We start from the raw sequence: 54288 nt of genomic DNA, 5'->3' as shown, positions 1-54288 counted from the left end.
CACAGGTCTGGCAGCAACAGCGGAGAGGACACACCTGTTCCCATGCCGAACACAGAAGTTAAGCTCTCCAGCGCCGATGGTAGTTGGGGTTTAACCCCTGCAAGAGTAGGACGCCGCCAGGCATGACAGAAGAGGCTGAACCCAACATAAATTGGATCAGCCTCTTTTATTATTCCTGATGTAAAAGGTGTATGTAGCTTCCATACTGTATACGAAAATAATACAATCGCATTTAAACGGATTTCATTCATATGTTTAAAGTAAGACGCTATATACAGCAGGAGGGAGGTTCAATCGGTGGTTGACTTTTTAAATGAACTTATCGGCGATCATTTTAATATTATTATGTTACGCATTGTAATTGCCTTAATCTTATCTGGATTAATTGGGTTTGAACGTGAATTAAAAAATCATTCTGCAGGTTTTAGAACTCATATACTGGTGGGGGTGGGCGCGTGTTTGATGATGCTCCTGTCATTATATGGCTTTGATACACTTATTCAGGCATATGACAATATCCGCTTTGACCCGGCCCGGATTCCGTCTTACGTTATAAGCGGTATTGGTTTTTTGGGTGCCGGTACAATTATCGTTAATGGAATAACGATCCGTGGTCTGACTACTGCTGCGTCGATTTGGACAGTCGCCGGACTGGGGCTTGTAGTTGGATCCGGTATGTATGCTGCGGCTGTTTTTACAACTTTTATTATCTTACTTAGTCTCATATTTCTGAATAATTTTGAAAAATTATTCAGGCGAAAAAAACCTTATCAAATAGAAATAACAGCCCTTCCCGGGTTAACAATTAATAAGGTTGTATCTGTCTTTGAATCCTACTCCCTCATGATTAAACAAGTGGATATTGAAAGGATTGATGGCGAACTGCGAAATATTGTCATTAAAATTGAACCATACAAAGAATTAAGCCAATTAGAGCTTTTTGAAGATATATCAAAAATTGAATATGTTAAAAATATATCGGAACGAAAATAATAAATAATCACAAGATCATGCAGGTGTTAAGCCAAATGTTGTTTTGATAATTAACAAATTACAATTATTCTCTAACCGTTGGGATGTATTAATTGATTTGAAGTTGTCTAATCTTAATGATAAGATGACTTGCATCTTTGTTTGTGTGAAGTATAATGGAAATATAGTCAAAGTTAGTCAAAGTCAAAGCAATTGAGAAGAGTAGACACCAATGATGAAGAGGATGAGGAGATATGCGAAATATTTCTGATATCATAGAACAACATTTAAAACAAATCCTGGAATCTGCCGGCAGGGATATGATTGATATAAAGCGAAGTGAATTGGCAGAGGAATTTCAATGTGTTCCGTCCCAAATTAATTATGTGATTAAAACACGTTTTACTGTGGAAAAAGGATATATAGTAGAAAGTAAACGGGGGGGCGGCGGATATATCCGGATTATAAGGATTAAACATCAGGACAAAGCGGCGTTGATTGATGATATTATTGGAATGATTAATCCGAGCGTTTCACAACAGTCGGCATTGGATGTGCTTGAACGGCTGATTGAAGAAGATTTGGTAACCGAACGTGAAGCAAAAATCATGTTAAGTGCCATTGATAGAGAAACGCTTGCATTTCAATTGCCGTTGCGTGATGAAATTCGGGCACGAATTTTAACGTCGATATTCACAACATTGAAGTATTTAAACAAGTAATCAAGGGGGTTACCAATGTGGAATGCCAGGAATGTCATGAACGGCCGGCGACACTTCATTTCACTCAAGTGATCAACGGTGAAAAGGCAGAGGTTTATGTGTGCGAGGTTTGTGCAAAGGAAAAAGAATATATGAATTACCCGGAGGAAGGTTATTCATTACATCACTTACTGTCCGGGTTGCTTCATTCAACATTTGAAAATCCAAAAAGCACGACTGGGCAGCAGGTAAAGGAAGTACAATGTCCGAAATGTGAAATGACACTTTCAGAATTTAAGCGGGTCGGCAAATTTGGTTGTCCGGCTTGTTATGAGACGTTTGCCGATAATCTTGACCCTATCTTTCGCCGTGTCCACAGTGGCAATACTAAGCATTACGGGAAAATTCCGGCGCGCATCGGTGGAGATATGCGTGTTAAGAAGCAAGTGGATGCCTATAAGGAAGAACTGCAGCGCTTGATTAAAAATGAAGCATTTGAAGAAGCCGCTACTGTCCGGGATAAAATTAAAGAGTTAGAAAAACAAACACGGGGTGACGATTCATGACATTGCAGCAATTTATGAATGAAGCGATCAGCCCATGGATGCGTGAGGAAGGGCCTGACAGCGACATTGTGTTAAGCAGTAGGATACGTTTGGCCAGAAATTTTGCCCAGTATGCATTTCCGATTCTGGCTACTGAAAAGGATTTGCAATATATAAACGGATTCATCCGTGCGGAGTATGAAAACCAATCATTTCAGGACTATAGTGATTTTGCATTTGTCCCCATTAAAGATTTAACTCCTGTGGAAAGGCGTGTTTTAGTTGAGAAGCATTTGATCAGCCCGCATCTGGCGGAAACAAATCATGCATCAGCTGTACTTATATCTAAAAATGAACAGGTGTCCATTATGGTGAACGAGGAAGATCACCTCCGCATACAGCTTTACTATCCCGGATCTCAGCTGAACAAAGCACTGAAAAAAGTTTTTGAACTGGACGATTGGTTAGAGGGGAAAATCGATTACGCCTTTGATGAACAACGGGGATATTTGACTGGCTGTCCAACGAATGTGGGAACGGGTATGCGGGCTTCAGTTATGATGCACTTACCCGCTCTTTCCTGGACTCAGCAGATGAGTCGGCTGATTCCCGCTATCAATCAGCTTGGTCTGGTTGTTCGCGGCATCTACGGAGAGGGCAGCCAGGCAACAGGTAATATTTTCCAGATATCCAACCAAATAACACTCGGAAAATCAGAAGAGGACATTGTGGAAGATTTGCAGAGTGTTGTCCGTGAGCTTATTGAACACGAACGTAATGCAAGAAATGACATTATGGAACAGTCGCCAATCAGGCTGGAGGACCGGATTTATCGTTCCTATGGCGTGTTGACATGCAGCCGAATCATTGAATCAAAAGAAGCAGCAAAATGTTTATCGGATGTCCGTCTGGGAATTGATTCAGGAATTATTGAAAATGTTTCAAGGAATATTTTGAACGAATTAATGGTGCTCACACAACCCGGTTTCCTGCAACAATATGCTAAAAAGACACTGACACCTAACGAACGGGATGTATTGAGGGCGTCACTTATTCGTGAGCGCATGCAATTAGAGAACTAGGTAGGAGGAAAAGTATATGATGTTTGGACGCTTTACAGAGCGCGCACAAAAAGTATTGGCCTTATCTCAGGAAGAGGCGGTGAGGCTCGGGCATAATAATATTGGAACGGAGCATATTCTGCTTGGACTTGTCCGTGAGGGAAACGGCATTGCAGCCAAAGCGCTTGAAGCGCTGGGGCTGGAAGTAACCAAGATTCAGCAGGAAGTGGAAAAACTGATTGGCACTGGCAAACAGCCGATGCAAACCATTCATTATACACCGCGTGCTAAAAAAGTCGTGGAATTGTCGCAGGATGAAGCACGTAAGCTTGGGCATTCGTATGTCGGAACAGAACATATCCTGCTTGGCCTGATTCGTGAAGGAGAGGGTGTGGCAGCCCGAGTTCTTAATAACCTTGGTGTCAGTCTTAATAAAGCACGCCAGCAGGTTCTGCAGCTTCTCGGTAGCAATGAATCACAGGCAGGCCGACATAGTAGAAGTTCACAGGCATCGAGTGCTAACACACCAACACTTGATTCGCTGGCACGCGATTTGACCGACAGTGCCAAAGAAGGAAACGTTGACCCGGTTATCGGCCGCAGCCAGGAAATTGAGCGAGTCATTCAGGTGCTAAGCCGGCGTACAAAAAATAATCCGGTTCTGATTGGTGAACCCGGAGTCGGTAAAACAGCTGTTGCTGAAGGCCTCGCCCAGCAAATCGTCAACAACGAAATTCCGGAAATACTTCGTGATAAGCGTGTCATGACGCTTGATATGGGAACGGTTGTTGCCGGGACCAAATACCGCGGTGAATTTGAAGACCGTCTTAAGAAAGTGATGGAAGAAATTCGCCAGGCGAATAATATTATTCTGTTTATTGATGAATTGCACACATTAATTGGTGCAGGTGGTGCAGAAGGGGCGATCGATGCATCCAATATACTTAAACCGGCGTTATCCAGGGGGGAATTGCAATGTATCGGGGCCACCACGCTTGATGAATACCGCAAGTATATCGAAAAAGACGCTGCACTTGAACGCAGGTTTCAGCCGATTCAAGTCGATGAACCGACTCTGGATGAAACAGTTCAGATTTTAAAGGGATTGCGTGATCGATATGAAGCTCATCATCGTGTAACTATCCCGGATGAATCAATTGAAGCGGCCGTCAACTTATCTGACCGGTATATTACAGACCGTTTCCTTCCCGATAAGGCCATTGACCTGATTGATGAAGCCGGTTCACGAGTTCGCTTAAGCTCTTACACGGTTCCGCCAAACTTAAAGGAACTTGAGAAGAAACTTGAGGATGTCAGGAAAGAAAAGGATTCGGCCGTTCAAAGTCAAGAGTTCGAAAAAGCTGCTTCATTACGAGATTCCGAGCAGCGTCTACGTGAGGAATTGGAAGAAACGAAAAATGAATGGAAAGAAAAGCAGGGTCAGAAAGATTCTGAAGTAGTGGTAGAAGACATTGCCAAAGTTGTTTCCACTTGGACAGGGGTTCCGGTTGCCAGGCTGACAAAAGACGAAAGTGAACGGCTCTTAAATTTGGAAGATACGCTGCATAACCGAGTGATTGGTCAGGAAGAAGCGGTTGAAGCAGTGTCCAAAGCCATCCGACGGGCACGTGCCGGGTTGAAGGATCCTAAGCGTCCAATCGGGTCGTTCATTTTCCTTGGTCCTACCGGTGTCGGAAAGACAGAACTCGCCAGAGCACTGGCTGAGGCTATGTTTGCTGACGAAGAAGCTATGATTCGGATTGATATGTCGGAGTACATGGAAAAACATGCCACTTCCCGTCTAGTGGGTTCTCCTCCGGGCTATGTCGGTTATGATGAGGGTGGACAATTGACTGAGAAAGTCCGGACAAAGCCATATTCGGTGGTTTTGCTGGATGAAGTGGAAAAAGCACACCCTGAAGTATTTAATATCTTATTGCAGGTACTTGAAGATGGCCGTCTGACCGATGCCAAGGGGCGTCTTGTTGATTTCCGCAATACCGTTCTGATCATGACATCAAACGTCGGCGCCAATGAGCTGAAACGGAATAAATACGTTGGGTTCACACTTGATGATGACCAGCAGCAAGACTATCAAAACATGAAAACAAAGGTCACCGACGAATTGAAAAAAGCATTCCGTCCTGAATTCCTGAACCGGATTGACGAAACGATCGTATTCCATTCATTAGAACGTAAACATATGAAATATATCGTTAATCTGATGATCAAACAGCTTCAGGATCGTTTGAAACAGGAGGATGTTGAGTTTACTCTGACAGATAAAGCTATTGAGAAAATTGCCAATGAAGGCTTTGATCCAGAATATGGTGCGCGACCATTACGCAGATCTATTCAAAAAAATATCGAGGATTTGCTTTCCGAAGAATTGCTTAAGGAAAACCTTGAAAAAGGCGAAAAAGTGAAAATCGGCTTAAACAATAAAGGAGAGTTCATTATTTTGCCTTAGTATATCAATAATAGCGAGAAAATCTGACCAAAAAGCTGGAAGGAAATAACCTTTCAGCTTTTTGTGTTGCAACGGTATGCAATGAGAGATGTTATAATGATGGAAGAGCCTGATAATCATTGCCATTTCATGTTGAACACGTGCTTTCTAGTATGTGGAATAAATATGGAACGAAATTTATGGAAATGATAGAGGGCTGTAACTTTTGTGTGATGTTAATCGTATATAATGGAGACTATAGTGAAGGGAAAGATTCATTTTGGCTAAACGAAAAACGAAGTATGTTTGTCAGGATTGTGGCTATGAATCTGCTAAATGGATGGGAAAGTGCCCGGGCTGCAATCATTGGAATACACTCGTCGAGGAAATAGAAGCATTATCCGGGGGCGCCGGGCATACAATGAGCAGGGATGGAAAAGCTGCCGGCCAGCCCGAAAGCATTACATCGATTGAAACTAAAAAAGAGCCCCGGATAACAACTGGAATGAAAGAATTCAACCGTGTTCTCGGCGGAGGCATTGTACCTGGGTCGCTCGCTTTGATAGGTGGTGATCCAGGGATCGGTAAGTCCACTTTGCTGCTGCAGATATCGTCTCAACTTGCTGAGAAGCAATTGCCGGTTCTTTACATCTCCGGAGAGGAATCAACGCGGCAGACAAAACTGCGGGCAGACAGGCTTGATGTCAGTTCAGAATTGTTATATGTGATGGCAGAGACAAACTTGCTTGATATCATAAACCAGATTGAACAAATAAGGCCAGCGTTTGTCGTGATAGATTCAATCCAGACAATCTATCGCGAGGAAGTGACAAGCGCTCCCGGAAGTGTTTCCCAAGTGCGTGAAAGTACCAGTGAATTAATGCGTGTTGCCAAATCAAACGGCATTCCTATCTTTATTGTCGGACATGTGACGAAAGAAGGAGCAATTGCCGGGCCGCGGATGCTGGAACATATGGTAGATGCTGTTCTTTATTTTGAAGGGGAGCGCCATCATACCTACCGTATTTTGCGCAGCGTTAAAAATCGTTTCGGAAGCACACACGAAATGGGTATTTTTGAAATGAAAGAAGAGGGGTTAAGAGAAGTCATGAACCCATCTGAGATCTTTCTCGAGGAAAGGTCGCAGGGAGCAGCCGGCTCAACTGTGGTCGCTTCAATGGAAGGCACACGGCCAGTGCTTGTAGAGATCCAAGCATTGATTTCGCCGACCAGTTTCGGGAATCCGCGGCGTATGGCAACTGGTATTGATACAAATCGTGTGCCGCTTTTGATGGCTGTGTTGGAAAAGCGTGTCGGACTCATGCTTCAGAATCAGGATGCCTACATTAAAGTGGCCGGCGGGGTAAAGCTGGATGAGCCGGCTATAGACTTGGCTGTAGCTGTCAGCATCGCATCAAGTTTCCGAAATCAGCCGACAAAGCCTGAAGATATTGTGATTGGTGAGGTCGGATTGACCGGTGAAATTAGGCGTGTAGCCCGAATCGAGCAGCGTGTGCAGGAAGCGGCAAAGCTCGGCTTTAAGCGAGTGATCTGCCCTATGAAAAATCTGGAAGGATGGGTCCCTCCTGAGTCGATCCAGGTCGTGGGTGTTAACACAGTCCGGGAAGCACTGGATGAGGGTCTGACATCCTGATCAGTTTATTTTCCATATTTTTACAAAAACTACGATTTATTGACAGGTTATATGAAATGTGATAAGATATATTGTTTTCTAAATTGACTCACTTTTATAGGTGTGATAGGATTTAAATGATGCTACATTAAATTTCATCAAGCATGGTTATTCTATAAAAAATGGGTAATAATAAACGGTAGGAGGTGAGTAATGGTGCTGAAAATAATTGTCCATTTATTTTTTATTATCAGTGGAGGTACCATTGGGTTTTTGTATATGCCGGAGATTGTCAGATTGCTGGATTTTACTGACGCGGCTTGGGTTGCATCCCCTTATTTAGGCATGATCGCAGGTGCAATTATATTATTTGCTATATCTTATTTCGCTGCGGGGTACATTGTCGGATTCTTAAGATGGATTGAAGAGGCACTGATTAAGATCCCGGTAAGTGATTTACTGTTTGGGAGTTTTGGTCTGATTGGCGGATTAGTGGTTGCTTATTTAGTGAACATTCCGCTGACTGACATCAATATTTACCTTGTTTCTCAGGTTTTGCCACTTTTTATTACGATTTTACTTGGTTATTTCGGTTTTCAGGTTGGTTTCAGGCGACGGGATGAATTAATGAGTCTGCTTAATTTCAATCGGAAAGAACGGGATAAAAAACGCATCCCTGAAGGAGAATTTTATCAGAAAAACCGGCCGAAGTCTAAAATTCTGGATACTAGTGTGATCATTGACGGTCGGATTGCTGATATTTGTCAGACAAACTTTTTGGAAGGGACAATTGTCATCCCTCAATTTGTACTTGGCGAGCTACAGCACATCGCTGATTCGTCTGACGTTCTTAAACGTAATCGCGGGCGACGCGGGCTTGATGTGCTCAACCGTATTCAAAAAGAATTGCCGGTGGAAGTCGAGATCTACGAGGGTGACTTTGAAGATATTCCTGAAGTGGACAGCAAGCTGATTAAGCTGGCGAAAGTTATTGACGGTATTGTTGTAACCAATGACTTCAACCTGAATAAGGTGTGTGACCTTCAGAGTGTACCTGTATTGAATATTAATGATCTGGCAAATGCTGTCAAACCAGTTGTACTACCGGGTGAGGAATTAATGGTTCATGTCATTAAAGACGGCAAGGAGCACAATCAAGGCGTCGCTTATCTGGATGATGGTACAATGATTGTGGTGGAAGAAGGCCATGATTATATCGGGAAGAAGATTGAGGTTCTGATTACAAGCGTCCTGCAGACATCAGCGGGAAGAATGATCTTTGCCAAACCAAAATTACTTGAAAAAGCCTTGTAAAAACGATATAACTTAGGAAGGAAAATAAAAGTGATAACAATAATGTTATCACTTTTTATTCGTATAGCATATTTGTCTTTATTTATAAAAAAGAAAGGGGCAGCACTATGACACATCAGGTTCGTGTACGTTATGCGCCTAGTCCAACCGGTCATTTGCATATTGGAAATGCACGTACAGCTTTATTTAATTATTTATATGCGAAACATTTTGGCGGGAAATTTATTATCAGGATTGAAGATACCGATGCCAAACGTAACGTTGCCGGTGGCGAAGAAAGCCAGATGATGTACTTAAAATGGCTTGGCATTGAATGGGATGAAGGTGCTGATGTCGGTGGTGATTACGGCCCGTACCGTCAGATGGAGCGTTTGGAGATATATCAGCGGTATATTGACGAGCTGATTGAGAAAGGTTTAGCCTATAAATGCTACATGACTGAGGAAGAGTTGGAACAGGAACGAGAAGAGCAACGAGCCAAAGGGCAAGTTCCAAAGTACTCCGGCGCTCACCGTCACCTGACAGCAGACCAAATTGAAGCGTTTGAACAGGAAGGACGTAAGCCAAGTATCCGCATGCGCGTTCCGGATAATAAATCGTATACGTTCAAGGATATTGTACGGGGCAATATCACATTTGAATCCAGTGATTTTGGTGATTGGGTTATCGTCAAGAAAAATGGGGCACCGACATATAACTTTGCTGTGGCAATTGATGACCATTTAATGGATATCACAGATGTCTTGCGCGGCGAGGAGCATATCTCGAATACACCAAAACAGATGATGGTCTATGAAGCATTTGGTTGGGAGCCGCCGAGGTTTGGCCACATGACATTAATTTTAAATGAAGAACGCAAAAAGCTGAGTAAGCGTGATGAGCATATACTCCAATTTATTGAACAATATCACAATCTGGGCTACTTGCCTGAAGCTTTGTTTAACTTTATCACATTGCTTGGCTGGTCACCGGTGGGTGAAGAAGAAATCTTTACGCGGGACGAACTGATTGAGATTTTTGATCCGGAACGATTGTCGACCTCGGCTGCTATCTTTGACCGGCATAAACTGAAGTGGATGGACAACGAATATATTAAGGCTGCAGACCCCCAACGCATCATTGAGCTGGCGATGCCACATCTGGTCGCCGCAGGAAAATTACCGGAAGATATGGGTACAGCCACAAGAGAATGGGCTGAAAAAGTCATTGCACTGTATCAGGAGCAGCTGCGATATGGTTACGAGATCGTCAAGCTGACGGGGTTGTTTTTCAATGATACCGTCGACTACGATGAAGAAGCCATGAATGTGCTGCAGCAAGAACAGGTTCCTGAAGTACTCCAGGTCTTTACAGATAAATTAATTCAACTCGAGCATTTTGAGAAAGATGCCATTAAACAACAGATCAAGGCAACCCAAAAAGAAACCGGCCATCGCGGCAAAAAGCTGTTTATGCCAATCCGTGCGGCAACGACCGGTCAGACACACGGTCCCGAACTGCAGACAGCCATTGAATTGTTGGGAAGAGATACTGTGGTGAGCCGTCTGAATCATTTGTTGAAGCGGCTTGGAGCTTAATAGTTCACATTTGTGGCTGAATGTAATATAGTGATAACACAATTACATTCAGATCGTATATGGTCGATAGTGAAATTGACCGTACTTTTAAGCTTATCTAATAGAGAGCGTCGACAAGGAGAAGTAAAAAACGTACTTGCTTATCCAGAGAGAATCATCACCGGCTGAAAGTGATTCTGGGCACCGTTTTTGAAATGCACCTTGGAGCCCGTTATGGAAGACCAGTATATAACGGCGGTCCTCAACCGTTAACAGAGCAGGAGCCGGGAGAAATCGGACTTTCTCCAAACAGAGTGGAACCGCGCAGATAAGCGCCTCTGTGTAGTCATTACACAGAGGTGCTTATTTTTATAATAACGTCAGAAAGTATAAATTATGGATGACTTTATAAGAAAAACGACTGCAACCGCTATAAAGACGATGCGAATGCCGAGTTTTTCTAACGCCAGAAATAAAAGTAAAGTTTAGCACGTCCTGTCAAACGGGGGAGTAACTAATTTAGAAGAATTTACAATGAGGGGGAGAAGCCAAAACGATGGGCATATTAAAGCGAATGAAAGAGGATATGGATGTTGTATTTGACCAGGATCCTGCGGCGCGTTCATATATTGAAGTGTTTTTGACTTATTCCGGGTTGCATGCTATCTGGGCGCATCGCATCGCTCACTTTTTCTTTAAGCGCAACTTGCTTTTTATAGCACGATCCATTTCACAAATAAGCCGCTTTTTTACTGGCATTGAAATTCATCCTGGGGCTACCATAGGGCGGAAATTTTTTATCGATCACGGTATGGGTGTCGTTATTGGCGAGACATGTGAAATCGGCGATAATGTCACCTTGTTCCAGGGTGTGACTCTTGGTGGGACGGGTAAAGAAAAAGGAAAACGCCACCCCACGATCAAAGATAATGCGATGGTGACAAACGGTGCCAGGGTTCTCGGCAATATTACAATCGGCAACAGTTCAAAAGTTGGTGCCGGGTCGGTTGTTTTAAAAGACGTACCCGATCATTCAACGGTTGTGGGTGTCCCGGGCCAGATTGTTGTGAAAAATGGGGAAAAGATACGCAAAAACCTTGATCATCATAAACTCCCAGATCCCGTCGCTGACCGATGTGCACATCTACAGGAGGAAATTGACGCGTTGAAAGAAGAAATAGCAAAGTTAAAGGAAGTGAAACAGAATGGCAATAATGATTTATAATTCACTGACACATGATAAGGAACCTTTTAAACCGATGGATGCAGAAAAGGTACGCATGTACGTCTGCGGACCGACCGTCTATAACTACATCCATATCGGCAATGCCCGGCCTGCTATTGTGTTTGATACTGTAAGACGCTATCTTGAATATAAAGGGTACGACGTGGATTATGTCTTAAATTTCACGGATGTCGACGACAAGATTATCAATGCTGCCAACGAATTGAATGAACCCGTGCCGGATGTAGCGAACAGGTTTATCGATGCTTATCTGGCTGATGTGGGGTCACTCGGTGTAAAGAAAGCCACCTATAACCCGCGTGTGACAGAGACGATGGATGACATCATCCACTTTATTTCAAATCTGATCAGTAAAGGTTATGCTTATGAAGTGGATGGGGATGTTTATTTCAAGCCCCGTTCATTTGAGGACTATGGGAAACTATCACACCAGTCCATTGATGAATTGAGGAGTGGTGCGCGTATTCAAGTTGGCGACAAAAAAGAAGACCCGCTCGATTTTGCTTTGTGGAAAAGGGCGAAGGATGACGAGATTGCATGGGATTCACCGTGGAGTCAAGGGCGTCCAGGCTGGCATATTGAATGTTCCGCTATGGCTAAAAAATATCTCGGGGAAACGATTGATATTCATGCCGGCGGACAGGATCTGACATTTCCGCATCATGAAAATGAAATCGCCCAGTCGGAAGCAATGACTGAAAAGACGTTTGCTAATTATTGGATGCATAACGGATATATTAATATTGATAACGAAAAAATGTCCAAATCACTTGGCAACTTTGTTTTAACCAAAGATATTATTGCACAGCACGACCCGCAGGTTATTCGCTTTTTCATGCTCAGTGTTCATTATCGAAATCCGATTAATTTTACAGAAGAACTGCTTAAAGGGGCAAAAAATAGTCTGGACCGGGTTAAAAATGCTTATACAAATCTGGAACATCGCAGCCGGTCAAGTATGGACCTGTCGGGCAAAAGTGATATGTGGCTGGAAAAAATCAGTCATTTGAACACTCAGTTTGAAACGGCAATGGATGATGACTTTAATACAGCGAACGCCATTTCCGTGTTATTCGAACTGACAAAAGAAGCAAATGTGTATCTTGAACAAAAGCAGACAACCTCAAATGTCATCAGAGCTTTCCAGGAGAGCATAAAGAATGTGCTTGGCGTATTGGGAATCCAGATAGATATTGAACAAACACTGCTGGATGACGATGTTGAAGCATTGCTGGAGGAGCGCGTCGAAGCCAGAAAAAACCGTGATTACAGACGGGCAGATGATATTCGGGATACCTTGAAACAAAAAAATATAATCCTGGAAGATACACCTCAAGGTACCAGGTGGAAAAGGGCAGACCATGAATCTTGATGCCAGGCAAATGAAGAGTCTTGCACTTGCCTATATGGGGGATGCGGTTTATGAGGTGCATGTGCGGGCGCATCTTTTGAAAAGCGGCACAGTGAAACCTAATCAACTCCACAAGGAAGCTGTCACATTCGTTTCGGCCAAGTCGCAGGCAGCGATTGTCATGCATTGGCTGAAGACAAAATACCTTACAGGTGAAGAAGAAAAGGTTGTAAACCGGGGCAGAAATGCGAAATCAGGAACTGTCCCCAAAAACACAAGTGTCCAGACTTACCGTTATAGTACAGCGTTTGAGACGTTGATAGGCTATTATTATTTACTTGAAAACACGGAACGTTTAGACGAACTGCTGAATGCGGCTGTGACATTTGTCGAAGGGAGGAAAGGCTGATAATGGACCAGGAAATCATCATAGGCAAAAACGCTGTTATGGAAGTATTGAAGTCCGGTCGGCCCGTTAACAAAGTGTTTGTTTCCGAACACTTGAACAAAGCTTTGTCAGGAAAGCTTCAGCAATTAAGCAAAAATGCCGGAACCATCATGCAAAAAGTGCCAAAAAATAAGCTTGATCAAATGGCTTCCGGCAATCATCAGGGCGTTGTCGCCTACGTTGCCGCTTATGCTTATGCATCACTGGATGATTTGTTTCACCGTGCAGAAGAACGGGATGAAGCACCATTTTTCATCATTTTGGATCAGCTTGAAGATCCGCACAATTTGGGGTCCATACTGCGCAGCGCAGATGCAACGGGAGCACATGGCGTGATTATTCCGAAACGGCGTTCAGTCGGACTGACAGGAGCCGTTTCCAAAACGGCGGCAGGAGCGTTGGAATACGTGCCGGTTGCCCGGGTGACAAATACAGCCAATACGATTGACGAATTGAAAGAACGGTATGTCTGGGTCGTTGGGACGGAAGCAGCTGCTTCCGAAGATTATCGTGAGCTGGACGGAACGCTGCCGATTGCTTTGGTGATCGGCAATGAAGGCAGAGGGATGAGCCGGCTGGTAAGAGACAAATGCGACTGGACGCTCAGTCTGCCAATGAAAGGTCATGTTCCTTCTCTTAACGCCTCTGTTGCCTGCAGTTTATTGTTGTACGAGGTGTTCCGCAAACGATATCCGGCTGGTGACTTATCATGAATGTGCTTGTGGTGGATGGCTATAATATCATCGGGGACTGGGAGGAACTGCGCCTGTTGAAACAGAGCAGTATCGGCCAAGCACGCGATATGCTAATTGAAAAGCTGGCTGAATATCAGGCATATACCGGTATGCGGGTGATCGTGGTATTTGATGCATACTATGTAAAAGGGATCGAAAGCAAGTTGGAGGCATATAAAGTTGAAATCATTTACACCAAAGAAAGCGAAACTGCCGATGAGTGTATTGAGCGAACTGTCAAAGACTTGAAAAATGTCATCAATCAGGTTTATGTGGCCACCTCTGATTATGCAGAACAGCGGACCATTTTTGGTCGGGGCGCACTAAGGAAGTCGGCACGGGAACTGCAAATTGAATTGGATGACATCGATAAGGAAATAGGACAACAAATAGAAAAACATCAAAAAGTTCAGCCGCAGATTAAAATCCCGCTGAACCAGGATGTACTTGAGAAATTTGAGAAATGGCGGCGAGGAAATTCGTGAGTTTTTCGCATTGTTATACCAAGTGACATAGAAAAGTTTTTCTTTTAGGCATTTGCTCGCTCCGGCCAACGCTTCCCCTAGTTTGCGCAAGGCTTTATTTTGTGATTCTATGTTGACTACTAGGAAGCGCTTACTGTATAATATTTCTAAATTGACTGATGTGCAGCCGGGGGGTCTTTTTTGGTGAGTGTCAAGCTGGCAGAGAAAGATTATCAGATTATGAGGTCACTCCATGACGACGAAATAATTCGCTTGATTCATCAGGGGGACAGCCATGCACTGGACTTTCTGATAAATAAATATATTAATTATGTGCGGGCAAAAGCACGGACATATTTTATTATCGGTGCCGACAAAGAAGATATTGTTCAGGAAGGCATGATTGGTCTATATAAGGCAATCCGTGATTATGATGGGGACAAGTTCTCGTCATTCAAGGCATTTGCCGAGCTATGTGTTACCAGACAAATCATTACCGCCATCAAAACAGCTACGCGGCAGAAACATACCCCACTCAACTCCTACGTGTCTCTGGACAAACCAATTTATGATGAAGAATCCGACCGGACCTTGCTGGATGTCATTGCCGGCGCAAAATCGTTTGATCCCCAGGAATTGCTTGAAAACAGGGAAAGTATATTTGATATGGAAGGAAAATTGACGGAGCTGTTAAGTGACCTGGAAAAAAGGGTTTTGAGCTTGTACATGGATGGCTGTACATACCAGGAGATTTCAGTCAAATTAAAACGTCATATTAAATCCATAGACAATGCTTTGCAGCGCATCAAGCGAAAGTTGGAACTGCTTCTGGAAAAAAATGAGGCAGGGGGGGTACGGTAGTCCATTGACACATTATGTCATGCGTGCTACATTAATATGAGTGAAAACCCTGCAATTGGGGTGATACGGTGACAAAAAAAGTAATCATGGCATGTGTTTCGTGTAGCAGCAGGAATTATACAACAAGCAAAAATGTGTCCAAACAGCCTGGACGATTACAGATACGAAAATACTGTAAAATATGCAGTAATCATACATTGCATCGTGAGACGAAATAAGCACGTCAGTCAGGCAGGATCTGGAGGGGACAATCTTTGAAAATCATTAAATTTTTCAAGAATGTTTCGAGGGAGATGAAAAAAGTCAGCTGGCCCAAGGGCCGCGAGTTGACAAGTTATACAATAACCGTATTGACAACAGTGGCATTTGTTGCGGTGTTTTTTGCAATTATTGACCTCGGCATTTCACAACTGCTAAATTTATTTTTTTAACCGTAAATCTTGAATAATGAACTGATTTTTATGCTATAATGGAAAATAATATCTTGATTAGGAAAACCCGGGATATCGGGTTTTTTAATATGTTTGAATTTCTCGCAAAAACGATTTAAAAAAGTCAATAAGGGAGGGAAGGGCAACGCAAATTGTCCTGATCACATGGAAAAAAACTGGTATGCGATCCATACTTATTCCGGTTATGAAAATAAGGTGAAGACAAACCTTGAAAAGCGCGTGGAAACTATGAATATGGAGGATAAGATCTTCCGGGTGCTCGTTCCTGAGGATGAAGAAACAGAAATTAAAAATGGCAAGAAGAAAGTGGTCAAAAAGAAATTTTTCCCCGGGTATGTGCTCGCCGAAATGGTTATGACGGATGACTCGTGGTATGTAGTGCGCAACACACCAGGTGTTACAGGATTTGTCGGGTCAAGCGGACACGGAACAAAACCGACGCCGCTTTTGCCTGGTGAAATAGATGCGGTGCTGAAACGGATGGGAGTATCCGAGCCTGTCACACAAGTCGATTTTGAACTGAAGGAGAACGTGAAGGTGACAGACGGACCGTTCAGCGAATTTACCGGGACAATCGAACATATCGATGCCGATAAACAAAAACTTAAAGTACATGTTAACATGTTCGGTCGCGAAACCCCCGTTGAACTTGAGTTTTCCCAGGTTGAGAAATTGTAAGAGTATTCCCGTCTGTTATGTATGAAAGAGGGTTTATCACTCAAAATGCGCATAAAAACTTGCATAATTTGATGATACATGCTAAAATTTTTTTGTTATTTACGTCCCCGGAATGAGTGCGGGGATTTGTAATGTTGAGTGGGAGGGGAACAGCCCTATTACCACATCACGGACTTTAAGGAGGTGTGTCTCGTGGCTAAAAAAGTAATTAAATTGGTAAAATTGCAAATCGAGGCCGGTAAAGCAAACCCGGCACCGCCGGTAGGACCGGCGTTGGGTCAGGCTGGTGTGAATATCATGGGATTTTGTAAAGAATTCAACGCTCGTACCCAGGATCAGGCCGGCATGATTATTCCGGTTGAAATCACGGTGTTTGAAGACCGGTCTTTCACGTTTATTACGAAAACGCCGCCAGCTGCAGTACTGCTGAAAAAAGCAGCCGGTATTGATACGGCGTCAGGCGAACCCAGCCGCAACCAGGTCGCTTCGGTCAAGCGTGATCAAGTGAAGGAAATTGCGGAAACTAAAATGCCTGATTTAAATGCAGCTGATTTGGATGCTGCCGTACGTATGGTTGAAGGAACCGCACGCAGCATGGGTATTTCAATTGAAGACTAATGTAAGTACAACATGAATAATACAGTTGCGATAAATGGTCTGCCATGTTACGCAACTTTTTTCATGATAAATGCACCGGTGCTCTGGTTATTATAAGCATATAACAGTGCCGGCAAGCATTTTAAGTGGGAGGTCTTACCGCTAAAAACCACAACCTGAGGAGGAAGTAAAATGGCAAAAAGAAGTAAAAGATATCAAGAAGCTGCCAAGCTTGTGGATCGTTCAAATGCATATGATGCTGAAGAAGCGATTGCTTTATTGAAAGAAACCGCAAAGGCAAATTTTGATGAAACAGTTGAAGCTGCTTTCCGTTTGGGAGTTGACCCGAAGAAAGCTGATCAGCAGATCCGCGGTGCTACAGTTCTGCCGAATGGAACCGGCAAAACCCAGCGCGTTCTGGTATTTGCAAAAGGTGATAAGGCAACAGAAGCTGATAATGCCGGAGCAGATTATGTTGGCGAGCAGGATTTGATCAATAAAATCAACCAAGGCTGGTTTGATTTCGATGTTGTTGTTGCAACACCGGATATGATGGCTGAAGTCGGTAAACTTGGCCGGGTTCTCGGTCCTAAAGGTCTTATGCCTAACCCTAAGACTGGTACGGTAACATTCGAAATTGAAAAAGCCGTTAACGAAATTAAGGCCGGTAAAGTGGAATACCGTGTGGACAAATCCGCCAATATTCATGTGCCGCTTGGCAAGATCTCATTTGATAATCAGAAGTTGGTAGAGAATTTTGAAGCTATTGCCGAGACGCTTATGAAAGCAAAGCCACAGGCATCAAAAGGGATTTATATGCGTAATGCTTCTGTAACATCTACCATGGGCCCTGGCATAAAAATCGATGTTTCCGGCTATCGCAGTTAATATCAGCTTCATGCGACTGCATAATTTAGCGTTTCGGATCAGATTGCATGGTTGACTTTTGATGAACGATCAAGTAGAATAAATAGCGTTATAAAGATGAATACGTTATACCGTAGACAGCAGGTGCAGATTATGCTTAATTTCCTGCCGAGGTGTTGGATAGCAAATGGATAACTCCCCGAATGGGTCTATTTGTCATACAAGCCTCCATGTCTGCATGGGGGCTTTCTTAATAAATACGGTATGATGAACATTTAACAGGAGGTGGAACGATGGCTAATAGCAATATTATTGAGCAGAAAAAGCAGCTTGTCGATGAAATTGCTGACAAATTCCGCGACAGTCAATCAACAATGCTAGTGGATTATCGCGGACTTGATGTTGCTGAGGCGAATGAATTGCGCAAACAATTGCGTGAAGCAAATGTGGAATTCAAAGTTTATAAGAATACCATGACACGCCGCGCAGTGGAAAAAGCCGAGTTAAGTGATTTGTCTGATACACTTGTTGGTCCGACTGCAGTTGCCTTCAGTAACGATGACGTTGTAGCACCCGCTAAAATCCTGAATAATTTTTCCAAGGAACACACAGCGTTGGAAATCAAAGGCGGCGTCATTGAAGGTGAAATTGTATCACTTGAGCAAATTAAGGAACTTGCAGATCTGCCGAACTATGAAGGAATGGTTTCCATGCTTCTTAGCGTATTGCAAGCACCTGTGCGCAATTTTGCATACGCGACGAAGGCTATTGCAGATCAGAAAGAGGAACAAGGAGCATAAATTGGATGCTGGCGTTCCGGCATTCGTATAACAAAACGATAAAAATGGAGGAATAAAAATGGAAAATCAGCAAATTATTGATGCGATTAAAGATATGTCCGTTTTGGAATTAAATGATTTAGTAAAAGCAATTGAAGAAGAATTTGGCGTAACCGCTGCAGCACCAGTTGCAGTTGCAGGCGGGGACGGCGGCGGAGAAGCCGCTGAAGAGCAAACAGAGTTTGACGTAGAGCTTCAGGACGCTGGTGACTCAAAAATCAAGGTCGTTAAAGCTGTCCGTGAAATCACCGGTCTTGGTCTGAAAGATGCGAAAGAATTGGTTGATAACGCTCCTAAAGCTGTTAAAGAAGGGGCAACTAAAGAGGAAGCTGAAGAAATTAAAGGTCAGCTAGAAGAAGCAGGTGCAACGATAGAACTTAAGTAGTTTGGTAATGAAGAGCTCGTCGGTATTTCGACGGGCTCTCTGTATATTTCTCCTTCACAATTACACAACGAAGCGGGTGTCCAAATGTCTGAGCATTACTTTACACAAAACCCTCGTTCTAAAAGTTCACCTCAGAAATGGAATTATAAGTTGAGGGGCGAGATTTTTACATTCGAGAGTGATTTTGGCGTTTTCTCAAAAAATGAAGTTGATTATGGCTCGAAACTGCTGATTGAACATTTTCGAGAGCCTCGGGTTACGGGTGACCTCCTCGACCTTGGCTGTGGATACGGGCCGATAGGAATCACTGTTGCGAACTGTTATAAGGAGCGCCTGGTTATGCTGACAGATATTAATGAACGAGCAATCGATCTCGCCAAAAAAAATGCGCACCACAATGGCGTGAGTAATGTTGAATTTGCAATAAGTGATCGATTCAGACATCTCAAAGATATGAAATTTGCGGCAATCCTCACCAATCCTCCCATCCGGGCAGGCAAAAAAATTGTCCATCAGATGTTTGAAGACAGCAAGCATGCCTTGCTAAAGAATGGGCAGTTATGGGTGGTCATTCAGAAGAAACAGGGTGCACCATCTGCATTAGACAAATTGAAAGATTTATTTGGAAATGTTAATGTAATTGACCGCAGTAAAGGTTATTATATTTTAGTGGCACAAAATGATTGACCTTACATTTCTCTTATGATAGTATATTAAAATGCTATGATGGGACTTCTTTTGTCAAGAGAGGATTTCACTTGATTAACACGTATAAATCGCTGGTAATCGGGAACAATGATAGAATCTGCAAAAAAGAATGGCCTATTTATGAAAAAATTAAAATCATTTGTTTCCCTTCTTAATGGTCGAAATTAAGGATATATTGCCGGTGTTAAAATATGTTTTCTACAGTTATCCTGCTGTAGAATTACCGAAAGTTATGTAAACAGTAGTACACGTGCTATTGTTATTTTGTATCTGTTTACGAGTTTGAAAAATGGCCAACCATATATCAGTTTATTTGAAAGTAACGCATGGTTACTTTCTTGCTGCAATAGATACAATTGAGTTTTGCGTCATTGAAGTTTGGTAATGTGCCAAGTTTTGAATAATTATATAAGTCATTTTTCATTGGAGCAAGCGTGGTTCTTAAATCTTTGGAAAATGCTTGATTTGAGGGGTGAAGCAGTTGACAGGTCAACTAGTTCAGTACGGACGGCACCGTCAGCGCAGAAGCTATGCGCGTATTAGCGAAGTATTGGAATTGCCTAATCTTATCGAAATTCAAACCGCTTCCTATGATTGGTTTTTAAAGGAAGGTTTGCGGGAGATGTTCCAGGATATTTCCCCAATTGAGGATTTTGCGGGCAACCTATCATTGGAGTTTATTGATTATAGTCTTGGTGAACCTAAATATCCTGTTGATGAGTCGAAAGATCGGGATGTCACATATAATGCCCCGCTTCGTGTAAAAGTTCGCCTAATCAATAATGAGACAGGTGAAGTGAAAGAGCAGGAAGTGTTTATGGGCGACTTTCCGCTGATGACAGATACTGGCACATTTATTATTAATGGTGCCGAACGGGTTATTGTTTCGCAGCTTGTACGGTCACCTAGTGTCTATTACGGCGAGAAATTCGATAAAAATGGCAAACGCGGTGTGACTGCAACCGTGATTCCGAACCGCGGAGCTTGGCTGGAGTTTGAAACGGATGCTAAAGATGTTGCATATGTAAGAATTGACCGTACACGTAAGTTGCCGATCACGGTTCTTTTGCGTGCGCTTGGATTCAGTACAGATCAGGAAATCATTGATCTTCTCGGCGAAAATGAATACCTGAAAAACACCCTTGAAAAAGACAATACTGAAACAACTGAAAAAGCGCTGCTGGAAATCTATGAGCGTCTGCGTCCGGGCGAGCCGCCAACCGTTGAAAATGCCAAAAGCCTGCTTATTTCACGCTTTTTTGATCCTAAGAGGTACGACTTGGCACGCGTTGGCCGGTATAAAATGAACAAAAAATTAAATGTGAAAAATCGGTTGTTCAACCAAGTTCTGGCTGAACCCGTTGTCGATCCTGAGACGGGAGAAGTTCTGGCTCAAAAGGGCGACAAATTGGAACGTAAACTGCTTAATAAGATCATTCCTTATCTGGAAAATCAGAAAAATACGCTGGGCGAAAAATATATTGATCCGAGTGAAGCGATTTTGGATGAATCAATTCGTCTACAATCCGTAAAGATTGTTGATCCGACTGATCCTGAAGGCGAACGTGAATTGGAAGTCATTGGAAATGCGGGCGTCGACAGCGGTGTTAAACATATTACTCCTGCTGATATTCTATCGTCTGTCAGTTATTTCTTTAATCTGCTGCATCGTGTTGGCGGAACCGATGATATTGACCATTTGGGTAACCGGCGTTTGCGCTCTGTCGGTGAATTGATGCAAAATCAATTCCGGATTGGGCTCTCCCGTATGGAGCGTGTGGTGCGTGAACGGATGTCAATTCAGGACACCTCAAGCATTACACCACAACAGCTGATTAACATCCGTCCGGTTATAGCTTCCATTAAGGAGTTTTTCGGGAGTTCACAGTTGTCACAGTTTATGGATCAGACAAATCCTTTAGGTGAATTGACCCACAAACGACGCTTGTCCGCTCTTGGCCCCGGCGGTCTCACACGTGAACGCGCCGGCTTTGAAGTGCGTGACGTCCACTACTCACACTACGGCCGTATGTGTCCGATCGAGACCCCTGAGGGACCGAACATCGGTCTGATCAACTCATTGTCCAGCTATGCAAAGGTCAATGAATTTGGGTTTATTGAAACACCTTATCGTCGTGTCGACCCGGAAACGGGTAAAGTAACCGGTGAAACGGATTATCTGACTGCTGATGAAGAGGATAACTATATTGTCGCACAAGCAAACGCCCGACTGAATGAAGATGGAACCTTTGGCGATGAGGAAGTCATTGCCCGTTTTCGCGGCGATAATACAGTTGTTCCCCGTGAAAAACTTGATTATATGGACGTGTCACCAAAACAGGTGGTTTCTGCTGCAACAGCATGTATACCATTCCTTGAGAATGATGACTCCAACCGTGCCCTGATGGGTGCAAACATGCAACGTCAGGCGGTACCGTTGATGGAACCGCAAGCACCAATTGTTGGAACGGGAATGGAATACGTATCCGGCAAAGACTCGGGTGCAGCGATTATCTGTCGAAATGAAGGCATCGTGGAGCATGTTGAAGCAAAGGAAGTCCGTGTCCGCCGTATTTCTGAGGTTGACGGTAAAGAAGTGAAAGGTGATTTGGATGTTTATCGTATGCAGAAATATATCCGTTCAAACCAGGGAACCTGCTATAACCAACGTCCGATTGTCTCGAAAGGTGACCGTGTAACCAAAGGAGAAATCCTGGCTGACGGTCCATCGATGGAAGACGGGGAATTAGCGCTTGGCCGCAATGCCCTGGTCGGCTTCATGACTTGGGAAGGTTATAATTATGAGGACGCGGTCATCATGAGTGAGCGAATGGTAAAAGATGATGACTTTACGTCGATTCATATTGAGGAATACGAATCGGAAGCCCGTGATACAAAACTTGGACCGGAAGAAATCACACGGGATATTCCAAACGTTGGTGAAGATGCTTTGAAGAATCTCAACGAAGACGGGATTATTCGGATAGGCGCGGAGGTTTCAGATGGCGATATTCTGGTCGGTAAAGTGACGCCTAAAGGGGTAACGGAACTATCTGCTGAAGAACGTCTGCTTCATGCGATCTTTGGTGAGAAAGCAAGGGAAGTCCGTGATACGTCGTTGAAAGTACCGCACGGAGCAGGTGGCATTGTGTTGGAAGTTAAAATATTCAACCGGGAAGACGGCGATGAATTAACGCCAGGTGTGAATCAGCTAGTACGTGTTTACATCGTTCAGAAACGGAAAATATCCGAAGGGGACAAAATGGCGGGAAGACATGGTAACAAAGGTGTTATTTCCAAAATTTTACCCGAAGAAGATATGCCATTTTTGCCTGATGGCACACCGATTGACATCATGCTCAACCCACTGGGTGTCCCGTCACGTATGAATATCGGACAGGTGTTTGAACTACATTTGGGTATGGCTGCACGCCAGCTTGGTCTGCATGTGGCCACGCCGGTATTCGATGGAGCAAATGAGGAAGATGTTTATGAAACGTTACAGGAAGCGGGTATGCCTAAGGACGCAAAATCTATCCTGTATGACGGCCGGACGGGTGAGCCGTTTGATAACCGTGTGTCTGTCGGCGTCATGTATATGATCAAATTGGCACATATGGTTGATGATAAACTTCATGCCCGTTCCACCGGACCTTATTCGCTTGTAACGCAGCAGCCGTTGGGCGGTAAAGCACAATTTGGCGGTCAGCGCTTCGGTGAGATGGAAGTTTGGGCACTTGAAGCATATGGCGCTGCTTACACACTGCAAGAAATTCTGACCGTAAAATCGGATGATGTGGTAGGGCGCGTCAAAGCCTATGAATCAATCGTTAAAGGTGATAATGTTACCGAGCCCGGCGTTCCCGAATCATTTAAAGTGCTTATCAAAGAGCTTCAAAGTCTTGGAATGGACGTTAAGATGCTGTCCAGTGATGAGTCGGAGATCGAAATGCGGGAATTGGAAGAAGAAGAAACACAAGCGGCAAGTAAATTAAACCTGGAAGCTGAGGAAAATTAATAGGATTGGGTTGCACTTTGTATAGGCTGATGATGAATATCGGATCAAAAACCGGTAAAACACCGGTTTTTCCGGTCCGGGAAATTCGGACACAAAAAAGGGAGGTAGACCCTTGCTGGATGTAAATAATTTTGAGTATATGAAAATAGGGTTAGCTTCGTCGGAGAAGATTCGCTCGTGGTCTCATGGTGAGGTCAAGAAGCCGGAGACAATCAACTATCGCACATTAAAGCCGGAAAAAGACGGTCTGTTTTGCGAACGGATTTTTGGACCGCAGAAGGACTGGGAATGTCATTGCGGCAAATACAAGCGAGTACGCTACAAAGGTGTCGTTTGTGACCGGTGCGGCGTAGAGGTTACAAAAGCAAAAGTCCGCCGTGAACGCATGGGTCATCTTGAACTGGCTGCCCCTATATCACACATTTGGTATTTTAAAGGGATTCCAAGTCGCATGGGTCTTGTATTGGATATGTCACCTCGTGCCTTGGAAGAAGTCATTTATTTCGCTGCGTATATTGTTACGGAAACTGGTGATACGCCACTGGAAAAGAAACAGCTTCTTTCCGAAAAGGAATATCGTGCTTATTATGAGAAATATGGTGCGACATTTAAGGCACAAATGGGTGCTGAAGCAATCCGTAAGCTTCTGCAGGATATTGACCTTGAAAAAGAAGTTGACACATTGAAAGAGGAATTGAAGACAGCACATGGACAGCGCAGAACGCGTGCCATTAAACGACTTGAAGTGCTGGAGTCATTTCGTAATTCCGGAAACGATACTTCCTGGATGGTTCTCGATGTTCTTCCGGTTATCCCGCCGGAAATTCGTCCGATGGTTCAACTTGATGGAGGACGCTTTGCCACATCAGATCTCAACGATTTATATCGGCGTGTCATCAACCGTAACAATCGCCTAAAACGCCTGCTTGATCTTGGTGCGCCAAGCATCATCGTTCAAAACGAAAAGCGAATGCTGCAGGAATCGGTTGATGCGCTCATTGATAACGGACGGCGCGGGCGACCGGTAACAGGTCCCGGTAATCGTCCGCTTAAATCACTCTCTCATATGCTGAAAGGGAAACAGGGACGTTTCCGTCAAAACTTGCTGGGTAAACGTGTCGATTACTCCGGACGCTCAGTAATCGTCGTCGGGCCGAGTCTGGAAATGTATCAATGCGGTCTACCAAAGGAAATGGCTCTGGAACTATTTAAGCCATTCATTATGAAGGAACTCGTTGAAAAAGGCTTTGCTCATAATATTAAATCGGCCAAACGCAAAATCGAACGGGTTCATCCTGAAGTATGGGATGTACTTGAAGAAGTGATCAAGGAACATCCGGTTCTGTTAAATCGTGCACCGACCTTGCACCGCCTGGGTATTCAGGCTTTTGAGCCCGTCCTGGTTGAAGGCCGTGCTATTCGCCTTCATCCACTTGTCTGTACAGCTTATAATGCAGACTTTGATGGTGACCAAATGGCTGTACACGTGCCACTTTCGGCGGAAGCACAAGCAGAAGCTCGAGTTCTGATGCTTGCGGCACAGAATATCCTGAACCCGAAAGATGGGAAACCTGTTGTAACACCATCACAGGATATGGTTTTGGGTAACTATTACCTGACACTGGAACGTGAAAATGCAGTCGGTGAGGGAAGCCGTTTCAAAGATACAGATGAAGCGCTCCTTGCCTATCAGAACGGTTATGTTCATCTGCACTCGCGCGTAGCTGTCAAAGCATCAAGTCTTAACAAAAAATCCTTTACAGAAGAGCAACAGGGTCAAATGCTGCTGACAACAATCGGCAAATTGATTTTTAATGAGATTTTGCCGGAGTCGTTCCCATATATTAACGAACCGACAAAGTCAAATCTCGAAATAAAAACACCTGCCAAATACTTTGTTGAACAGGGGACAGATGTTGCCGAAGAGATTAAAGAGCGTGACATTATCCCGCCGTTCAAAAAAGGTATATTGGGTGATATCATTGCCGAGGTATTTAAACGGTTCAAGATAACCGAAACATCCAAAATGCTTGACCGTATGAAGGATCTTGGATTCAGTTACTCAACGAGAGCAGGTATGACTGTAGGTGTTTCAGACATTGTCGTCCTCAAAGAGAAAGAAGAGGTTCTTAACGAAGCACAGAAACAAGTTGATAACGTGTCCAAACAGTTCAGACGCGGTCTGATTACAGATGGCGAGCGGTATGACCGAGTAATTGCAATCTGGTCACAGGCTAAGGATGATATTCAGGATCGCTTGATGGAATCGCTGGATAATCGGAACCCAATCTTTATGATGAGTGATTCCGGAGCGAGAGGTAATGCTTCCAACTTCACACAGCTTGCCGGCATGCGCGGTCTGATGGCTAACCCGGCCGGAGAGATTATGGAATTACCGATCAAGTCTAGCTTCCGCGAAGGCTTGACAGTATTGGAATACTTTATATCCACACACGGTGCGCGTAAAGGTCTTGCCGACACAGCACTGAAAACCGCTGATTCGGGTTATCTGACGCGTCGTCTTGTAGACGTTGCTCAGGATGTTATCATCCGTGAAGATGATTGCGGGACTGACCGCGGCCTGACTGTTTCTGCTTTAACAGATGACGTGGAAGTGATTGAACCGTTGCTTGACCGCTTAGTCGGACGTACAGTATTTGAGAATGTACATCATCCTGAAACCGGTGAAGTGATTGCACAGAAAAATGACGTGATGACGGAAGATCAGGCCAAGCGAACCGTAGAAGCGGGCGTTGAAGAAGTTATTATCCGTTCTGCATTTACATGCAACACCAAACATGGTGTTTGCAAAAAATGCTACGGCCGCAACCTGGCTACCGGTGATGAAGTTGAAGTCGGCGAAGCAGTCGGTATTATTGCTGCACAATCCATTGGAGAACCGGGTACACAGTTGACTATGCGTACCTTCCACACTGGTGGTGTAGCCGGTGATGATATCACACAGGGCTTGCCGCGTATTCAAGAGCTTTTTGAAGCCCGCAATCCAAAAGGTCAGGCTGTGATCAGTGAGATTTATGGTACCGTACAAGAAATAAAAGAAGTGAAAGACAAACAGGAGGTCGTCATCCAAGGCGATGTCGAACAACGTACCTATCCAGTTCCTTACAATGCACGAATGAGAGTGTCTGAAGGTGATGGTGTCATCGCCGGGCAAGCACTTACGGAAGGTTCTGTTGATCCAAAAGAACTGCTCCGCGTACAAGGTATTGATGGCGTACAACAATATCTGCTGCGGGAAGTCCAAAAGGTATACCGTATGCAAGGTGTTGAAATCGGCGACAAACACGTTGAGGTTATGGTACGTCAGATGATGCGCAAAATTCGTGTTGTTGAATCAGGTGATACGGATGAACTTCCTGGTTCTTTACTGGAAATTCACCAGTTCCGTGATGCCAACCAGGAAATCTTGCTGGAAGGCCGGCAACCGGCGATTGGCCAGCCTGTACTGCTTGGTATTACAAAAGCATCATTGGAAACTGACTCCTTCTTGTCTGCTGCATCCTTCCAGGAAACAACCCGTGTACTAACGGATGCTGCAATAAAAGGTAAACGTGATGAATTGCTCGGTCTTAAAGAAAATGTCATTATTGGCAAGCTGGTTCCTGCCGGCACTGGAATTCAGCGCTATCGAAACCTTGAGACATCATTGGATGAACCGGAAGAAAGTGTTGATGAGCCGGAAGAAACAGAGCCGGTGGAAAACACATTTTCATAGGCAAGTAATGATATTGGAAGCACTCAAAAAATAGATGGAATGAACGTTGACAATACACGTCAGGAATGGTAATATATCTTGGGTGCTTCCGATTATACTTGTTGCTTTGGAGGATCTGCAGATGTCTTATGAAAAAGTGACCCGGTTTCGGTCAGATTTGATAATCGGAACGAAACAGACACTTAAAGCAATGAAACGTGATGCTGTAAGTGAAGTGTTTATTGCTGATGATGCAGACAGGAACATCACCCTGAAGGTGGAAGGTATGGCTCATGAAATGAGTGTGCCCTGCCATCGGGTTGATTCCATGCAAAAGCTTGGTGCTGCTTGCGGTATCGATGTCGGTGCCTCAACTGTGGCAGTAAAACAATAAGGGTTTTGGCGAGGCCGTCGCTAAGACTTTGTTTTTTGCAAAAAAATGAACCACCTGGATATGTGGCATTACAATGGCACTCGTGATGGGTGGTGGACCATCTATCGAATTAACAATTTAAAAGGGAAGGAGGAAGTGACATGCCTACAATCAATCAATTGGTACGTAAAGGCCGGGTGAGCAAACCTAAAAAATATGACTCACCTGCGCTGAACAGTGGATATAATAGTTTTAAAAAACAATTCACGAGTCAAAACGCACCACAAAAACGAGGTGTTTGCACACGTGTTGGTACATTGACACCTAAGAAACCGAACTCTGCACTGCGAAAATACGCACGTGTTCGCTTGTCAAACAACATGGAAGTGTCTGCTTATATTCCTGGAATTGGACACAACCTGCAGGAACACAGTGTTGTACTGATTCGCGGGGGCCGTGTGAAAGACTTGCCGGGTGTCCGCTATCATGTTGTACGCGGCGCGCTTGACACTGCTGGTGTTGAAGGCCGTGCACAAGGCCGTTCAAAATACGGTACTAAGAAACCAAAAGCCAAGAAAAAATAAATGGATACAATAGATTCAGGGAAAGGAGGGCGACATATGCCACGTAAAGGACCAGTACCTAAGCGCGATGTCTTGCCGGATCCACTTTACAATTCAAAATTGGTAACGCGTTTAATCAACCAGATTATGATCGACGGTAAGCGGGGTAGAGCACAAAAGATTCTCTATAACGCGTTTGCACTCGTCTCGGAAAAAAGCGGACAGGACGCAATGGAGGTTTTTGAACAAGCCATGAAGAATGTCATGCCAGTTCTGGAAGTGCGTGCACGCCGCGTCGGTGGTTCAAACTATCAAGTACCGATGGAAGTGCGCCCGGAACGCCGTCAGGCATTGGGCTTGCGTTATATTGTTAACTATTCACGTCTTCGTGGAGAAAAAACAATGGATGAACGTCTTGCCAACGAAATACTGGATGCTTCGAATAACACAGGGGCGTCCGTCAAAAGACGCGAAGAATTACACAAGATGGCCGAGGCAAACAAAGCATTTGCCCACTATCGTTGGTAATCATAACCAAATAAAAGCTTTCAAGAGAAAGGAGAAGAATACATGGCTAGAGAGTTCTCCTTGGAAAAGACACGTAACATTGGTATTATGGCACACATTGATGCAGGTAAGACCACTACTACCGAACGTATTCTTTTCTATACGGGACGTATTCACAAAATTGGTGAAACCCATGAAGGTGCATCACAGATGGACTGGATGGAGCAGGAACAAGATCGCGGTATAACGATCACATCTGCTGCGACCACTGCCCAGTGGAAAAATCACCGTATTAACATTATTGATACACCGGGACACGTGGATTTCACTGTTGAAGTTGAACGTTCTTTGCGCGTACTTGACGGTGCTGTGACAGTTCTTGACGCACAATCAGGTGTGGAGCCGCAGACAGAAACCGTATGGCGCCAGGCAACAACATATGGTGTTCCGCGAATTGTGTTTGTTAACAAAATGGATAAGGTCGGTGCGGACTTTTTGTATTCGACCAACACATTGAAAGAACGTCTCGGAGCCAATGCACACGCCGTTCAGCTCCCCATTGGTGCGGAAGATAACTTTGAAGGTATCATTGATCTTATCACCATGGATGCATATTATTATGAAGATGAGCTTGGCACACGTGCGGACGCCCGTGAAATTCCTGATGAATATAAGGAAAAAGCTGAAGAATTACGCGGTGAACTGATCGAGGCTGTAGCTGAAGTTGATGAAGACCTCATGATGCAATATCTTGAAGGTGAAGAGATTTCCAATGAGGATCTAAAAAAGGCTATCCGAACAGCTACACTGAATGTTGAATTTTACCCGGTTTACTGTGGATCAGCATTTAAAAATAAAGGTGTTCAATTAGTGCTCGATGGTGTGATTGATTATCTTCCGGCTCCAACGGATGTACCTCCGATTGAAGGGTTTGATCCGGATACGGAAGAGGAAACAACGCGCCCGTCTGACGATAACGCACCATTTTCTGCACTGGCATTTAAAGTCATGACTGACCCATATGTAGGTAAGCTGACATTCTTCCGGGTTTACTCCGGTACATTGGATGCGGGATCATATGTCAAAAACTCTGTCAAAGATAAGCGCGAACGTGTGGGGCGTATTCTGCAAATGCACGCCAACTCCCGTCAGGAAATCAAAACAGTACATGCCGGTGAAATTGCAGCAGGTGTAGGATTGAAAGACACCTCGACCGGGGAAACGATATGCGACGAAAACGACCTTGTGATTCTTGAATCCATGGATTTCCCTGATCCGGTTATCTCTGTTGCCATTGAACCGAAAACAAAAGCCGATCAAGACAAAATGGCTATAGCCTTGGCTAAACTGGCAGAAGAAGACCCGACATTTAAGACGGAAACCGATGAGGAAACGGGCCAGACTATCATCTCAGGCATGGGTGAATTGCATCTGGATGTAATCGTAAATCGCCTAAAAGCTGAATTCAAAGTTGAAGCGCAGGTCGGTAATCCTCAGGTCGCCTATCGCGAAACATTCCGTGGATCAGCTGAGGTTGAAGGGAAATTTATCCGTCAATCCGGCGGACGTGGACAATATGGACATGTTTGGGTAAGATTTGAACCGAATGATGAAGGTGCGGGCTATGAATTTGAAAATAAAATCGTCGGTGGTGTCATACCGCGTGAATACATTCCATCAGTTGATGCAGGTATTCAGGAATCCATGGAAAATGGTGTATTAGCGGGATACCCCATGATTGATGTTAAGGCCACACTGTTCGATGGCAGCTATCATGATGTTGACTCAAACGAAATGGCATTTAAAATAGCCGGCTCAATGTCCCTCAAAGAGGCAAAAGCTAAGTGTAGCCCGGTTCTGCTGGAGCCGATGATGAAAGTTGAAATTGTTGTCCCTGAAGAATATATGGGTGATATCATGGGCGATGTCACATCACGCCGTGGCCGAGTCGAAGGTATGGAACCGCGCGGACCGGCACAGCTGGTCAGAGCTTTTGTGCCACTGTCTGAAATGTTCGGTTATGCAACAGCATTGCGTTCTAATACGCAGGGGCGTGGAACATTCACTATGCATTTTGATCATTATGAGGAAGTGCCTAAGAGTATCTCGGAAGAAATTATTAAGAAAAATGCTGGAGAATAATTGATTTTTTCCTTAATCTGACGTATAACTTTTATTGAAGGCTATGGATAAGCTTAAGAAGTTTATTCAGCTCTTCAATAAATTTAAAACAATACTTTTATTTATTTAAAGGAGGAACTATACATGTCTAAAGAAAAATTTGACCGTTCGAAAAGTCACGTGAATATTGGAACAATCGGACACGTTGACCATGGAAAAACGACGTTGACTGCAGCTATCACAACGACACTGCATAAACAATCCGGTGAAGGCACCGCAATGAATTTTGACGAAATCGATCATGCACCGGAGGAAAAAGAGCGCGGTATTACAATTGCTACTTCCCATGTGGAGTATGAAACAGATTCCCGTCACTATGCACACGTTGACTGCCCGGGACACGCTGACTATGTAAAAAACATGATCACCGGTGCAGCGCAAATGGATGGTGCTATCCTTGTTGTATCTGCAGCTGATGGCCCAATGCCACAGACTCGCGAACACATTCTGCTTTCACGCAACGTTGGCGTTCCGGCGATTGTTGTATTCCTTAATAAAGTTGACATGGTTGACGACGAAGAGCTGCTAGAACTGGTTGAAATGGAAGTCCGTGATCTTCTGACTGAATACGACTTCCCCGGTGACGATATTCCAGTCGTTAAGGGCTCAGCATTGAAGGCTCTTGAAGGTGAATCTGAATACGAAGAAAAAATCTATGAACTCATGGCAGCAATCGACGAATACATTCCAACACCTGAGCGTGACCACGACAAGTCATTCATGATGCCGGTTGAGGACGTATTCTCAATCACTGGCCGTGGTACCGTTGCAACTGGCCGTGTTGAACGCGGAACAGTAAAAGTCGGTGATGAAGTGGAAATCGTCGGTCTTGCAGAAGACTTGAGCAAAACCACTGTTACTGGTGTGGAAATGTTCCGTAAGCTTCTTGACTATGCTGAAGCCGGTGACAATATTGGTGCACTTCTTCGCGGTGTTTCCCGTGAGGATATCAACCGCGGTCAAGTTTTGGCTAAGCCAGGGTCTATCACGCCGCACACAAACTTTAAAGCAGAAGTTTATGTACTATCCAAAGATGAAGGCGGTCGTCACACACCATTCTTTGCTAACTATCGTCCGCAGTTCTACTTCCGTACAACCGATGTAACTGGTGTTATTACACTTCCAGAAGGTGTTGAAATGGTTATGCCGGGTGATAACATCGAAATGGAAGTTGAATTGATTTCACCAATCGCTATTGAAGACGGTACACGCTTCTCTATCCGTGAAGGCGGACGTACTGTTGGATCCGGTGTTGTAACTGAAATCCAAAAATAAACATGTGCTTCAAAAAACAGGCAGCCTGACGTCACTGCCTGTTTTTTTATAACGTCAGAAGGTATAAATGATGGATGACCTTATAACAAAAAACTCGGCATTCGCTATAAGACGAGGCGAATGCCGAGTTTTTCTAATGATGTGAGAGAGCCTAAATGATGAAAAACCTTACAAAAATAACAATACATCAGAGTGTATTTCAAGAGTGGTAGAAGGCGCACTGACTTTTATTTAAAGTTACATCGCATTTCACTTAACTAATAGAATTAAGAATGAAAATTAATTGCTGAAAATCGCCTTCAACCCTTGCATTCGTGGTGACAAGCATGTATAATTCACAGATGTGCGATCTCATAGGTCACTAAATTAGGGATTGCAACGACCACGCACTTTTAGTATACTATTAATGTTGGTCAAAAAGCGATGAAGTGGAAGGTTGTTGATACACCCGGCCCCTTTGCCATGGTTGGCTATCAAGAAATTTTCATGGAGCAGCTCTATTATAAAATAGGCGAAAAGGAGGGAATATAATGGCAAAAGAGAAGATTCGAATTCGATTAAAAGCATATGATCATCGCATTTTAGATCAATCTTCCGAGAAAATTGTGGACACAGCTAAACGTTCCGGCGCCAATGTTTCCGGACCAATACCGCTACCTACAGAAAGATCTGTTTACACGGTATTGCGTGCGACACACAAGTTTAAAGACGCCCGTGAACAGTTTGAAATGCGTACGCATAAACGCTTAATCGACATCGTAAGCCCGACACCGCAAACAGTCGACTCATTAATGCGTCTTGACTTGCCGTCCGGTGTTGATATTGAAATTAAATTATAACGCGATAATTATAGGAGGTGTAACGGATGACGAAAGGAATCTTAGGTCGCAAAATCGGCATGACACAACTCTTTTCAGAAGAGGGTGAACTTACACCGGTGACTGTCATTCAAGCTGAGCCTAACGTCGTTCTGCAAAAAAGAACAACGGAAAATGATGGCTATGAAGCGCTGCAACTCGGTTTTGCTGATAAAAAAGAATCACGTTCAAATAAGGCGGAAAAAGGTCATGCTGAAAAAGCAAACACAACCCCTAAGCGCTGCGTTCGTGAAATCCGTAACGCAAACCCTGATGAATATGAAGTTGGTCAGGAAATAGGCGTTGACGCTTTTGAGGCCGGTGACAAAATTGATGTGACAGGCACAACAAAAGGGAAAGGTTTCCAGGGTACAATTAAACGCTATGGGCACAATCGCGGACCGAAGACACATGGTTCACATTTTCACCGTGGTGTTGGTGGTCTGGGGGATATGAATGCCCAGCGTGTTTTCAAGGGTCAAACGATGCCCGGCCAGATGGGTGGCAAACAGGTTACCATCCAGAATCTCGAAGTGGTCAAAGTTGACGCTGAGAGAAATCTATTACTGATCAAAGGAAATATCCCAGGTGCAAAAAAATCATTCGTAAAAATAACGGATGCATTAAAGGCTAACTAACCATTAACACGAAAGGAGGATAAGTCATGCCTAAAGTAGCACTATTAAAACAAGACGGTTCACAAGCCGGAGACGTTGAATTGAATGATTCGGTGTTCGGTATTGAGCCCAATACACATGTGCTGCACGAAGCTGTTTTGATGCAACGCGCATCAATGCGTCAAGGGACACATGATGTGAAAAACCGTTCAGAAAGAAGAGGCGGAGGACGCAAACCATGGCGTCAAAAAGGCACAGGCCGAGCTCGCCAAGGTTCGATTCGTGCACCACAATGGGTAGGCGGCGGAACTGTCTTCGGTCCTTCACCGCGAAGCTACAGTTATAAGATGCCGAAAAAAGTTCGTCGTTTAGCACTAAAGTCCGCTTTCTCTTCCAAAATAAAAGAAGAGGATCTTGTTGTGTTGGAAGATATCGCACTGGATGTTCCAAAAACAAAAGAAATCCTGAAGATACTTGAAGCATTGAATATTGAAACAAAAGTCCTGATTGTAACGGCTGACAGAAATGACAATGTTATCCTTTCAGCGAACAATCTTCCCAATGCACATGTATTAACTGTCGAAGAAGTGAATGTGTTAGACTTGCTGACGTATGACAAGCTGGTCATTACTAAAGACGCAGCTGATAAAGCAGGGGAGGTGCTTGCACGATGAAGGATGCACGTGATATTATAAAGCGCCCCGTCATTACTGAACATTCTTCCGATTTGATGGCGGAAAAAAAGTATACGTTTGAAGTCGAGCCAAAAGCGAATAAGACTGAAATCAAACATGCTGTTGAGCTTGTTTTTGATGTTACTGTAGAACGTGTCAACACGATGAATATTAAAGGTAAATTTAAGCGGATGGGTCGTTATGGCGGTTTTCGTCCGGACCGTAAAAAAGCAATTGTCCAGCTTTCAGAAGACAGTAAAGAACTTGACTTTTTTGAAGGCTAACTAAAATTATATGTGAAGGAGGGAAAACGATGGCGATCAAAAGATTCAAACCAACTTCAAATGGTAAACGGAATATGTCGGGATCTGATTTTGCAGAAATCACAACTGATAATCCTGAAAAATCTCTGTTGCGTCCAGTATACAGGCGCGGCGGACGTAATAACCAAGGAAAAATGACAGTTCGTCATCAAGGCGGTGGCCACAAGCGTCAGTACCGTATCATTGATTTTAAACGTGATAAAGATGGCATACCAGGACGCGTTGCTACGATCGAATATGATCCTAACCGTTCAGCAAACATTGCGTTAATTCATTATGCCGATGGAGAAAAACGCTACATTTTAGCTCCAAAAGGGATGAAGACAGGTCAGAAAATTGAGTCGGGTGAAAATGCCGATATCAAAATGGGAAATGCAATGAAATTAAAGGACATTCCTGTTGGTACGATTGTCCATAACGTCGAGTTGAAACCAGGGCGCGGCGGACAGCTGGTACGTTCAGCCGGCGCCGATGCACAGGTTTTGGGACGTGAAGGTAAATATACGCTTGTTCGCCTGACATCGAGTGAAGTTCGTTTAATATTGTCTGAATGTCGTGCCACGATTGGCCAGGTCGGCAATCTTGAGAACGAATTGATTCGTGTCGGTAAAGCAGGACGTTCACGCTGGTTAGGTAAACGTCCAAGTGTTCGCGGTACGGTTATGAACGCTTATGATCACCCGCATGGCGGCGGCGAAGGAAAATCATTCATTGGACTCGAGTCACCTGTATCACCATGGGGTCAACCGACAATCGGCTACAGGACACGTCAGCGCAATAAGCCTTCAAATAAGTATATCGCGCGCGAACGCAAGCGTCGTAAGAAATAAATGCGGAATCTGACGGGGTACACAGCCGTCGTTAATTGTGAAAGGAGGTTTATCCATGGGTCGCAGTTTAAAAAAAGGACCTTTTGCAGATGACCATCTCATGAAAAAAGTTGAGAGTTTAAATGAATCCAATAAAAAGCAAGTTATTAAAACCTGGTCACGCCGATCAACAATCTTCCCTGTTTTTGTCGGGCACACCATTGCTGTTTATGATGGACGCAAACACGTACCTGTTTATGTAACAGAGGATATGGTTGGCCATAAATTAGGCGAGTTCGCTCCAAGCCGTACATTTAAAGGACACTCAGGTGATGACAGGAAAACAAAACGCTAATGAGAGGAGGCACTCTACATGCAAGCAAAAGCCGTTGCGAAATCAGTTCGTATTGCTCCTCGCAAAGCTCGCTTAGTCATAGATTTGATTCGAGGAAAAGAGGTTGGTGAAGCAATTGCCATTCTGCGACATACTCAGCGTGGTGCTTCACCTGTTGTAGAAAAGGTTTTGAATTCTGCGGTTGCGAATGCAGAACATAACTATGAAATGGAGCCGGACAATCTCTTTATTTCAGAGGCATTTGTCGATGAAGGTGTCACATTGAAACGTTTCCGTCCGCGTGCACAAGGACGCGCAAGCCAGATCAACAAACGCACAAGCCATGTAACAGTCGTGGTATCAGAAAAGAAGGAGGGATAACCTGTGGGTCAAAAAGTAAATCCTAAAGGTCTTCGTGTTGGTGTCATTCATGACTGGGAATCCAAGTGGTATGCCGGCAAAGACTATGCAGACTTACTACATGAAGATATAAAAATCAGGGAATACCTTGCAAACCGCCTGCAAACGGCTGCTGTTTCACACATTGATATCGAACGTGCAGCAAACCGGGTTAATATCACAATTCATACCGGAAAGCCGGGCATGGTGATTGGTAAAGGCGGCTCTGAAGTAGAATCACTGAGAAAATCACTTAACAGCCTGACAGGCAAACGGGTTCATATTAATATTGTTGAGATCAAGAAAGTAGACTTGGATGCGACATTGGTAGCTGAAAACATTGCCCGTCAGCTTGAAAACCGTATTTCTTTCCGTCGTGCACAAAAGCAGTCCATTCAGCGAACTATGCGCGGGGGAGCAAAGGGTATCAGAACTCAAGTTTCCGGACGTTTGGGCGGAGCTGACATTGCCCGTGTGGAACATTACAGTGAAGGAACGGTTCCATTACACACATTGCGTGCTGACATTGATTTTGGCACAGCAGAAGCAGACACAACTTACGGTAAGTTGGGTGTCAAAGTGTGGATTTATCGTGGAGAAGTCCTTCCAGTTAAAAATGATAATTAAGGAAGGGGGACATGCATTATGTTAATGCCTAAACGTGTTAAATATCGTAAACAACACCGCGGCCGTATGAAAGGTCAAGCAAAAGGTGGGACCACAGTAGCCTTTGGTGAGTATGGATTACAGGCAGTCGAACCGACCTGGATCACAAGCCGCCAAATCGAGGCAGCCCGTATCGCCATGACGCGTTACATGAAGCGTGGCGGTAAAGTATGGATTAAAATATTTCCTGATAAACCATATACTGCAAAACCCCTTGAAGTCCGTATGGGTTCCGGTAAAGGTGCTCCTGAAGGCTGGGTAGCAGTTGTTAAACCAGGAAAAATCTTGTTTGAAATCGCAGGTGTACCAGAGGAAGTAGCACGCGAAGCATTGCGTTTGGCTTCTCATAAACTGCCGATTAAAACGAAATTTGTAAAACGTGAAGAAATTGGTGGTGAATCACATGAAAGCTAATGAAATTAGAGAATTAACCACTGCCGAAATTGAACAAAAGGTCAAATCACTAAAAGAAGAATTATTTAATTTACGCTTTCAATTAGCAACCGGTCAACTGGAAAACACCGCCCGCATCGGTGAAGTTAAAAAAACGATTGCCCGTATGAAAACTGTCGCACGTCAGCGTGAACTAAGCGTAAACAATTAAACCTGAGAGGAGGTTTACCTCAATATGAGTGAGCGTAATAATCGTAAAGTATACACAGGCCGTGTCATATCGGATAAAATGGATAAGACTATCACTGTTTTGGTTGAAACCTATAAATTCCATCAGTTATATGGCAAACGTGTTAAATACTCAAAGAAATTCAAAACACATGATGAAAATAATGAAGCCAAAATGGGCGACGTTGTAAAAGTCATGGAAACTCGACCGTTGTCAGCAACGAAACGCTTCCGTCTGGTTGAAATTGTTGAGGAATCGGTCATTATATAATTCAAGTTCGCTCGGAAAAGGTATCCGAAGGGAGGTCAAAGCGATATGATTCAACAGGAGACTAATTTGAAAGTTGCAGATAACTCTGGTGCTCGTGAGGTCAAAACAATCAAAGTTTTAGGCGGGTCCGGTCGTAAAACTGCCAACATCGGTGATGTCGTTGTTTGTACGGTAAAACACGCAACACCAGGAGGCGTTGTCAAAAAGAGTGAAGTTGTTCGGGCTGTCATTGTTCGTTCTAAATCCGGCGTGCGCCGTAACGACGGATCCTATATTCGTTTTGATGAAAATGCTGCCGTAATTGTCCGTGATGACAAAGGCCCGCGAGGAACGCGTATTTTTGGGCCGGTTGCACGTGAATTACGTGATGCCAAATTCATGAAAATCGTATCTCTTGCTCCGGAAGTTCTATAAGCGAGAGTTTAAAAAGCCTTGTCAAGGAGGTGCGCAGATTATGCATGTAAAAAAAGGTGACAAAGTTAAAGTCATATCCGGTAAAGACCGTGGTAAAGAAGGAACGATCTTAGAAGCATATCCAAAAAAAGAACGTGTAATGGTTGAAGGGATCAATATGATTAAGAAACATGCCAAACCTTCACAGGATAACCCGCAAGGCGGCATTTTGAACCAGGAAGCAGCCATCCATGTTTCTAATGTCATGGCAATTGATCCAAAATCCGGTGAACCGACCCGTGTCGGTTATGAAGTTCGTGATGGGAAAAAGGTCCGCATCGCTAAAAAATCCGGAGAAGCAATCGATAAATAGATCGCAGTGAAAGGAGGGCGCTCGTGATGAACGACTTGAAACAAAAATATCAGAATGAGATACTGCCATCTTTGATGGGCAAATTTGAATATGATTCTGTCATGCAAGCACCGAACATTGAAAAAATCGTCATTAATATGGGTGTCGGTGATGCCGTCCAAAACTCAAAAGCTTTGGATAACGCAGTTGAGGAACTTGCACTTATTTCCGGACAAAAACCGGTTGTAACCCGCGCTAAAAGGTCTATTGCAGGATTCCGTCTGCGCGAGGGGATGCCAATTGGTGCAAAAGTGACGCTAAGAGGCGATCGGATGTATGAGTTTCTGCAAAAGCTGATCGCTGTATCACTTCCACGTGTGCGTGACTTCCGCGGTATCTCTAAAAAGGCTTTTGATGGTCGTGGCAACTACACATTGGGGATCAAGGAACAACTGATTTTCCCGGAAATCAATTATGATAAGGTAAATAAAGTACGTGGGATGGATATCGTTATCGTTACCACTTCCAATACAGATGAAGAAGCTCGTGAATTGCTGACTCAGATTGGTATGCCTTTCCAGAAATAAAAGAAGGAGGGAAAATTGTGGCTAAAAAATCAATGATTGCGAAACAAAAGAAACCGCAAAAGTTTAAAGTGCGTGAATATACACGGTGCGAACGCTGTGGTCGTCCACATTCCGTGCTCCGCAAATTTAAACTATGCCGTATTTGTTTCCGTGAACTGGCCTACAAAGGTCAAATTCCTGGCGTCAAAAAAGCAAGCTGGTAAACCCCGATTCGGGAAGGAGGTAATGTAGTAATGGTTATGACAGATCCAATTGCAGATATGCTGACTCGTATACGTAACGCCAACATGGTACGTCATGAAAAATTGGAGCTTCCGGCTTCCAAATTGAAAAAAGAAATCGCTGATATTTTGAAGCGTGAAGGATTTGTTCGTGATTATGAGTTTATTGAGGACAACAAACAAGGTCTTTTGCGCATCTTCATGAAGTACGGGTCCAATGAGGAAAAGGTCATCACAGGCATCAAGCGCATCAGTAAACCTGGTTTACGTGTTTATGCAAAAGCTGATGAAGTGCCTCGTGTACTGAATGGCTTAGGTATCGCAATCGTATCGACATCAAACGGCGTGCTTTCTGACAAAGAGGCGCGCTCGCAGGCTGTTGGCGGGGAAGTATTGGCATACGTTTGGTAAATTTATACTTTTAAGACAGGAGGTGTATGGAATGTCCCGTATCGGACTGAAACCAGTTGAAATTCCGGAAGGTGTCGACATTAACCTTGATGGGAATAGGGTGACAGTAAAAGGTCCAAAAGGCGAACTGACAAAAAACGTTCATCCTGATATGGAAGTCGTTATTGAAGATAATGTACTAACTGTTGAGCGTCCAAGTGAACACAAGGATCACCGGGCTTTACACGGAACAACCCGTAGCGTCATCGCGAACATGATTGAAGGTGTTCACAAAGGCTTCGAAAAATCACTTGAGATCACTGGCGTTGGGTATCGTGCCCAAAAACAAGGTGAAAAAATTGTAGTCAATGCCGGCTACTCACACCCGGTTGAAATCGAACCAATCGAAGGTGTTGAGATTGATGTTCCACAGAACACAAAATTGACTGTAAAAGGCATCGACAAGCAATTGGTCGGTGGTGTTGCCGCAAACATCCGTGCAATCAGACCACCTGAGCCTTACAAAGGAAAAGGCATTCGCTATGAAGGCGAACAAGTACGCCAAAAAGAAGGTAAAACGGCTAAGTAAATTTAGCTGGGAAGCAGAAAGGAGTGGCCTGAATGATCGCAAAACCCGACAAAAATGATTTGCGTAAAAAAAGACATGAACGTGTCCGTAAAAACATCTATGGGACACAAGAACGCCCACGTCTGAATGTGTTTCGTTCAAATAAACACATTTATGCACAATTAATTGATGATATGGATGGCGTTACATTGACAAGTGCTTCCACTAAAGATAATGAATTGAGCTTGGAAACCACCAGCAATGTAGCAGCCGCCGAGCAAGTAGGTACATTGGTTGCAAAGCGCGCAAAGGATAAAGGTTATCAATCAGTCGTTTTTGACCGCGGAGGATACCTTTATCACGGACGTGTGAAGGCACTGGCAGACGCTGCTCGCGAGACCGGTCTGGAATTTTAATTGTGAAATGAAGGAGGGACATAGATGCATACTAGCATTGATCCAAATAAATTAGATCTTGAAGAACGTGTTGTTGCTATAAACCGTGTTGCTAAAGTTGTAAAGGGTGGACGGAATTTCCGTTTTGCCGCACTGGTTGTGGTAGGCGATAAAAACGGCCATGTAGGCTTTGGAACCGGTAAGGCGAAAGAGGTTCCGGAGGCTATCAAAAAAGCAGTTGATGATGCAAAGAAGAATTTGATTGAAGTACCAATGGTCGGCACAACAATTCCGCATCAAATCCACGGACGTTATGGCTCAGGCAACGTATTAATGAAGCCAGCTACAGAAGGTACGGGAGTGATCTCAGGAGGCCCCGTTCGTGCAATCCTCGAACTTGCGGGCGTAAACGATATCCTGACAAAATCACTTGGTTCCAATACACCAATCAATATGATTCGTGCCACTTTGAATGGCTTATCAAGTCTAAAAACAGCTGAAGACGTCGCGAAACTACGCGGAAAATCTGTAGAAGAACTGTTAGGATAAGGAGGGAAATACTATGTCTAAACAATTAGAGATCACCCTCACACGCAGTGTAATCGGCCAATCAGAAGGGCAGCGCCAAACTGTTCAATCACTGGGCCTGAAAAAAATCCGTCAATCCGTTGTACGTGAAAACACACCAGCCGTATGCGGTATGATTGATAAAGTATCACATCTTGTATCGGTTAAAGAAGTGTAAAAATCTTAAAGCGTAAGAGGAGGTGCACACATGAAACTTCATGAATTAAAGTCATCGGAAGGAAGCCGCAAAAAGCGTAACCGTGTTGGCCGCGGAATGTCCTCTGGCAGCGGCAAAACATCCGGAAGAGGTCATAAAGGGCAAAAAGCACGTGAAGGCAGCAGCACACGTCCTGGTTTTGAAGGTGGCCAAATGCCTTTGTACCAGCGTCTGCCAAAACGCGGATTTACCAATGTCCACCGCAAGGAATTCGCTATTGTGAACCTGGATGCTTTAAATCGTTTTGAAGAGGGCACAGAAATTACACCTGAGCTATTACTTGAAGAAGGTGTCGTCAGCAAACCGAAATCAGGCATTAAAGTGCTTGGAAAAGGCAATGTTGAAAAGAATTTCACTGTAAAAGCTCACAAGTTCTCTGCTTCTGCCAAAGAAGCAATCGAGGCAGCGGGCGGTAAAACAGAGGTGGTTTAATGTTCCGTTCTATCTCCAATTTAATGCGGGTAGGTGATATCAGGCGGAAGATTATATTCACCCTGTTAATGCTGATTATATTCCGCCTTGGTACATTTATTCCAGTGCCTTATACCAATAAAGAAGCAATCGATTTTATGAACCAGCAAAATGTTTTCGGCTTTCTGAATACATTTGGTGGTGGGGCGCTAAAAAACTTTTCTATCTTCGCGATGGGAATCATGCCTTATATTACAGCATCTATCATCATGCAGCTTTTGCAGATGGATGTTGTGCCAAAGTTCACCGAGTGGAAGAAACAAGGTGAAATGGGCCGTAAAAAGATTGCACAAGTTACACGCTATGGAACGATAGCACTGGCATTTGTTCAGGCTATTGCCATGTCGATTGGCTTTAATGCATTGGCCGGGGGGATGCTGATCAGCGAACCAAATATATGGAAGTTTGTGATCATTGCTATTGTATTGACAAGTGGAACGGCTTTTTTGATGTGGCTGGGTGAACAGATCACAGCAAATGGTGTCGGCAATGGTATTTCCATTCTTATTTTTGCTGGTATTGTTGCGGCGGTACCCAATGGTGTGAACCAATTATATAGCCAGTACTTCGTTGATGCCGGTGATGAATTGTTCATTAATATCGTCATTGTTGTATTAATAGCACTGGTAGTGGTGGCAGTCACTGTTGGGGTTATTTTTATCCAGCAGGCACTGCGCAAAATTCCAATCCAGTATGCTAAAAAGCTTGTCAACCGTTCACCGGTTGGCGGTCATTCAACACATTTACCTTTAAAGGTTAATGCAGCAGGCGTTATCCCGGTCATTTTTGCTATTGCATTTATTATTGCGCCTCGAACGATTGCAGGACTCTTTGAAGGCAATGAAATAGCAGCAACAGTCGAATCCTTATTTGATTACACCCAACCAGTCGGGATGGTAATTTACGTTGGCTTGATTATTGCTTTCACTTATTTCTACACGTTTGTCCAGGTTAATCCTGAGCAAATGGCAGAAAATCTGCAGAAGCAAGGCGGATATATTCCAGGTATACGTCCCGGCAGAAATACAGAGACTTACCTTACGCGTGTAATGTACCGTTTAACATTTGTGGGATCGCTCTTCCTAGCAGCGGTTTCTGTCCTGCCTATTATATTAGGAGGTCTGGCAAATCTGCCACAAGCAGTACAAATCGGCGGCACAAGCTTATTGATCGTTGTGGGTGTTGCCCTGCAGACGATGAAACAACTTGAAAGTCAGTTGGTGAAACGGCATTATAAAGGCTTCATTAAATAAAGCATGCTGCCAATGAGAGCGAGGGAAAAACTGTTGAATTTAATCTTGATGGGTCTGCCCGGTGCCGGCAAGGGCACACAGGCTGATAAAATAAATGAAACATATCACATCCCGCATATTTCAACAGGAGATATGTTCCGTTTAGCGATAAAAGAAGGAACTGAACTGGGCCAGAAAGCTAAAGAATATATGGACCAGGGAGCGCTTGTTCCGGACGATGTTACAACAGGAATTGTAAAAGAACGCCTGGGTAAAGAGGACTGCAAGGATGGTTTCTTGCTGGATGGATTTCCGAGAACCGTTGCACAGGCAGAAAGCTTACAAACGTTATTAGAGGAAATGGGTGAATCCATTGATTACGTCCTGCACGTAGAAGTGCCGGAGGACGATTTAGTGGAGCGTCTCGCGGGCCGCAGAATTTGTCCGACGTGTGGAGCAACTTATCACGTCACGCATAATCCACCACAAAAAGAGGGGATATGTGACAATGATGGAACTGAATTGATTCAACGCGAAGATGATCAGGCTGAAACCGTGAAAAACCGTCTAAGTGTTAACTTGGAACAGATGAAGCCACTGTTGAATTTCTATCATCATAAAGGATGTCTTGTTAAAATTGATGGTGACCAGGAAATCGATCAGGTCTTTAAAGATATCCAATCAGCAATCAAATCATAAATTCTCGGCTGTGTACTGGATAGATGCAAACAGGCGAACAAGTCGGTATAATGAATGCCGTAGATATTTATGACTGGTTCAACAGTTATAAAACCGAGGGACCCACAACTGGAGGCGTTTGTTGTAAAATAAGCCTAAGTGAAGGTGATCGTTGTTGAACGAAGCTGATTCAATTCCGCGAATAGGTCAAGTTGTTCAGATTCTGCAAGGACGTGAAGCAGGGCAATATGCGGTGGTGCTAAAATTGATTGATGACCGGTATGTTCTGCTTGCAGATGGGGAAAAACGTAAATATGATCGGCCAAAGAAAAAGAATCTGCATCATATTGAAGTTATGGATTATATATCTCCGGAAGTCCAAAACAGCCTTCTAGAAACTGGTCGTGTCACAAATGGTAAATTACGATTTGCCATAACGAAATTTATCAATGAAGTTGTGACTGATTTGAAGAAGGGAGATCAACACGATGGCTAAAGACGATGTTATTGAAGTGGAAGGTACCGTGACCGAAACATTGCCAAATGCGATGTTTAACGTGGAGCTGGAAAACGGCCATACAGTATTGGCTCACGTTTCCGGCAAAATTCGTATGCATTTCATCCGCATTTTACCTGGTGATAAAGTGACGGTAGAACTTTCACCATATGATTTAACGAAAGGACGAATTACGTACCGTTATAAATAGACTCGCGTGAGCTCCGATATAAAAGGAGGTAAAATTGATGAAAGTCAGAGCATCTGTAAAACCTATCTGCGAAAAATGCAAAATCATCAAACGTAAAGGTAAACTAATGGTGATTTGCGATAATCCGAAACACAAGCAAAAACAAGGCTAATAAATAAGGAGGTGCTAGACACTTATGGCACGTATAGCAGGTATTGATATTCCACGTGATAAACGTGTAGTGATCTCACTAACCTATATTCACGGTGTAGGAAAAAGCACTGCCCAAGAGATTCTTAAAGAAGCAGGCGTTTCCGAAAACACACGTGTGCGCGACCTGACTGAGGATGAATTAAGCAGCATCCGTAAGGCAATCGGCGAGTATTCGGTTGAAGGTGACCTTCGCCGTGATACATCCCTCAATATTAAGCGCCTGATCGAAATCGGGTCCTACAGAGGAATAAGACATCGCCGCGGTTTGCCATTGCGTGGTCAGAAGACAAAAAACAACTCACGTACCCGCAAAGGTCCGCGTCGTACAATGGCTAATAAGAAAAAGTAATGTAAAGGAGGGTAAATATCTATGGCACGCAAACAAACGACAGCACGCAAGCGCCGTGTGAAAAAGAATATTGATACGGGTGTTGCACATATCCGTTCAACGTTTAATAACACGATTGTCACCATTACAGATGTCAAAGGAAACTCAATCGGATGGAGCTCTGCAGGTGCGCTGGGTTTTAAAGGTTCCCGTAAGTCTACACCGTTCGCTGCGCAAATGGCTGCTGAAACAGCTGCCAAAAACGCAGTCGATCATGGTATGAAATCGTTGGACGTAACGGTTAAAGGCCCTGGAGCCGGCCGTGAAGCTGCAATTCGTTCATTGCAGGCAGCCGGATTGGATGTCACAGCTATTCGTGACGTAACACCGGTCCCTCATAATGGCTGCCGCCCGCCAAAACGTCGTCGTGTATAGTGATCACCGTATAGATATTTGTCACGTTGTCTATAATGGGTTATGATAACTAAAAGTATAAAACGAGATATACGATTCTTTTAAGTGAACCTGACAGCAAGACAAATTCAATAGTGTTTTAGTGCAGAAACGCCAACTGCCTATTTGGGGAATTTCGGTTGGGCATGATCAAATGTCTGACCGGGGTTTCGACGTTTTAAAGGAGGCTTTTATAGAATGATCGAAATTGAAAAACCGGGAATCGAAACGGTAGAGATCACCGATGATGCTACATTTGGGAAGTTCGTCGCCGAACCGCTTGAACGTGGATATGGTACTACTTTAGGAAACTCCTTGCGTCGTATCCTGCTATCCTCACTTCCGGGTGCTGCTGTTACATCAGTTCAAGTTGATGGGGTTCAGCATGAGTTTTCAACAGTCGAGGGTGTTGTTGAAGACATGACAACCATCATTTTGAACTTGAAAAAGCTCGCATTGAAGATTTACTCTGATGATGTTAAAACGTTGGAGATCGATGTGCAGGGTGAAGGGAAAGTTACGGCTGCAGACTTAACTTACGACAGTGATGTAGAGGTGCTGAATCCCGATCTGCCGATTGCTACAATCAACGGCAATGGTACATTGCATATGAAGATAACGGCAGAGCGCGGCCGCGGGTATCGTCCGGCTGAGGCCAATAAACATGATGAACAGCCAATTGGTGTTATCCCGGTTGATTCTATTTTCACACCAGTTTCACGTGTAACGTATCAAGTGGAGAACACACGTGTAGGGCAAGTGACAAACTATGATAAGCTGACAATGGATGTATGGACAGATGGCAGCATCCGCCCCGAAGAAGCGGTATCATTGGGAGCAAAGGTGTTTAATGAACACCTTGATATCTTCATCAGCTTAACAGACGAAGCTAAAAATGCAGAAATAATGGTTGAAAAAGAAGAAGATCAAAAAGAGAAAGTCATGGAAATGACCATTGAGGAACTTGATTTGTCTGTAAGATCCTACAACTGTTTAAAACGCGCCGGAATCAACACTGTTCAAGAACTGGCAAATAAATCCGAAGAAGATATGATGAAAGTACGCAACCTTGGTCGCAAATCGCTAGAAGAGGTCAAAGAAAAACTGGCGGATTTAGGTCTGGGTTTGCGGGATGATGACTAGTATTACAAAAACGGTAGCACCCAGTTAGCGACATGCGGAGACAAAGAAAGTTACGCTAATCGCTGGACCTGGAACTAACGTGGTTAAATTACACCTTAAGACTTTCGGTAAAAAGGGAGGGATAGTCCATGGCCAGAAAATTAGGACGTAAAACAGATCATCGCATGGCAATGCTGCGTAATCTTGCTTCTGATTTGATTATCCATGAACGTATTGAAACAACAGAAGCAAAGGCGAAAGATTTGAAGTCAATAGTCGACAAAATGATAACGCTGGGCAAACGTGGTGATGTTCATGCGCGTCGTCAAGCAGCTTCTTTTCTTTATGATCAAGAAGCAAATGAAGATGAAACAGTTATCCAAAAATTGTTTGATGATGTTGCAGCACGCTATGAGGACAGACAGGGCGGATACACACGTGTCCTTAAGCTCGGGCCTCGCCAGGGTGATGGAGCAAAAATGGCAATCATCGAACTTGTTTAATGCAGGCGATATGATAAGGGCAGGACAGAATCTCTCGACGAGGTTAATCCCGGCCCTTTTTTTGCACGTAAAGAATGATGGGATGATTGGGTAACGGAGCATGGCCTAACAATCGGGTTAGTTAGGTTTCAGCAAACCAATGTCCCGCCCGGGGTTGTAAACCCGAGGGAGATGAGGAGCGAATATGCGACATAAAATAGTCGAGTTTAGACATGTATCATTCAGATACGGAGAAGAGCATCCCTGGGTACTGAAAAACTGCTCGTTTGCAATATATGAAAATGAGGCGATTGCCATCATCGGTCATAATGGGTCGGGCAAGTCAACGATTGCGAAATTGATGAATGGACTGCTTTTCCCACAGGAGGGCGAAATTGTCATTAATGGCCGTTCGGTAACGCAGGATTCAATTTGGGATATCCGGAAAGATGTTGGAATGGTATTTCAAAATCCCGATAATCAATTTGTCGGCACTACGGTACAGGATGATGTTGCCTTTGGAATGGAGAACCGTGGTATCGAACGTGATGAAATGGTCAGGCGCATTGACAATACGTTATCGGCCGTTGGAATGCAGGAATACCGATTGACAGAGCCGCACAAACTTTCCGGGGGGCAAAAGCAGCGTGTGGCGGTTGCCAGTGTACTGGCAATTTTTCCGCAGATTCTGATTTTGGATGAAGCCACCGCAATGCTGGATCCCCGAGGCAGAACTGACATTATGAAAACCGTCACACGTGTACAGGACCAGCGTCATCTTTCATTGATTACAATCACGCACGACCTTCAGGAAGTTGTACAGGCTGAACGGGTAATTGTCATGAATGAAGGCGCGATTTGGGATGAAGCAGCACCCCGGGATATTTTTGCAAAAAAGGCGGAACTCCGCCGAATTGGTTTAGATATTCCGTTTGTTGCGGCTTTATCTGAAGAGTTGCGTAAAGCAGGCATTCCGATTAATCGTGAGGCGCTAAATCACGAAGAGCTGCTGGAGGAACTATGGACATCACATTCAATAATGTAAGTTATATTTACCAGAAGAATACGCCTTTTGCCCATAAAGCGATTGCAAACCTGTCCTTTTACATTCCATCCGGTACTTTTACAGCTGTTATCGGTCATACCGGTTCCGGGAAGTCCACGTTAATCCAGCATTTGAACGGTTTGGTGCGTCCAAGTGAAGGCGAAGTGATGATTGGGAATTATCGGTTAACACGTGATGAAAAACCGGACAACATGAGAATGCTGCGCAATCGTGTCGGCGTTGTTTTTCAGTACCCGGAGCATCAGTTATTTGAAGAGACGGTCAAAAAGGACATAGCCTTTGGTCCAAAAAATTTCAATGTTTCACAAGACGATATTGAAAATCGAGTGCGTGAGATAACTTCTCAAGTAGGGCTGCCGGAAGAATTGCTCGGTCGGTCTCCATTTGACCTGAGCGGCGGACAAATGCGGCGTGTGGCTATTGCCGGTGTACTCGCTGCAAAACCGGACGTACTTGTGCTGGACGAACCGACAGCAGGTCTTGATCCACGAGGGCAGCATGAGATGATGGACATGTTTACTGATATGCACAAACAGCAGGGACTAACGACTATTCTTGTCACACACAGTATGGAAGATGCTGTTAAATATGCTGATCATGTGATTATTTTAAACGAAGGCGCAAAGTATATGGAGGGAAGGCCGGAAGAAGTTCTGACACAGCGGGAAGCACTGCATCACGTTCAGCTGGATGTACCGGAAATGGTGCAGTTCATTAATGCTTTTTCGGAAAAATTCGGTCAAAAAATCCCTTATCACCGACAGTCTGAAGCTGAACTTGCCAGCGAAATTCGCCAAGTTCTGAAAGGGGCCGGAAAAGATGAATAATGCGTTGATCATCGGTCAATACGTACCCGGTGAATCGCTTGTTCACCGGCTGGATCCAAGAACCAAGATCACCGTTATTTTTTTCTTTGTCTTCATCGTTTTTTTAGCAAATTCGGTTATCAGTTACAGTGTCTTAATTGCTTTTGCGCTGACAAGCATGTTCACGACTCGAATACCGATTCGCTACATTTTAAAGGGGCTTATGCCCGTTTGGTTTTTGATCATATTCACTTTCATATTGCATTTGATTGTCACGAATAAAGGTACAGTATTAATTGATATACTTGGATTCAGTATTTATTCGGGCGGAGTCATTCAGGGATTTGCCATATCTATAAGATTTTTCCTGTTAATATTGATCACCTCATTGCTGACACTAACCACGACACCGATTGAAATCACCGATGCGATCGAAGACATGCTGGATCCGTTGAAAAAGATACGGTTTCCTGTTCATGAACTGGCGCTGATGATGTCTATTTCACTGCGATTTATCCCGACACTCATGCAGGAAACAGATAAAATTTCGAAGGCACAGGCATCACGTGGCGTCGATTTTCGGACGGGACCATTAAAAGAACGAGTGAAAGCTGTTGTACCTCTCCTTGTTCCGCTGTTTGTCAGTGCGTTCAAACGGGCAGAGGAGCTGGCAATGGCTATGGAAGCCCGGGGATACCAAGGTGGTGAAGGCCGCACGAAACTGCGGGAATTAAAACTGGGCAAACGTGATCTCATTGTTTTTATATTATTTATGATTATTACAGCTGCATTATTTTTGACAAGAAATTATTAAAAGCACGATTTCAAGAAGAGGATGAAAATGACCGCGGAATTCGAGACGGCGTAGTTTTGAGTGGCGGAATGTATGGCTGTAGATACACAAGTTGTGGGGAAATAAGCCAATGACGGCAGTCGATGTGTCATTTTTATCGGATTTCTTAAAAAACCGCGAGGGAGGACTGGGAATGTATGGCTAAAATCAAATGTGTCATTAGTTATGATGGTACAAATTTTTCGGGCTTGCAGATCCAGTCCCGGGAGCGCACAATACAAGGCGAACTCGAAAAAGCATTGGCAAAGATTCATAAAGGAGTATATGTGAAGGTTCACCCGTCAGGTAGGACTGATAAAGGTGTCCATGCAAAAGCCCAGGCAGTTCACTTTGAATCTGATTATAACCTGTTGCCAGGTGAGTGGAAGCGAGCTCTTAATGCTATGCTGCCACCAGACATACATGTGAATAAAACTGAAGAAGTCTCTCCCTCATTTCATGCCCGTTTTGATGTGATGGAAAAGGAATACCGATATTATATTTTAAATGAGTCAGAACCGGATGTATTTAAACATTACTATGTTTATCAATACCCGCATACTTTAGATATTGTTAAAATGCAAGAAGCAGGTATATACTTCGAAGGCACACATGACTTTACCACATTTTCCTCAGCAAAAGCCAGTGTCAAAGGGAGCAAAGTCCGCACGTTGCTGGAAGTCTCCTGTCACCGCGACGGGTCTTGCATAGAATTTGTTCTCAGAGGACATGGCTTTTTATATAATATGGTCCGAATTATTGTCGGGAGTCTTCTTGAGGTGGGTCGAGATAAATTGACTCCGGAAGAAATTCCGTATTTATTCGAACAAAAGGACCGGCAAATGGCTGGTGATACAGTGCCACCACAAGGTTTATACCTTTGGAATGTACGGTATGAGGAAACAGAGAACAGCCAATAATAGACAATTTTCATCATTTCCCGGGAAATGATGAAAAGATATAGCAATTTTTAATGAGAATGTTAAAACCGTCCTATAATAATCCTCGTAAAACTTGACATTCATACGGTTGTAGTATATGATGATTTGTGGTATTTTATTTGAACCACGATTAGCCCCGGAAACTAATTGTGATGATATATGAAAAACGACTTTTGAAATGAATTGATTGAAATTGGAGGGAATGACCATGCGCACAACTTTCATGGCCAATGAAAATAATATCGAACGCAAATGGTTTGTTGTGGATGCTGAAGGCAAGCGTCTCGGACGTTTATCAAGTGAAGTTGCTGCAATCCTGCGCGGGAAGCATAAACCGACTTACACGCCACATGCTGATACCGGCGATCATGTCATTATCATCAACGCTGACAAAATTGAGCTAACCGGTAAAAAATTGACTGACAAAATGTACTATCGTCATTCAAACTACCCAGGTGGACTAAAAGCACGCTCTGCAAATGAGATGCGCTCAAAGTACCCTGTACAAATGCTTGAAAAAACGATTAAAGGCATGCTCCCTAAAGGTCCTTTGGGAAGAAAAATGGGTAAGAAATTGCACGTATACAGAGACGCTGAGCATAACCATCAAGCACAAAAACCAGAAGCATACGAACTTCGCGGTTAATAAAAAGGAGGTCATTCAATTTGGCACAAGTACAATATTACGGCACCGGACGCCGTAAAAGATCAACTGCACGTGTCCGCCTTGTTCCAGGCACAGGCCGTGTTCTAATTAACAAACGTAATGCAGAAGACTACTTCCCATATGAAACGCAACGTATTATTTTAAATCAGCCGCTGAAGGCTACTGAAACAGAAGGCACATACGATGTGCTGGTTAATGTTGACGGGGGAGGATTTACCGGACAGGCCGGCGCTATCCGTCATGGGATTGCCCGTGCACTGCTGGAAGCAGATCCCGAGTACCGGGCAACCCTTAAGCGTGAAGGCTATCTGACACGTGACTCCCGTGCGACTGAGCGTAAGAAATACGGTCTTAGAGGCGCACGCCGTTCACCACAGTTCTCAAAACGTTAAGAAATCAATTTTCACGAATCCCCCAGCCGCCTGTGGTTGGGGGATTCTACTATATATGCGTTGCTTTAAAAATAGGTAAAAATTCACACATAATATACAAGTAATATACGAGTAATATACAAAAACTTAAAGAGAAAAACAGTTCTTCTCATAGCTTGTCAATAGCTATGAGAAGCTGTTCTATGTCTTTATGTGTATAGACTTTGTCTGTGATATCTTTAGATGCATGTCCCATTATTCGCTTAATGGACAATTTATTGGCATCAACATTATCCATGAGTGTTGCAAAGGTGTGACGACAATCATGGGGTTTATGATTCATTTCTAACTGTTCCATAACTTTTTTCCATCTTTCGTGGTAATACGTATAGTAACTCATTTTATTTCCCTCATGATTTACGATTAAGTATTCGTTTTTCGGATCCATTCGAGCATCAAAAAGCGAATGTATTTTCTTATGGATAGGCACCACTCTATTTGTTCCAGCTTCTGTTTTAAAACCACCACGAAAATATCTTTCTTCAAGATAGATGTTTGTATTTTTTACCTCCACAAGCTCACCAGGACGTAATCCAGTATAGATCATGATGAGAACGGTATCGATATCATCCAAACGATGGACATTGTTCCATAATTTATCAATTTCATCGATTGAAAACGGCTTGCGTGAGCTTTTGGAATCATTTTTCGGTAGTTCTACAAATCTTGAATAATCCTTTTGAATTAAATCATTTTCCATTGCGTATTTATATAATTGATTGAACAAGACTTTGATTTTCCTTTTCGTACCATGTGATCTCTCACAGTTGTCAATTACTGATTGTAGATGCGACTTTTTGATATTAACAAATTTCATGTTATGAAGGGCTTCTGCTTTTTTAAATGATGCAGTGTATCCAAGCACATTAGACTTTGAAACTTTAGGAAACTTCTCTTTAGAGAACCTTTCAAAAATTTCAGCAAAAGTGATTTTACCAGCAGAAAGGTCATATGGGTTACTGTTATAATCAGCTAATGCAATCATTGCTTCCTGTCTTGACGTATAGTAACCGAGGTATTCAAACTTTTGTTTTCCGTTATTATCCCAACCGGTTGTAATTCTTACAGCAAATGGTTTTCTTCGTTTCCCAGACAATTTGAAGATTGAACCATAGCCATTTGGGTTTTTCATAATCATACCATCTTTAATTGTGGTTGTAGTAACTAATGTAATTTCAATTGGCATTAAATTCAATTACTAATATAACTGAAACAGAATATAAGTTCTGTTTCTCGGTATAAAAAAATAGTACAACATTGTACGTTTTAATCTATATGGTCAATTTTTTTCAAGTGACACACCTCTTCTGGAACCCCAAATTTCTGAGCCACTTCTTTTATTGTAACTCTTGTATCACTAAATTCATAAATAAATTCATCTGGGAGTAGTTCGACTGCAAATTTATTCGCTTCTAACTCAATTTTGTGGCTCTTCATTAAAATCTAAGGCTGACATTTAAGGTTATTTATGGTAGTAATTCCAAATAAATGAAAAAACACCTGTAACCCTGCTATAGTGGAAATACAGAACAAAACGCACAATAGCGAGGTGTTACAAGTGTATTGTCACTATATCAATAAATTATTAAATATTCCAGAGATTCATGTTAACGATATGACATTTGATGACCGAGAAGACGTTGTATACTTCCAGGTGGAACCTGTCCAATTTGTTCAAGCATGTCCCTGTTGCGGCAGTCCTTATGTCAAACGAAACGGAACGCCCTACAAGCGCCAAGTCCGCCATTTGCCACTTATGGAGTGGCGAACAATCCTTTTAGTACCATCTATCAACATGACATGTATGGATTGTGATGCGCATTTTGTTTGGCAGTACGATTTCGTTAAACCCAAAAAACAATATACCCAAGCTTTCCAGGAAAAGCTGATACAACAGGGCCTTGGTACGACTATCCAAGCGATGGCGAGTTTTCAGTCTGTACCTTATGCAACGGCTGAAAGATATTATAAACGTGGCCTTGCAATCCAAAGTAACAACAAACACACAGGCAACGTGTATTCAGGATGCTATGGCGCGTGATCAGCTGGTTTTGGGCATTGATGACTTTGCGGTTCGCAAGGGACACACCTATAATACCGGTATTCACGATTTAAAAGGCGGAAGT

At 43.6% G+C, this 54288-nt stretch carries 68 protein-coding genes, 1 rRNA gene and 2 other annotated features; of the genes, 67 read left to right on the top strand and 2 right to left on the bottom strand.

Going from position 1 to position 54288, the window contains the following annotated elements; genetic code table 11:
• Nucleotides 1–6: 6 nt before the first annotated feature.
• The 66 genes from rrf (at nt 7) to rpsI (ending at nt 52123) form a co-directional block, all read left to right on the top strand.
• Nucleotides 7–122: ribosomal RNA gene (gene rrf, locus IEW67_RS07675) — 5S ribosomal RNA — on the top strand.
• A 223-nt stretch (nt 123–345) separates the two neighbouring features.
• Complete coding sequence (locus tag IEW67_RS07670) at nt 346–993, top strand: MgtC/SapB family protein (RefSeq protein WP_188632480.1); 648 nt, start codon at nt 346–348, stop codon at nt 991–993.
• 233 nt (nt 994–1226) lie between these two features.
• Nucleotides 1227–1694, top strand: a complete 468-nt coding sequence (locus IEW67_RS07665) for a CtsR family transcriptional regulator (protein WP_188632477.1) — start codon at nt 1227–1229, stop codon at nt 1692–1694.
• Between the two features lie 17 nt (nt 1695–1711).
• Entirely contained in the window at nt 1712–2239 is a 528-nt protein-coding gene (mcsA, locus tag IEW67_RS07660) for a protein-arginine kinase activator protein McsA (protein WP_188632476.1), read from the top strand.
• The gene (gene mcsB / locus IEW67_RS07655; RefSeq protein WP_188632475.1) at nt 2236–3300 is read left to right on the top strand and encodes a protein-arginine kinase McsB; all 1065 of its coding nucleotides are present in this window, start codon (nt 2236–2238) and stop codon (nt 3298–3300) included. Before mcsA ends, mcsB begins: the two co-directional genes overlap by 4 nt.
• A 16-nt stretch (nt 3301–3316) precedes the next feature.
• A complete protein-coding gene (locus IEW67_RS07650; protein ID WP_188632474.1) occupies nt 3317–5749 on the top strand; it encodes an ATP-dependent Clp protease ATP-binding subunit in 2433 nt (810 codons plus the stop codon).
• Nucleotides 5750–6008: 259 nt separating this feature from the next.
• Nucleotides 6009–7382 carry a DNA repair protein RadA gene (gene radA, locus IEW67_RS07645; protein ID WP_188632473.1) on the top strand — a complete coding sequence of 458 codons (1374 nt, stop codon included), beginning with the start codon at nt 6009–6011 and terminating at the stop codon, nt 7380–7382.
• Nucleotides 7383–7577: 195 nt separating this feature from the next.
• Nucleotides 7578–8675 carry a PIN/TRAM domain-containing protein gene (locus IEW67_RS07640; RefSeq protein ID WP_188632479.1) on the top strand — a complete coding sequence of 366 codons (1098 nt, stop codon included), beginning with the start codon at nt 7578–7580 and terminating at the stop codon, nt 8673–8675.
• A 107-nt stretch (nt 8676–8782) separates the two neighbouring features.
• Entirely contained in the window at nt 8783–10252 is a 1470-nt protein-coding gene (gltX, locus tag IEW67_RS07635) for a glutamate--tRNA ligase (RefSeq protein ID WP_188632472.1), read from the top strand.
• A 101-nt stretch (nt 10253–10353) separates the two neighbouring features.
• Nucleotides 10354–10574: a binding site (T-box leader), on the top strand.
• Between the two features lie 213 nt (nt 10575–10787).
• Nucleotides 10788–11456 (top strand): serine O-acetyltransferase, encoded by a 669-nt coding sequence (cysE, locus tag IEW67_RS07630; protein WP_188632471.1) that lies wholly within the window; start codon nt 10788–10790, stop codon nt 11454–11456.
• Entirely contained in the window at nt 11437–12849 is a 1413-nt protein-coding gene (gene cysS, locus IEW67_RS07625; RefSeq protein WP_188632470.1) for a cysteine--tRNA ligase, read from the top strand. Before cysE ends, cysS begins: the two co-directional genes overlap by 20 nt.
• Nucleotides 12839–13237, top strand: a complete 399-nt coding sequence (locus IEW67_RS07620) for a Mini-ribonuclease 3 (protein ID WP_188632469.1) — start codon at nt 12839–12841, stop codon at nt 13235–13237. The genes cysS and IEW67_RS07620 overlap by 11 nt, the downstream gene beginning before the upstream one ends.
• 2 nt (nt 13238–13239) lie before the next feature.
• Nucleotides 13240–13989 carry a 23S rRNA (guanosine(2251)-2'-O)-methyltransferase RlmB gene (gene rlmB, locus IEW67_RS07615; RefSeq protein ID WP_188632468.1) on the top strand — a complete coding sequence of 250 codons (750 nt, stop codon included), beginning with the start codon at nt 13240–13242 and terminating at the stop codon, nt 13987–13989.
• Nucleotides 13986–14495 (top strand): NYN domain-containing protein, encoded by a 510-nt coding sequence (locus tag IEW67_RS07610; protein WP_188632467.1) that lies wholly within the window; start codon nt 13986–13988, stop codon nt 14493–14495. The genes rlmB and IEW67_RS07610 overlap by 4 nt, the downstream gene beginning before the upstream one ends.
• A gap of 219 nt (nt 14496–14714) precedes the next feature.
• Nucleotides 14715–15335 carry an RNA polymerase sporulation sigma factor SigH gene (gene sigH / locus IEW67_RS07605; RefSeq protein ID WP_229671697.1) on the top strand — a complete coding sequence of 207 codons (621 nt, stop codon included), beginning with the start codon at nt 14715–14717 and terminating at the stop codon, nt 15333–15335.
• A gap of 68 nt (nt 15336–15403) precedes the next feature.
• Entirely contained in the window at nt 15404–15553 is a 150-nt protein-coding gene (gene rpmG, locus IEW67_RS07600; RefSeq protein WP_188632465.1) for a 50S ribosomal protein L33, read from the top strand.
• Nucleotides 15554–15589: 36 nt separating this feature from the next.
• Complete coding sequence (gene secE / locus IEW67_RS07595) at nt 15590–15766, top strand: preprotein translocase subunit SecE (protein WP_188632464.1); 177 nt, start codon at nt 15590–15592, stop codon at nt 15764–15766.
• A 165-nt stretch (nt 15767–15931) separates the two neighbouring features.
• Nucleotides 15932–16465: a transcription termination/antitermination protein NusG gene (gene nusG, locus IEW67_RS07590; protein ID WP_188632478.1), complete on the top strand. Its 534-nt coding sequence runs from the start codon at nt 15932–15934 to the stop codon at nt 16463–16465.
• A gap of 192 nt (nt 16466–16657) precedes the next feature.
• Nucleotides 16658–17083, top strand: coding sequence for a 50S ribosomal protein L11 (rplK, locus tag IEW67_RS07585; RefSeq protein ID WP_188632463.1), 426 nt, complete (start codon nt 16658–16660; stop codon nt 17081–17083).
• Between the two features lie 171 nt (nt 17084–17254).
• A complete protein-coding gene (gene rplA, locus IEW67_RS07580) occupies nt 17255–17950 on the top strand; it encodes a 50S ribosomal protein L1 (RefSeq protein ID WP_188632462.1) in 696 nt (231 codons plus the stop codon).
• Nucleotides 17951–18042: 92 nt separating this feature from the next.
• Nucleotides 18043–18190, top strand: a sequence feature (ribosomal protein L10 leader region).
• Between the two features lie 32 nt (nt 18191–18222).
• Nucleotides 18223–18729: a 50S ribosomal protein L10 gene (rplJ, locus tag IEW67_RS07575; protein WP_188632461.1), complete on the top strand. Its 507-nt coding sequence runs from the start codon at nt 18223–18225 to the stop codon at nt 18727–18729.
• 58 nt (nt 18730–18787) lie between these two features.
• The gene (gene rplL, locus IEW67_RS07570) at nt 18788–19153 is read left to right on the top strand and encodes a 50S ribosomal protein L7/L12 (protein WP_188632460.1); all 366 of its coding nucleotides are present in this window, start codon (nt 18788–18790) and stop codon (nt 19151–19153) included.
• A gap of 84 nt (nt 19154–19237) precedes the next feature.
• Nucleotides 19238–19840, top strand: a complete 603-nt coding sequence (locus IEW67_RS07565) for a class I SAM-dependent methyltransferase (RefSeq protein ID WP_188632459.1) — start codon at nt 19238–19240, stop codon at nt 19838–19840.
• Between the two features lie 502 nt (nt 19841–20342).
• Entirely contained in the window at nt 20343–23879 is a 3537-nt protein-coding gene (gene rpoB, locus IEW67_RS07560; RefSeq protein ID WP_188632458.1) for a DNA-directed RNA polymerase subunit beta, read from the top strand.
• 112 nt (nt 23880–23991) lie between these two features.
• A complete protein-coding gene (gene rpoC, locus IEW67_RS07555; RefSeq protein ID WP_188632457.1) occupies nt 23992–27615 on the top strand; it encodes a DNA-directed RNA polymerase subunit beta' in 3624 nt (1207 codons plus the stop codon).
• Nucleotides 27616–27736: 121 nt separating this feature from the next.
• Nucleotides 27737–27988: a ribosomal L7Ae/L30e/S12e/Gadd45 family protein gene (locus IEW67_RS07550; protein ID WP_188632456.1), complete on the top strand. Its 252-nt coding sequence runs from the start codon at nt 27737–27739 to the stop codon at nt 27986–27988.
• Between the two features lie 140 nt (nt 27989–28128).
• Nucleotides 28129–28551: a 30S ribosomal protein S12 gene (rpsL, locus tag IEW67_RS07545; protein WP_188632455.1), complete on the top strand. Its 423-nt coding sequence runs from the start codon at nt 28129–28131 to the stop codon at nt 28549–28551.
• 36 nt (nt 28552–28587) lie between these two features.
• Nucleotides 28588–29058, top strand: coding sequence for a 30S ribosomal protein S7 (gene rpsG, locus IEW67_RS07540; RefSeq protein ID WP_188632454.1), 471 nt, complete (start codon nt 28588–28590; stop codon nt 29056–29058).
• Between the two features lie 42 nt (nt 29059–29100).
• Nucleotides 29101–31179 (top strand): elongation factor G, encoded by a 2079-nt coding sequence (gene fusA, locus IEW67_RS07535; protein WP_188632453.1) that lies wholly within the window; start codon nt 29101–29103, stop codon nt 31177–31179.
• A 123-nt stretch (nt 31180–31302) separates the two neighbouring features.
• On the top strand, nt 31303–32493 hold the full coding sequence (gene tuf / locus IEW67_RS07530) for an elongation factor Tu (protein ID WP_188632452.1): 1191 nt from the start codon (nt 31303–31305) through the stop codon (nt 32491–32493).
• Between the two features lie 530 nt (nt 32494–33023).
• Nucleotides 33024–33332: a 30S ribosomal protein S10 gene (rpsJ, locus tag IEW67_RS07525; RefSeq protein WP_188632451.1), complete on the top strand. Its 309-nt coding sequence runs from the start codon at nt 33024–33026 to the stop codon at nt 33330–33332.
• Nucleotides 33333–33358: 26 nt separating this feature from the next.
• Nucleotides 33359–33988, top strand: coding sequence for a 50S ribosomal protein L3 (rplC, locus tag IEW67_RS07520; RefSeq protein ID WP_188632450.1), 630 nt, complete (start codon nt 33359–33361; stop codon nt 33986–33988).
• A gap of 26 nt (nt 33989–34014) precedes the next feature.
• Nucleotides 34015–34641, top strand: coding sequence for a 50S ribosomal protein L4 (rplD, locus tag IEW67_RS07515; RefSeq protein WP_188632449.1), 627 nt, complete (start codon nt 34015–34017; stop codon nt 34639–34641).
• Nucleotides 34638–34925 carry a 50S ribosomal protein L23 gene (rplW, locus tag IEW67_RS07510; RefSeq protein ID WP_188632448.1) on the top strand — a complete coding sequence of 96 codons (288 nt, stop codon included), beginning with the start codon at nt 34638–34640 and terminating at the stop codon, nt 34923–34925. Before rplD ends, rplW begins: the two co-directional genes overlap by 4 nt.
• Nucleotides 34926–34954: 29 nt before the next feature.
• On the top strand, nt 34955–35794 hold the full coding sequence (gene rplB, locus IEW67_RS07505; RefSeq protein WP_188632447.1) for a 50S ribosomal protein L2: 840 nt from the start codon (nt 34955–34957) through the stop codon (nt 35792–35794).
• A 55-nt stretch (nt 35795–35849) separates the two neighbouring features.
• Nucleotides 35850–36128, top strand: a complete 279-nt coding sequence (gene rpsS, locus IEW67_RS07500) for a 30S ribosomal protein S19 (protein WP_188632446.1) — start codon at nt 35850–35852, stop codon at nt 36126–36128.
• A gap of 18 nt (nt 36129–36146) precedes the next feature.
• Nucleotides 36147–36488: a 50S ribosomal protein L22 gene (rplV, locus tag IEW67_RS07495; protein ID WP_188632445.1), complete on the top strand. Its 342-nt coding sequence runs from the start codon at nt 36147–36149 to the stop codon at nt 36486–36488.
• Nucleotides 36489–36491: 3 nt separating this feature from the next.
• A complete protein-coding gene (gene rpsC, locus IEW67_RS07490; RefSeq protein WP_188632444.1) occupies nt 36492–37133 on the top strand; it encodes a 30S ribosomal protein S3 in 642 nt (213 codons plus the stop codon).
• 18 nt (nt 37134–37151) lie between these two features.
• On the top strand, nt 37152–37586 hold the full coding sequence (rplP, locus tag IEW67_RS07485; protein WP_188632443.1) for a 50S ribosomal protein L16: 435 nt from the start codon (nt 37152–37154) through the stop codon (nt 37584–37586).
• Complete coding sequence (gene rpmC / locus IEW67_RS07480; RefSeq protein WP_010528995.1) at nt 37576–37776, top strand: 50S ribosomal protein L29; 201 nt, start codon at nt 37576–37578, stop codon at nt 37774–37776. The genes rplP and rpmC overlap by 11 nt, the downstream gene beginning before the upstream one ends.
• 24 nt (nt 37777–37800) lie before the next feature.
• The gene (rpsQ, locus tag IEW67_RS07475) at nt 37801–38064 is read left to right on the top strand and encodes a 30S ribosomal protein S17 (protein WP_188632442.1); all 264 of its coding nucleotides are present in this window, start codon (nt 37801–37803) and stop codon (nt 38062–38064) included.
• A gap of 45 nt (nt 38065–38109) precedes the next feature.
• Nucleotides 38110–38478 (top strand): 50S ribosomal protein L14, encoded by a 369-nt coding sequence (rplN, locus tag IEW67_RS07470; protein ID WP_188632441.1) that lies wholly within the window; start codon nt 38110–38112, stop codon nt 38476–38478.
• A 40-nt stretch (nt 38479–38518) separates the two neighbouring features.
• The gene (gene rplX, locus IEW67_RS07465; RefSeq protein WP_188632440.1) at nt 38519–38830 is read left to right on the top strand and encodes a 50S ribosomal protein L24; all 312 of its coding nucleotides are present in this window, start codon (nt 38519–38521) and stop codon (nt 38828–38830) included.
• A 26-nt stretch (nt 38831–38856) separates the two neighbouring features.
• A complete protein-coding gene (gene rplE / locus IEW67_RS07460) occupies nt 38857–39396 on the top strand; it encodes a 50S ribosomal protein L5 (protein WP_188632439.1) in 540 nt (179 codons plus the stop codon).
• A gap of 17 nt (nt 39397–39413) precedes the next feature.
• On the top strand, nt 39414–39599 hold the full coding sequence (locus tag IEW67_RS07455; protein ID WP_188632438.1) for a type Z 30S ribosomal protein S14: 186 nt from the start codon (nt 39414–39416) through the stop codon (nt 39597–39599).
• Between the two features lie 30 nt (nt 39600–39629).
• Entirely contained in the window at nt 39630–40028 is a 399-nt protein-coding gene (gene rpsH / locus IEW67_RS07450) for a 30S ribosomal protein S8 (RefSeq protein WP_188632437.1), read from the top strand.
• Between the two features lie 31 nt (nt 40029–40059).
• Nucleotides 40060–40596 (top strand): 50S ribosomal protein L6, encoded by a 537-nt coding sequence (gene rplF, locus IEW67_RS07445; protein ID WP_188632436.1) that lies wholly within the window; start codon nt 40060–40062, stop codon nt 40594–40596.
• A gap of 32 nt (nt 40597–40628) precedes the next feature.
• On the top strand, nt 40629–40991 hold the full coding sequence (gene rplR, locus IEW67_RS07440) for a 50S ribosomal protein L18 (RefSeq protein WP_188632435.1): 363 nt from the start codon (nt 40629–40631) through the stop codon (nt 40989–40991).
• A gap of 24 nt (nt 40992–41015) precedes the next feature.
• The gene (rpsE, locus tag IEW67_RS07435) at nt 41016–41519 is read left to right on the top strand and encodes a 30S ribosomal protein S5 (protein ID WP_188632434.1); all 504 of its coding nucleotides are present in this window, start codon (nt 41016–41018) and stop codon (nt 41517–41519) included.
• A gap of 13 nt (nt 41520–41532) precedes the next feature.
• Nucleotides 41533–41715, top strand: coding sequence for a 50S ribosomal protein L30 (gene rpmD / locus IEW67_RS07430; RefSeq protein ID WP_188632433.1), 183 nt, complete (start codon nt 41533–41535; stop codon nt 41713–41715).
• Nucleotides 41716–41745: 30 nt separating this feature from the next.
• A complete protein-coding gene (rplO, locus tag IEW67_RS07425; protein ID WP_188632432.1) occupies nt 41746–42186 on the top strand; it encodes a 50S ribosomal protein L15 in 441 nt (146 codons plus the stop codon).
• Complete coding sequence (gene secY, locus IEW67_RS07420; RefSeq protein ID WP_188632431.1) at nt 42186–43478, top strand: preprotein translocase subunit SecY; 1293 nt, start codon at nt 42186–42188, stop codon at nt 43476–43478. The genes rplO and secY overlap by 1 nt, the downstream gene beginning before the upstream one ends.
• A 33-nt stretch (nt 43479–43511) precedes the next feature.
• Nucleotides 43512–44156, top strand: a complete 645-nt coding sequence (locus IEW67_RS07415; RefSeq protein ID WP_188632430.1) for an adenylate kinase — start codon at nt 43512–43514, stop codon at nt 44154–44156.
• A gap of 154 nt (nt 44157–44310) precedes the next feature.
• Nucleotides 44311–44631, top strand: coding sequence for a KOW domain-containing RNA-binding protein (locus IEW67_RS07410; protein WP_188632429.1), 321 nt, complete (start codon nt 44311–44313; stop codon nt 44629–44631).
• Complete coding sequence (gene infA, locus IEW67_RS07405; RefSeq protein ID WP_010529010.1) at nt 44624–44842, top strand: translation initiation factor IF-1; 219 nt, start codon at nt 44624–44626, stop codon at nt 44840–44842. The genes IEW67_RS07410 and infA overlap by 8 nt, the downstream gene beginning before the upstream one ends.
• Before the next feature lie 37 nt (nt 44843–44879).
• Nucleotides 44880–44993 (top strand): 50S ribosomal protein L36, encoded by a 114-nt coding sequence (rpmJ, locus tag IEW67_RS07400; protein WP_068446074.1) that lies wholly within the window; start codon nt 44880–44882, stop codon nt 44991–44993.
• 24 nt (nt 44994–45017) lie between these two features.
• The gene (gene rpsM, locus IEW67_RS07395; protein WP_188632428.1) at nt 45018–45383 is read left to right on the top strand and encodes a 30S ribosomal protein S13; all 366 of its coding nucleotides are present in this window, start codon (nt 45018–45020) and stop codon (nt 45381–45383) included.
• 21 nt (nt 45384–45404) lie between these two features.
• On the top strand, nt 45405–45797 hold the full coding sequence (rpsK, locus tag IEW67_RS07390) for a 30S ribosomal protein S11 (RefSeq protein WP_188632427.1): 393 nt from the start codon (nt 45405–45407) through the stop codon (nt 45795–45797).
• Nucleotides 45798–46013: 216 nt separating this feature from the next.
• A complete protein-coding gene (locus IEW67_RS07385) occupies nt 46014–46958 on the top strand; it encodes a DNA-directed RNA polymerase subunit alpha (protein ID WP_188632426.1) in 945 nt (314 codons plus the stop codon).
• Nucleotides 46959–47086: 128 nt separating this feature from the next.
• Nucleotides 47087–47440, top strand: a complete 354-nt coding sequence (gene rplQ / locus IEW67_RS07380; RefSeq protein ID WP_188632425.1) for a 50S ribosomal protein L17 — start codon at nt 47087–47089, stop codon at nt 47438–47440.
• 184 nt (nt 47441–47624) lie between these two features.
• Nucleotides 47625–48464: an energy-coupling factor ABC transporter ATP-binding protein gene (locus IEW67_RS07375; protein WP_188632424.1), complete on the top strand. Its 840-nt coding sequence runs from the start codon at nt 47625–47627 to the stop codon at nt 48462–48464.
• Nucleotides 48440–49312, top strand: a complete 873-nt coding sequence (locus IEW67_RS07370) for an energy-coupling factor ABC transporter ATP-binding protein (RefSeq protein ID WP_188632423.1) — start codon at nt 48440–48442, stop codon at nt 49310–49312. Before IEW67_RS07375 ends, IEW67_RS07370 begins: the two co-directional genes overlap by 25 nt.
• The gene (locus IEW67_RS07365) at nt 49305–50105 is read left to right on the top strand and encodes an energy-coupling factor transporter transmembrane component T family protein (RefSeq protein ID WP_188632422.1); all 801 of its coding nucleotides are present in this window, start codon (nt 49305–49307) and stop codon (nt 50103–50105) included. The genes IEW67_RS07370 and IEW67_RS07365 overlap by 8 nt, the downstream gene beginning before the upstream one ends.
• A 176-nt stretch (nt 50106–50281) precedes the next feature.
• Nucleotides 50282–51043, top strand: coding sequence for a tRNA pseudouridine(38-40) synthase TruA (gene truA / locus IEW67_RS07360; RefSeq protein WP_188632421.1), 762 nt, complete (start codon nt 50282–50284; stop codon nt 51041–51043).
• Nucleotides 51044–51272: 229 nt separating this feature from the next.
• On the top strand, nt 51273–51710 hold the full coding sequence (rplM, locus tag IEW67_RS07355; RefSeq protein WP_188632420.1) for a 50S ribosomal protein L13: 438 nt from the start codon (nt 51273–51275) through the stop codon (nt 51708–51710).
• A 20-nt stretch (nt 51711–51730) separates the two neighbouring features.
• Entirely contained in the window at nt 51731–52123 is a 393-nt protein-coding gene (gene rpsI, locus IEW67_RS07350) for a 30S ribosomal protein S9 (RefSeq protein WP_188632419.1), read from the top strand.
• 148 nt (nt 52124–52271) lie between these two features.
• Here the strand turns inward: rpsI and IEW67_RS07345 are convergent, their stop codons facing one another.
• Nucleotides 52272–53294, bottom strand: a complete 1023-nt coding sequence (locus IEW67_RS07345; RefSeq protein ID WP_188632418.1) for a tyrosine-type recombinase/integrase — start codon at nt 53292–53294, stop codon at nt 52272–52274.
• 134 nt (nt 53295–53428) lie between these two features.
• Entirely contained in the window at nt 53429–53599 is a 171-nt protein-coding gene (locus tag IEW67_RS07340) for an ImmA/IrrE family metallo-endopeptidase (RefSeq protein ID WP_229671695.1), read from the bottom strand.
• Between the two features lie 121 nt (nt 53600–53720).
• Here IEW67_RS07340 and IEW67_RS07335 point away from each other — a divergent pair, with 121 nt between their 5' ends.
• Nucleotides 53721–54203: a transposase family protein gene (locus tag IEW67_RS07335; protein ID WP_188632417.1), complete on the top strand. Its 483-nt coding sequence runs from the start codon at nt 53721–53723 to the stop codon at nt 54201–54203.
• The last annotated feature ends 85 nt before the right edge of the window (nt 54204–54288 follow it).

Origin of the sequence: Lentibacillus kapialis (genome assembly GCF_014646635.1) — a bacterium.
GTDB classification, from domain to species: domain Bacteria; phylum Bacillota; class Bacilli; order Bacillales; family Amphibacillaceae; genus Lentibacillus; species Lentibacillus kapialis.
This window is presented reverse-complemented; position numbering and strand designations above follow the sequence as displayed.

Bases quoted from the DNA above. Each gene is read 5' to 3' on its own strand.
- IEW67_RS07670 (WP_188632480.1), top strand. From the start codon at position 346: ATGTTACGCATTGTAATTGCCTTAATCTTATCTGGATTAATTGGGTTT.
- IEW67_RS07665 (WP_188632477.1), top strand. From the start codon at position 1,227: ATGCGAAATATTTCTGATATCATAGAACAACATTTAAAACAAATCCTG.
- mcsB (WP_188632475.1), top strand. From the start codon at position 2,236: ATGACATTGCAGCAATTTATGAATGAAGCGATCAGCCCATGGATGCGT.
- IEW67_RS07650 (WP_188632474.1), top strand. From the start codon at position 3,317: ATGATGTTTGGACGCTTTACAGAGCGCGCACAAAAAGTATTGGCCTTA.
- gltX (WP_188632472.1), top strand. From the start codon at position 8,783: ATGACACATCAGGTTCGTGTACGTTATGCGCCTAGTCCAACCGGTCAT.
- cysE (WP_188632471.1), top strand. From the start codon at position 10,788: ATGGGCATATTAAAGCGAATGAAAGAGGATATGGATGTTGTATTTGAC.
- cysS (WP_188632470.1), top strand. From the start codon at position 11,437: ATGGCAATAATGATTTATAATTCACTGACACATGATAAGGAACCTTTT.
- IEW67_RS07620 (WP_188632469.1), top strand. From the start codon at position 12,839: ATGAATCTTGATGCCAGGCAAATGAAGAGTCTTGCACTTGCCTATATG.
- rlmB (WP_188632468.1), top strand. From the start codon at position 13,240: ATGGACCAGGAAATCATCATAGGCAAAAACGCTGTTATGGAAGTATTG.
- IEW67_RS07610 (WP_188632467.1), top strand. From the start codon at position 13,986: ATGAATGTGCTTGTGGTGGATGGCTATAATATCATCGGGGACTGGGAG.
- sigH (WP_229671697.1), top strand. From the start codon at position 14,715: ATGAGGTCACTCCATGACGACGAAATAATTCGCTTGATTCATCAGGGG.
- nusG (WP_188632478.1), top strand. From the start codon at position 15,932: ATGGAAAAAAACTGGTATGCGATCCATACTTATTCCGGTTATGAAAAT.
- rplA (WP_188632462.1), top strand. From the start codon at position 17,255: ATGGCAAAAAGAAGTAAAAGATATCAAGAAGCTGCCAAGCTTGTGGAT.
- rplJ (WP_188632461.1), top strand. From the start codon at position 18,223: ATGGCTAATAGCAATATTATTGAGCAGAAAAAGCAGCTTGTCGATGAA.
- rplL (WP_188632460.1), top strand. From the start codon at position 18,788: ATGGAAAATCAGCAAATTATTGATGCGATTAAAGATATGTCCGTTTTG.
- IEW67_RS07565 (WP_188632459.1), top strand. From the start codon at position 19,238: ATGTCTGAGCATTACTTTACACAAAACCCTCGTTCTAAAAGTTCACCT.
- IEW67_RS07550 (WP_188632456.1), top strand. From the start codon at position 27,737: ATGTCTTATGAAAAAGTGACCCGGTTTCGGTCAGATTTGATAATCGGA.
- rpsL (WP_188632455.1), top strand. From the start codon at position 28,129: ATGCCTACAATCAATCAATTGGTACGTAAAGGCCGGGTGAGCAAACCT.
- rpsG (WP_188632454.1), top strand. From the start codon at position 28,588: ATGCCACGTAAAGGACCAGTACCTAAGCGCGATGTCTTGCCGGATCCA.
- fusA (WP_188632453.1), top strand. From the start codon at position 29,101: ATGGCTAGAGAGTTCTCCTTGGAAAAGACACGTAACATTGGTATTATG.
- tuf (WP_188632452.1), top strand. From the start codon at position 31,303: ATGTCTAAAGAAAAATTTGACCGTTCGAAAAGTCACGTGAATATTGGA.
- rpsJ (WP_188632451.1), top strand. From the start codon at position 33,024: ATGGCAAAAGAGAAGATTCGAATTCGATTAAAAGCATATGATCATCGC.
- rplC (WP_188632450.1), top strand. From the start codon at position 33,359: ATGACGAAAGGAATCTTAGGTCGCAAAATCGGCATGACACAACTCTTT.
- rplD (WP_188632449.1), top strand. From the start codon at position 34,015: ATGCCTAAAGTAGCACTATTAAAACAAGACGGTTCACAAGCCGGAGAC.
- rplW (WP_188632448.1), top strand. From the start codon at position 34,638: ATGAAGGATGCACGTGATATTATAAAGCGCCCCGTCATTACTGAACAT.
- rplB (WP_188632447.1), top strand. From the start codon at position 34,955: ATGGCGATCAAAAGATTCAAACCAACTTCAAATGGTAAACGGAATATG.
- rpsS (WP_188632446.1), top strand. From the start codon at position 35,850: ATGGGTCGCAGTTTAAAAAAAGGACCTTTTGCAGATGACCATCTCATG.
- rplV (WP_188632445.1), top strand. From the start codon at position 36,147: ATGCAAGCAAAAGCCGTTGCGAAATCAGTTCGTATTGCTCCTCGCAAA.
- rplP (WP_188632443.1), top strand. From the start codon at position 37,152: ATGTTAATGCCTAAACGTGTTAAATATCGTAAACAACACCGCGGCCGT.
- rpmC (WP_010528995.1), top strand. From the start codon at position 37,576: ATGAAAGCTAATGAAATTAGAGAATTAACCACTGCCGAAATTGAACAA.
- rpsQ (WP_188632442.1), top strand. From the start codon at position 37,801: ATGAGTGAGCGTAATAATCGTAAAGTATACACAGGCCGTGTCATATCG.
- rplN (WP_188632441.1), top strand. From the start codon at position 38,110: ATGATTCAACAGGAGACTAATTTGAAAGTTGCAGATAACTCTGGTGCT.
- rplX (WP_188632440.1), top strand. From the start codon at position 38,519: ATGCATGTAAAAAAAGGTGACAAAGTTAAAGTCATATCCGGTAAAGAC.
- rplE (WP_188632439.1), top strand. From the start codon at position 38,857: ATGAACGACTTGAAACAAAAATATCAGAATGAGATACTGCCATCTTTG.
- rpsH (WP_188632437.1), top strand. From the start codon at position 39,630: ATGGTTATGACAGATCCAATTGCAGATATGCTGACTCGTATACGTAAC.
- rplF (WP_188632436.1), top strand. From the start codon at position 40,060: ATGTCCCGTATCGGACTGAAACCAGTTGAAATTCCGGAAGGTGTCGAC.
- rplR (WP_188632435.1), top strand. From the start codon at position 40,629: ATGATCGCAAAACCCGACAAAAATGATTTGCGTAAAAAAAGACATGAA.
- rpsE (WP_188632434.1), top strand. From the start codon at position 41,016: ATGCATACTAGCATTGATCCAAATAAATTAGATCTTGAAGAACGTGTT.
- rpmD (WP_188632433.1), top strand. From the start codon at position 41,533: ATGTCTAAACAATTAGAGATCACCCTCACACGCAGTGTAATCGGCCAA.
- rplO (WP_188632432.1), top strand. From the start codon at position 41,746: ATGAAACTTCATGAATTAAAGTCATCGGAAGGAAGCCGCAAAAAGCGT.
- secY (WP_188632431.1), top strand. From the start codon at position 42,186: ATGTTCCGTTCTATCTCCAATTTAATGCGGGTAGGTGATATCAGGCGG.
- infA (WP_010529010.1), top strand. From the start codon at position 44,624: ATGGCTAAAGACGATGTTATTGAAGTGGAAGGTACCGTGACCGAAACA.
- rpmJ (WP_068446074.1), top strand. From the start codon at position 44,880: ATGAAAGTCAGAGCATCTGTAAAACCTATCTGCGAAAAATGCAAAATC.
- rpsM (WP_188632428.1), top strand. From the start codon at position 45,018: ATGGCACGTATAGCAGGTATTGATATTCCACGTGATAAACGTGTAGTG.
- rpsK (WP_188632427.1), top strand. From the start codon at position 45,405: ATGGCACGCAAACAAACGACAGCACGCAAGCGCCGTGTGAAAAAGAAT.
- IEW67_RS07385 (WP_188632426.1), top strand. From the start codon at position 46,014: ATGATCGAAATTGAAAAACCGGGAATCGAAACGGTAGAGATCACCGAT.
- rplQ (WP_188632425.1), top strand. From the start codon at position 47,087: ATGGCCAGAAAATTAGGACGTAAAACAGATCATCGCATGGCAATGCTG.
- IEW67_RS07375 (WP_188632424.1), top strand. From the start codon at position 47,625: ATGCGACATAAAATAGTCGAGTTTAGACATGTATCATTCAGATACGGA.
- IEW67_RS07370 (WP_188632423.1), top strand. From the start codon at position 48,440: ATGGACATCACATTCAATAATGTAAGTTATATTTACCAGAAGAATACG.
- IEW67_RS07365 (WP_188632422.1), top strand. From the start codon at position 49,305: ATGAATAATGCGTTGATCATCGGTCAATACGTACCCGGTGAATCGCTT.
- truA (WP_188632421.1), top strand. From the start codon at position 50,282: ATGGCTAAAATCAAATGTGTCATTAGTTATGATGGTACAAATTTTTCG.
- rplM (WP_188632420.1), top strand. From the start codon at position 51,273: ATGCGCACAACTTTCATGGCCAATGAAAATAATATCGAACGCAAATGG.
- IEW67_RS07345 (WP_188632418.1), bottom strand. From the start codon at position 53,294: ATGAAAAACCCAAATGGCTATGGTTCAATCTTCAAATTGTCTGGGAAA.
- IEW67_RS07340 (WP_229671695.1), bottom strand. From the start codon at position 53,599: ATGAAGAGCCACAAAATTGAGTTAGAAGCGAATAAATTTGCAGTCGAA.